At 61.1% G+C, this 57,671-nt stretch carries 36 protein-coding genes and 1 pseudogene (2 of these 37 cut by a window edge); 21 read left to right on the top strand and 16 right to left on the bottom strand.

Features of this window, described 5'->3' with window-relative positions:
- The 5 genes from B3229_RS03760 to B3229_RS03740 form a co-directional block, all read left to right on the top strand.
- A protein-coding gene (locus tag B3229_RS03760; RefSeq protein ID WP_048780878.1) for an ATP-binding protein crosses the window boundary here: on the top strand, window positions 1-1,404 show its 3' portion. It extends 255 nt beyond the left edge of the window; the window shows 1,404 of its 1,659 coding nt (coding positions 256-1,659); the start codon falls outside the window, past its left edge; its stop codon occupies window positions 1,402-1,404.
- Window positions 1,391-2,089: a response regulator gene (locus tag B3229_RS03755; protein WP_033752278.1), complete on the top strand. Its 699-nt coding sequence runs from the start codon at window positions 1,391-1,393 to the stop codon at window positions 2,087-2,089. Before B3229_RS03760 ends, B3229_RS03755 begins: the two co-directional genes overlap by 14 nt.
- A gap of 179 nt (window positions 2,090-2,268) precedes the next feature.
- Window positions 2,269-3,357, top strand: a complete 1,089-nt coding sequence (locus tag B3229_RS03750; RefSeq protein WP_048780879.1) for an ABC transporter substrate-binding protein — start codon at window positions 2,269-2,271, stop codon at window positions 3,355-3,357.
- A gap of 71 nt (window positions 3,358-3,428) precedes the next feature.
- Window positions 3,429-5,198 (top strand): ABC transporter permease, encoded by a 1,770-nt coding sequence (locus B3229_RS03745; RefSeq protein ID WP_033752272.1) that lies wholly within the window; start codon window positions 3,429-3,431, stop codon window positions 5,196-5,198.
- On the top strand, window positions 5,191-6,261 hold the full coding sequence (locus B3229_RS03740; RefSeq protein WP_286868763.1) for an ABC transporter ATP-binding protein: 1,071 nt from the start codon (window positions 5,191-5,193) through the stop codon (window positions 6,259-6,261). The genes B3229_RS03745 and B3229_RS03740 overlap by 8 nt, the downstream gene beginning before the upstream one ends.
- 42 nt (window positions 6,262-6,303) lie before the next feature.
- Here B3229_RS03740 and B3229_RS03735 read toward each other — a convergent pair whose 3' ends face one another.
- The 7 genes from B3229_RS03735 to B3229_RS03705 form a co-directional block, all read right to left on the bottom strand.
- Window positions 6,304-6,732 carry a hypothetical protein gene (locus tag B3229_RS03735; protein WP_286868761.1) on the bottom strand — a complete coding sequence of 143 codons (429 nt, stop codon included), beginning with the start codon at window positions 6,730-6,732 and terminating at the stop codon, window positions 6,304-6,306.
- A complete protein-coding gene (locus tag B3229_RS03730) occupies window positions 6,710-7,126 on the bottom strand; it encodes a polymorphic toxin type 44 domain-containing protein (RefSeq protein ID WP_286868758.1) in 417 nt (138 codons plus the stop codon). The genes B3229_RS03735 and B3229_RS03730 overlap by 23 nt, the downstream gene beginning before the upstream one ends.
- 3 nt (window positions 7,127-7,129) lie before the next feature.
- Window positions 7,130-7,615: an Hcp family type VI secretion system effector gene (locus B3229_RS03725; protein ID WP_286868756.1), complete on the bottom strand. Its 486-nt coding sequence runs from the start codon at window positions 7,613-7,615 to the stop codon at window positions 7,130-7,132.
- A gap of 525 nt (window positions 7,616-8,140) precedes the next feature.
- Window positions 8,141-9,280, bottom strand: a complete 1,140-nt coding sequence (gene hemW, locus B3229_RS03720) for a radical SAM family heme chaperone HemW (RefSeq protein WP_286868754.1) — start codon at window positions 9,278-9,280, stop codon at window positions 8,141-8,143.
- A complete protein-coding gene (locus B3229_RS03715; RefSeq protein ID WP_286868753.1) occupies window positions 9,273-9,866 on the bottom strand; it encodes an XTP/dITP diphosphatase in 594 nt (197 codons plus the stop codon). The genes hemW and B3229_RS03715 overlap by 8 nt, the downstream gene beginning before the upstream one ends.
- A 17-nt stretch (window positions 9,867-9,883) precedes the next feature.
- On the bottom strand, window positions 9,884-10,438 hold the full coding sequence (locus B3229_RS03710) for a YggT family protein (protein ID WP_033752264.1): 555 nt from the start codon (window positions 10,436-10,438) through the stop codon (window positions 9,884-9,886).
- A 12-nt stretch (window positions 10,439-10,450) separates the two neighbouring features.
- Window positions 10,451-11,158 (bottom strand): YggS family pyridoxal phosphate-dependent enzyme, encoded by a 708-nt coding sequence (locus tag B3229_RS03705; RefSeq protein ID WP_286868751.1) that lies wholly within the window; start codon window positions 11,156-11,158, stop codon window positions 10,451-10,453.
- A gap of 16 nt (window positions 11,159-11,174) precedes the next feature.
- On the opposite strand from B3229_RS03705, the gene B3229_RS03700 reads away from it, so the two are divergent.
- The gene (locus B3229_RS03700; protein ID WP_286868749.1) at window positions 11,175-12,227 is read left to right on the top strand and encodes a type IV pilus twitching motility protein PilT; all 1,053 of its coding nucleotides are present in this window, start codon (window positions 11,175-11,177) and stop codon (window positions 12,225-12,227) included.
- Here the strand turns inward: B3229_RS03700 and ruvX are convergent.
- The 8 genes from ruvX to metK form a co-directional block, all read right to left on the bottom strand.
- A complete protein-coding gene (ruvX, locus tag B3229_RS03695; RefSeq protein ID WP_033752261.1) occupies window positions 12,196-12,612 on the bottom strand; it encodes a Holliday junction resolvase RuvX in 417 nt (138 codons plus the stop codon). The two genes, B3229_RS03700 and ruvX, sit on opposite strands and share 32 nt — an antisense overlap.
- Complete coding sequence (locus tag B3229_RS03690; RefSeq protein ID WP_033752258.1) at window positions 12,612-13,175, bottom strand: YqgE/AlgH family protein; 564 nt, start codon at window positions 13,173-13,175, stop codon at window positions 12,612-12,614. The genes ruvX and B3229_RS03690 overlap by 1 nt, the downstream gene beginning before the upstream one ends.
- 81 nt (window positions 13,176-13,256) lie before the next feature.
- Entirely contained in the window at window positions 13,257-14,201 is a 945-nt protein-coding gene (gene gshB, locus B3229_RS03685; protein ID WP_033752255.1) for a glutathione synthase, read from the bottom strand.
- Window positions 14,202-14,317: 116 nt separating this feature from the next.
- Window positions 14,318-15,049: a 16S rRNA (uracil(1498)-N(3))-methyltransferase gene (gene rsmE / locus B3229_RS03680; protein ID WP_033752252.1), complete on the bottom strand. Its 732-nt coding sequence runs from the start codon at window positions 15,047-15,049 to the stop codon at window positions 14,318-14,320.
- A gap of 73 nt (window positions 15,050-15,122) precedes the next feature.
- Window positions 15,123-15,830: a deoxyribonuclease I gene (gene endA / locus B3229_RS03675; RefSeq protein ID WP_048780887.1), complete on the bottom strand. Its 708-nt coding sequence runs from the start codon at window positions 15,828-15,830 to the stop codon at window positions 15,123-15,125.
- Between the two features lie 78 nt (window positions 15,831-15,908).
- Window positions 15,909-16,421 carry a SprT family zinc-dependent metalloprotease gene (locus tag B3229_RS03670; RefSeq protein ID WP_033752556.1) on the bottom strand — a complete coding sequence of 171 codons (513 nt, stop codon included), beginning with the start codon at window positions 16,419-16,421 and terminating at the stop codon, window positions 15,909-15,911.
- Window positions 16,422-16,672: 251 nt separating this feature from the next.
- A complete protein-coding gene (locus B3229_RS03665; RefSeq protein ID WP_033752553.1) occupies window positions 16,673-18,070 on the bottom strand; it encodes a sugar porter family MFS transporter in 1,398 nt (465 codons plus the stop codon).
- A 433-nt stretch (window positions 18,071-18,503) separates the two neighbouring features.
- The gene (gene metK / locus B3229_RS03660) at window positions 18,504-19,655 is read right to left on the bottom strand and encodes a methionine adenosyltransferase (protein WP_033752247.1); all 1,152 of its coding nucleotides are present in this window, start codon (window positions 19,653-19,655) and stop codon (window positions 18,504-18,506) included.
- Window positions 19,656-20,369: 714 nt separating this feature from the next.
- Between metK and speA the strand changes: the two genes are divergently transcribed.
- The 8 genes and pseudogenes from speA to B3229_RS03620 form a co-directional block, all read left to right on the top strand.
- The gene (gene speA, locus B3229_RS03655) at window positions 20,370-22,346 is read left to right on the top strand and encodes a biosynthetic arginine decarboxylase (RefSeq protein ID WP_072010440.1); all 1,977 of its coding nucleotides are present in this window, start codon (window positions 20,370-20,372) and stop codon (window positions 22,344-22,346) included.
- 783 nt (window positions 22,347-23,129) lie between these two features.
- Entirely contained in the window at window positions 23,130-23,828 is a 699-nt protein-coding gene (locus B3229_RS03650) for a diguanylate phosphodiesterase (protein WP_376747184.1), read from the top strand.
- Window positions 23,829-24,066: 238 nt separating this feature from the next.
- Window positions 24,067-41,931, top strand: a complete 17,865-nt coding sequence (locus tag B3229_RS03645; protein WP_286868740.1) for an Ig-like domain-containing protein — start codon at window positions 24,067-24,069, stop codon at window positions 41,929-41,931.
- 187 nt (window positions 41,932-42,118) lie between these two features.
- A complete protein-coding gene (locus B3229_RS03640; RefSeq protein ID WP_239670427.1) occupies window positions 42,119-43,459 on the top strand; it encodes a TolC family outer membrane protein in 1,341 nt (446 codons plus the stop codon).
- Window positions 43,456-45,636, top strand: coding sequence for a type I secretion system permease/ATPase (locus tag B3229_RS03635; protein ID WP_286868737.1), 2,181 nt, complete (start codon window positions 43,456-43,458; stop codon window positions 45,634-45,636). Before B3229_RS03640 ends, B3229_RS03635 begins: the two co-directional genes overlap by 4 nt.
- Window positions 45,633-46,853 carry an HlyD family type I secretion periplasmic adaptor subunit gene (locus B3229_RS03630; RefSeq protein ID WP_048785538.1) on the top strand — a complete coding sequence of 407 codons (1,221 nt, stop codon included), beginning with the start codon at window positions 45,633-45,635 and terminating at the stop codon, window positions 46,851-46,853. Before B3229_RS03635 ends, B3229_RS03630 begins: the two co-directional genes overlap by 4 nt.
- 183 nt (window positions 46,854-47,036) lie before the next feature.
- Complete coding sequence (gene speB, locus B3229_RS03625) at window positions 47,037-47,960, top strand: agmatinase (RefSeq protein WP_048785539.1); 924 nt, start codon at window positions 47,037-47,039, stop codon at window positions 47,958-47,960.
- Window positions 47,961-48,008: 48 nt separating this feature from the next.
- Window positions 48,009-48,422: pseudogene (locus B3229_RS03620) on the top strand (YidB family protein); the annotation flags it as partial.
- Between the two features lie 37 nt (window positions 48,423-48,459).
- Here the strand turns inward: B3229_RS03620 and B3229_RS03615 are convergent.
- Window positions 48,460-49,218 (bottom strand): M48 family metallopeptidase, encoded by a 759-nt coding sequence (locus B3229_RS03615; protein ID WP_286868732.1) that lies wholly within the window; start codon window positions 49,216-49,218, stop codon window positions 48,460-48,462.
- 273 nt (window positions 49,219-49,491) lie between these two features.
- On the opposite strand from B3229_RS03615, the gene tkt reads away from it, so the two are divergent.
- From tkt to B3229_RS03580, 7 genes are all read left to right on the top strand, one after another.
- On the top strand, window positions 49,492-51,489 hold the full coding sequence (gene tkt / locus B3229_RS03610; RefSeq protein WP_048785543.1) for a transketolase: 1,998 nt from the start codon (window positions 49,492-49,494) through the stop codon (window positions 51,487-51,489).
- A 297-nt stretch (window positions 51,490-51,786) separates the two neighbouring features.
- On the top strand, window positions 51,787-52,806 hold the full coding sequence (gene epd, locus B3229_RS03605) for an erythrose-4-phosphate dehydrogenase (RefSeq protein WP_286868730.1): 1,020 nt from the start codon (window positions 51,787-51,789) through the stop codon (window positions 52,804-52,806).
- 51 nt (window positions 52,807-52,857) lie between these two features.
- Complete coding sequence (gene pgk / locus B3229_RS03600; protein WP_033752224.1) at window positions 52,858-54,021, top strand: phosphoglycerate kinase; 1,164 nt, start codon at window positions 52,858-52,860, stop codon at window positions 54,019-54,021.
- Between the two features lie 104 nt (window positions 54,022-54,125).
- Window positions 54,126-55,205 (top strand): class II fructose-bisphosphate aldolase, encoded by a 1,080-nt coding sequence (fbaA, locus tag B3229_RS03595; RefSeq protein ID WP_048785547.1) that lies wholly within the window; start codon window positions 54,126-54,128, stop codon window positions 55,203-55,205.
- 209 nt (window positions 55,206-55,414) lie between these two features.
- A complete protein-coding gene (gene mscS, locus B3229_RS03590; protein WP_286868727.1) occupies window positions 55,415-56,293 on the top strand; it encodes a small-conductance mechanosensitive channel MscS in 879 nt (292 codons plus the stop codon).
- A 126-nt stretch (window positions 56,294-56,419) separates the two neighbouring features.
- A complete protein-coding gene (gene argO / locus B3229_RS03585) occupies window positions 56,420-57,043 on the top strand; it encodes an arginine exporter ArgO (protein WP_286868726.1) in 624 nt (207 codons plus the stop codon).
- Window positions 57,044-57,185: 142 nt separating this feature from the next.
- A protein-coding gene (locus B3229_RS03580) for an oxidative stress defense protein (RefSeq protein WP_033752213.1) crosses the window boundary here: on the top strand, window positions 57,186-57,671 show its 5' portion. The gene runs 255 nt beyond the window's last position; only the first 486 of its 741 coding nucleotides appear in the window; the start codon lies at window positions 57,186-57,188; the stop codon falls past the right edge of the window.

Below are 57,671 nucleotides of genomic sequence, written 5' to 3'. Positions count from 1 at the left end.
TATATCGTGATCGGCGACGCGCGCGAGCAGCATCTCTACCACTCTGAATCGCCCGAACGCCTTAACTTGCCGCTGATTGGCGGCGATAATGCCGAGGTGCTGCAGGGGAAAACCATTATTTCGGTGCGTAAGGGCGGCATCGGCGTATCGCTGCGCAGCAAAGCTCCTATCTTTGATGATCGCCATCAGGTGATCGGCATCGTCTCGGTCGGTTATCTCACCTCCTATATCGCCAATATCAACGTTAGTCTGCTGTGGCAGGCGAGCCTGTACGGCCTGGCGCTGCTGATTTTGCTGTTTATTTTTTCATGGGCTTTTAGCCGCAACCTCAAGAAGCAGATGTTCTGGCTGGAGCCGAAAGATATCGCGCTGCTGGTGCTGCAGCAAAAAGCGCTGCTCGAGGCGATGTATGAAGGGGTGTTCGCCGTTAACGCCGAAAAGCAGCTGATTTTAATCAATCGCGCCGCCAGGGAGCTGCTGGAGATCGATCGCAGCGAGAGTGAACTGCTGGGCAAGCCGCTGCATGAGGTGATGCAGATCCATCCCGCTTTTCTCAGCCAGAGCGGCGGACAAGAGAGCGGACGCCAGCACGATCAGATCACCGTCCTGAATCAGCGTCAGGTGATCGTCAACCGGGTCGCTATCGATCTTGAACCTGGCGTACCGGGCGGCTGGGTCTGCAGCTTTCGCGATAAAAACGACATCAATACCCTGAGCAGCCAGCTGAGCCAGGTAAAGCGCTATGCGGATAATCTGCGCATTATGCGCCATGAACAGCTCAACTGGACCGCCACGCTGGTGGGGCTGCTGCAGATGCAGCGCTACGACGATGCGATGCGCTATATTCAGGCGCAGTCCGCCGGCGCGCAGCAGGTGCTCGATTTCGTCTCGGCGCGCTTTACTTCGCCGGCGCTGTGCGGGCTGCTGCTGGGGAAATATGTCAGCGCGCGGGAAAAAGGGGTCGAGCTACAGTTCGATCCCGCCTGCCAGCTTATGCGCATTCCCGCGACCATTAGCGAAACCGCGCTGATGTCGGTGGTGGGCAACGTTCTGGATAATGCCGTAGACGCTACGCTCAACGTGAAAAAGCCCGCTCCGCCGGTGGAGCTCTATATTTCCGATCGCAATCAGGAGCTGTTGATCGAAGTGGCCGATCAGGGCTGCGGCGTGGACGAACAGCTGAAACCGCATCTGTTCGAGCAGGGCGTGACCAGCAAGCCTTCCAGCGGCGACGATCCGCTCGGCTCGGAGCACGGCATCGGCCTCTATCTGGCGGCGGGATACGTTCATCAGGCGGGCGGCAGCATCGAAATCAATGACAATGCGCCGCAGGGAACAATTTTTACCATTTTTATCCCGTTCCCGTCCGCCGCTTCGACAGGAATTTCTCATGAACAACGCTAAGCCGCTTAAGGTAGTGATTGTGGAAGATGAGCCGCATCTCGCCGATTTGCACCGCGAGTTTATCGAGCAGCATTTCCATCTGCGCGTGGCGGGCATTGCGGCCACGCTGGAACAGGCGCGCCAGCTGATCGAGCAGCATCAGCCGCGGCTGGTGCTGCTCGACAACTACCTGCCGGACGGGCAGGGCGTTACGCTAATCGACGACCCGCTGCTGAAGCGTTTTGACTGTTCCGTGATCTTTATTACCGCCGCGAGCGACATGCAGACCTGTAGCCATGCGATGCGCAGCGGCGCGCTGGACTATCTGCTCAAGCCGGTCTTTTTTCACCGCCTGCGCGCCTCGCTGGAACGCTTTATGCTGCTGGTGCAGACGATGCGCCAGATGACCAATGTAGACCAGCATGCGCTGGACAAGCTGTTCAACCTGCCGGCCAGCGACGCGCCGCCCGCGCCGTCGACTAAAGGCATCGAGTCTCTGACCCTGACGCGAGTTAAACGCTTTTTCAGCGATGCGCCTGACCGCAGCTGGTCGGTGGAGCAGGTGGTAGAGAGCGTCGGGATCAGTAAAACCACCGGCCGCCGTTATCTGGAGTATTGCGTGGAGATCGGCTTTATCGGCGTCGAAATGCAGTATGGCAATATTGGCCATCCGCGCCGACTCTATCGCAAAATTAGCGGCCTGTAATAGTGTGATCGCGCGCAATAAGGGCACGCGTCGCCTGCGTGGTTTTAATGGTGTTAATTGCCGAAAAAACGCCAATAATCACACTTCGCGAAGATAACGCCAGGGCACCTCTTGTCTGGCGGACCCGATCGGCTATGTTGACCCTTAGTTCCTAAAGTGTAACTAAAAGGTTAAATATAATGTCGAACAAATATCCTCTTACTCTGGTTGCCGCTACTGTATTTATCTCCTGTTCCGCCTTTTCCGCGCCGCCGCAGGGCTATCCGGCGGACTACCAGGGCGTTATTGACGCCGCGACCAAAGAAGGCAAAGTGGTGATCTATTCCACCACCGACACCAAAGCCGCAGGGCCGCTGATCAAGGGGTTTGAGGCCACCTATCCCGGCATCAAAGTCGAATATAACGATATGAACAGCACCGAGCTGTACAACCGCTTTATCAGCGAACAGGCCTCCGGCGGCACCAGCGGCGACGTGGTCTGGAGCTCCTCTATGGATACCGGCCTGAAGCTGGCGACCGACTACGCCCAGGAGTATCAGTCGCCTGAACTCGCTCAGCTGCCGAAGTGGGCAGTGTGGAAAAACCGCGCGTACGGCACCACCTACGAGCCGGTGGTGATCATCTATAACAAGCGGCTGATCCCGGCTGGCGAGGTGCCCGATTCCCACGCCGCGCTGGCGAAGCTGATCGCCAGTCAGACTGACAAATTCAAGAGCAAAGTCACCACCTACGATATCGAAAAATCGGGGCTGGGCTTTATGCTGTCGGTGCAGGATTCCAAAGCCGATCCGCAATATTTCAAAACCTTGTCTGAAGTGGCGAAGGGCGGCTTAGCGGTGCAGTCCTCTACCGGCACCATGATGGAGAGGGTCTCCTCCGGCGAAAACCTGATCGGCTTCAATATTCTCGGCTCCTATGCTGAAGCCCGCGCCAAAACCGATCCTTCGCTGGGCATCTCTTATCCGAAGGATTACACGCTGGTGCTGTCGCGCGTCTCCTTTATCAGCCAGCAGGCGCAGAACAGTCATGCGGCGAAGCTGTGGCTCGATTATGTCCTCTCTGAAAAAGGGCAAACCATTCTGGCGAATCAGGCCGACATTCCCTCGCTGCGTAACGATATCGAAGGCAAAAACGATATCGACGGCCTGACCAAAATGTTAGGCAACGCGCTGAAGCCTATCCCGGTAGACGAAAGCCTGCTGGAGTACCTGCAGCCGAAAAAACGTCTGGATTACATCAAACAGTGGCGCGCAGCCGCCGGTAAATAACGGCAGTCTGGAAGCGCGGCCCGCTGCGTCGCGCTTCTCTTTCCTAAGATTTCGCCATTCAGGGTCTCAATATGAATGCATTGCGCAGAAAGTGGCAAAGCCTGCCGCGCGGCGTCGTGGTGCTGTTAACCGCGCTGGTTATCTATGTTCCGCTGTCGTTTATCGTTATCCAGAGCTTTTTATCCGCACCCTTTTTTGCGCCGTCAAAAGAGTGGAGCCTGGAGTCATTTGAATTTATTTTCACCGACCCCGACTTCTACAAGGCGCTGAAAAGCGGCTTTATTCTCGCCTTTGGGCTGGTGATTATCGCCATTCCGCTGGGCGGCATCCTGGCGTTTCTGATGGTGCGTACCGACTTGCCGGGCAGACGCATTATCGAGCCGCTGATCCTCGTGCCGATCTTCGTCTCGCCGATGGTGCTGGGTTTCGGCTATGTGGTGGCCGCCGGGCCGGTCGGCTTCTTCTCGCTGTGGGCGCAGTCCCTGCTCGGCTTTGTGCCGTGGAATATCTACGATATGTCGAGCATCGTGGTGATTGCCGGGCTGACGCACGTTCCCCATGCCTACCTCTATATCTCATCGGCGCTGCGCAGCGTGGGATCGGATGTCGAGGAGGCGGCGCGCATCGCCGGCGCCTCGCCGCTGCAGGTGATGACGGCGGTGAGCCTGCCGATGGTGCGACCCTCGATCCTCTATGCCGTGGTGCTGCTGTTCTTTCTCGGACTGGAAGTCTTCGGCCTGATGCTGGTTCTGGGCGATCCCGAAGGCAATATGGTGCTGGCGACCTATCTCTACCAGCTGACCAACAAGCTCGGCACGCCTTCATATCACCTGATGGCCGCAGTGGCCGTGGTGCTGATCTGCATCACCATTCCGCTGGTGATGCTGCAGCGCCGCCTGATGCGCACCGCCAACCGCTTCGTGACCGTTAAGGGCAAAGCTTCCCAGGCGCGCGCCTTGCCGCTGGGGAAATGGCGCTGGGTGGCGGGTGCGGTGGTGGCGTTCTGGCTGACCGTGACCATCGGCGTGCCGCTGCTGGGCGTGGTGCTGCGCGCCTTTATCTCTAACTGGGGCGTCGGCGTCTCGCTGTGGGACGAGCTGTCGATCAAAACCTTCCAGACTATCTGGGCGCAGCCAAATCTGCTGCGCGCCATCGTCAACTCCATGGCGATCGGCGTGATCGGCGGCGCGCTAGCGGTGGGATGCTACCTGTTCATCGGCATCGCCATGCACCGCAAGCCTGACAACACCACGCGCTTTCTCGACTACAGCGTGCTGGTGCCGCGCGCCGTGCCGGGGCTGCTGGCGGGCCTGGCGTTTCTCTGGGTGTTTTTGTTCCTGCCGCTGTGGCTAGACAACTCGCTTAAATCGGGCTGGCTTTCCGATTTCGCCTGGTCGCAGTGGCTGCGCGATAACCTTATCGTCTGGCTGCGCTCGCTGCGTAGCACCATCTTCAGCGTCTGGCTGGCCTATACCGTGGTATGGATGGCCTATGGCCTGCGGCTGATCTCTTCGACGCTGCTGCAGGTGGGGCCCGAGCTGGAAGAGGCGGCACGCAGCACCGGCGCCACGCGCGGGCAGATTACGCGCCACGTGACGATCCCGCTCTCACGCTACGGCCTGATCGGCTCCTGGCTGCTGATGTTCCTGATTTTTGAACGCGAATACTCCACCGGCGTTTATCTGCTGTCGCCCGGCACGGAAACCATCGGCTCGATGCTGGTTTCCCTGTGGGCCGCGGGCGCGATCGATATCGTCGCCGCGCTCTCCTTTATTAACATCCTGCTGGTGGTGGTAGGCCTGGGTATCGCCCTGCGATTTGGAGTTAAATTACATGATTGAATTATCAGTAGAAGATCTGCATTTAACCTATGGCGACAACCCGGTTCTGAAAGGGGTCTCCATGAATTTACAGCGCGGCGAAGTGGTGTCGCTGCTGGGCCCCTCCGGCAGCGGCAAAACGACGCTGCTGCGCGCCGTCGCCGGACTGGAAAAGCCGACGCAGGGCAAGATTATCATCGGCAAAAACCAGGTGTATGCGGGTACGCCGCGCAGCGAGATCCCGGCGGAAGAGCGCAACCTCGGGCTGGTATTCCAGTCATACGCGCTGTGGCCGCACAAGACGGTGTTTGAGAACGTGGCCTATCCGTTAAAGCTGCGTAAGGTCGCTTCTGCGGAGATTAATCAGCGGGTGCAGGACGTACTCAACCAGCTGGGGCTGGGCCATCTGGGCAAGCGCCATCCGCACCAGCTTTCCGGCGGACAGCAGCAGCGCGTCGCCATCGGCCGTGCGCTGGTGTATAACCCACCGGTGATCCTGCTGGATGAGCCGCTATCGAACCTCGACGCCAAACTGCGCGAAGAGGCGCGCGTCTTCCTGCGTGAGTTGATTATCAAGCTCGGGCTGTCGGCGCTGATGGTGACGCACGACCAAAACGAGGCGATGGCGATTTCCGACCGCATCCTGCTGCTGAATAACGGCAAGATCGAGCAGCAGGGCACGCCGCAGGAGATGTACGGCTCGCCGAAAACTCTTTTCACCGCCGAGTTCATGGGCAGCAACAACCGGCTGCACGGAAAAATCACCGAGCTGCGCGACGGTAAAGCGCGTATCGAAGGCAAAGGCTGGAGCCTGTGGGGCAGAGCGGGAGAAGGGGTGCAGCTGGGCCAGGAGGCCACGGCGGTGATCCGCGTAGAGCGCGTGAGGCTGGTGGAAGGGCCGGGCGAGAACCAGCTGGAACTGCCGCTGGTCACCAGCATGTATCTCGGCGACCGCTGGGAGTACCTGTTCCGCACCGCAGGCGACGATTTCGCTATTCGCGCCTACGGCCATGAGGTGCGTGACCCGCAGCACTGCTATCTGGCGCTGCCGGAAAACCATTTGTGGATCTTCCCGAAAGCATAACGGTGAGGGCGGCCTGCGCCGCCCTCGTTATTAAAAATTATGCTAGTACGGCTCTGAGGTCAGGTAAACAGGAACAGAAAACAGCGCACCCTTTATCTGGTAGACCGGAGCGTTGTGGAAAGCAAAAACATCTCCTTTGACGGATAGGTAGATTGCGTTGTTTTCGACCTTTTGAAACGCATTCGGGTCGGCGGTAATTAAAAACGGCTGTCTGTCAGCGGCCAGGCTATTTATGAAGTCCTTATCACTTTTACTGGCGTCAAACAGATAATAGCGATACGAAAAATCTGTAGTTGCGCCTGCATCCGCTTCGGTAATGTAGAGAGCAGCGTGAGTATTAATGTTTACTTTTCTAAGGATTTTTTGTTCAAGAGGGGACAGTTGAGTGAGTTTATAAATGCCATAGCTCAGCGTTATTGCCAGAATAGCTATGACCACATATCTCTTTTTAAAACCCAGCGCGCTTCGCATATTCAATCCCAGCTCTTATCCAGTATTGATCGTCCGGATCATCCCCGTATGGACTAGCGCCATACCAGTCGCCATATTCAGGCCTGCTGGTCCCTGCGCGACTTTGAGCCCAGCCTGCTCCGCGTAACAATACGGAATCTGCGATCCCAGCGGCATGGCCAGTAGCACCATAGTTGAAATTACCAAAATTAGCATACTGCCGACCACATTGATTTTTATAATCCCAGGGACCATGGCCTCTTACCTGTAAATAAAACCATGCGTAAGTTAATGCAGAGGGGCCTTTATGTAATCTTGCCATCATCATGTTATTTATAACTGAAACGCCAGGCGGTGAAAAAGAAGCGCTATCATATGGTGGGTTAGGAGAGGCTGCTAATGTGGGGTATCTCATTTTTCAAGACCTTTCATTCCAGCTATCCGAGAAGATTATATTTCCGTCGCAATGTTTCCATGTAATCCTGTCATACGCCATCTCTATGCATTCCAGATGGTTGTGTTTTTCTTTTTGGCTATCTTTTGTATCGTGCATTATTGGCGGTATGCCGACAATCTTGACGTTCTCAAGCAGAATATTGAAATATTCTTCCTCTTGTCCTGCATAATTGATTTGATACCACTTAAATTCAGCTTCCTTTAGCGTTTGTCCTGTCGCTACGGCTTTGTAAAGATAGGGAGACGAGGAATCAAACTCCTTTTGAAAAATGACCGGGCCGTGTTTTCTTGTTCCTGTTATTTTGCCTGTCAACGGGTCGGTCATAAGTCTCAGGTTATGAGAAAAACCAGTGACTTCAATGCTTCCTTCTCGATTAGCGACATCAACGGAACCTTTAATTTTCGCTCCGCCATCGTCTTTAAGCCATAGATATGATGGTATTGCCATTTTTCGCTGCTCCTTGCTTAACTGCGTAAAGGGAAATTTATATGCTGTCTTTAAAAAATAATGCAAATTGAAAACTATGAATAAATACAATCTACGTCATTAATTAAAAGAATATTATCTTTTTTTTGGTAGTTAAATTTAATTTAGCTGGCGAAAAAAATATTACCAATTCTAAAGTAATATGCATGTATCGAGTAAGATATGAAGATGTGTTTAATTTGTAAATTGTGACATGATTTGAAAGGGTTTGAGACTGCTTCATGCTAATAACATTATAATTCTTACTACTTAGGTGAGGTTTTTCTGGGTTAATAAAGGCTGCCGCGATTAAAATTGTGGAAGTGACAGGCCAGTTGCTGAATCCGCTGGTTCAGAAAGGGGGCATGTTTATAATATGGCGCTGATTAAATATTTAAATATATGATGCTGTTATTTATATGAGTGCATCGCATACTCATTCTTCATGAGCTCGAACTTTTGCGACAATCATTCATAAAAAAGCCGACCCAGGGTCGGCTTTTCCACTTACTCCTCCGCTAAAAACAGCTCCAGCAGCGAGTTCAAAAACAGCTTACCTTTTTCGGTTATCTGCCAGTGCGTGGCGCTCTCCGCGACGTAGCCCGCTGCGATCGCCGCATCCATCTGTGGGCGAATGGTCTGCTCGCTCAGGCCGGTATAGCGCGCAAACTCCTCGCGCGGCGCCGCTTCCAGCAGGCGGAAACGGTTCATGAAGTACTCGAACGGCTTCTCCGCGTCGTCGACCTCATACTGCTTCTCCTGATAGCGGCCCTGCATAAAGCCGCGCGGGTGGCGCGTCTTCACGGTGCGCACGATGCGCCCGTCAGGCTGGGTCAGCTTGCCGTGCGCGCCGCAGCCGATGCCGAGGTAGTCACCGAAGCGCCAGTAGTTGAGGTTGTGCTCGCAGCGGTAGCCCGGCTTCGCGTAGGCGGAGGTCTCATACTGCTGATAGCCGGCGGCGGTCAGCAGACGATCCCCTTGCTCGAAAATTTCCCACAGCGCGTCGTCGTCCGGCAGCGTCGGCGGACGCGAGCCGAACAGCGTATTCGGCTCGATAGTCAGCTGATACCAGGAGAGATGCGGCGGGTTGAGCGCGATCGCCTGCTTCAGGTCGCTCAGCGCCTCCTCCAGCGACTGATTGGGCAGGCCGTGCATCAGGTCGAGGTTAAAGCTGCGCAGATGCAGCCCTTCAGCCAGCTGCGCGGCGCGCTTCGCCTCGTCCGGGCCGTGAATGCGCCCCAGCCGCTCCAGCTTCTGCGGGTCGAAGCTCTGCACGCCGATAGAGATACGGTTAATGCCCGCCCGCTGATAGGCGCTGAAGCGGTCCGCCTCTACGGTGCCGGGATTGGCCTCCATGGTGATCTCCGCATCCGCCGCCAGCGGCAGCCGCGCGCGCACGCCGTCCATCAGCATCTGCATCGCCTCGCCGCTCAGCAGGCTCGGCGTGCCGCCGCCGATAAAAATGGTGCGCACGGCGCGCCCGTGGGTCAGCGGCAGGTCGTTTTCCAGATCGCGCAGCAGGTGCTGCACATACTCGACGTGCGGCACCTCGCCTTTTAACGCATGGGAGTTGAAGTCGCAGTAGGGGCACTTCTGCACGCACCACGGAATATGGATGTAGAGGCTTAACGGCGGTAAATCAGGCATTGCGCATCGCTTCCAGCAGCAGCGTCAATGCTTTGCCTCGATGAGAAACCGCGCCTTTTTCCGTTTTGCTTAGCTCGGCGGCGGTTTTGCCCAGTTCGGGCACGTAGAAAATCGGATCGTAGCCGAAACCGCCTTCGCCGGCGGCGGAGCGGGTGATTTCGCCCGCCCAGCTGCCGTGGAACACCAGCGGCGTCGGATCTTCCGCATGGCGCAGATAGACCAGCACACAGTGGAACTGCGCCTGACGTTCGCCGTCCGGCACCGTTTCCAGCGCGTTCAGCAGTTTCTCAAGGTTCTCCCGATCGCTGGCCGCCTCGCCGGCGTAGCGCGCCGAATAGATGCCGGGCGCGCCGCCCAGCGCATCCACCGCCAGGCCCGAATCGTCGGCGATGGCGGGCAGGCCGGTGATCTGCGCGGCGTGACGCGCTTTCAGAATGGCGTTTTCAATAAAGGTCAGGCCGGTCTCTTCCGCCGACTCTACGCCCAGATCGGTTTGCGACACGATATCCAGGCCAAAGGCGGAGAGGAGATCCGCCAGTTCACGTACCTTGCCGGGATTGCCGGTGGCGAGCACAACTTTTTGCATAGCAGTTCCAGTCATATTTACAGCAGAAACCAGAGGCCCGGAAACAGGTCCATTCCGAGGAAGTTCAGGGCGTAGAGCACCAGAATCACAATCATCGCCGAGAAATCGATGCCGCCCATCGCAGGCAGAATGCGGCGAATCGGCGACATCAGCGGTTCAGTCAGCTGCACCAGCACATAGTCCAGCGGGCCGCGTCCCTGGCTGATCCAGCTCATCAGCGAGCGAATGATGATCACCCAGAACACCAGATAACCGGCGGATTTAACCAGCGACAGCAGGCCGACCAGCAGATTGGCCGGATCGACCGAGAAGGCGCCGACCTGGATCAGCAGCAAAATCGGGTATTTCAGCGTCGTCAGCACAAATGCCAGCAGCAGCGAGGCGGTATCGATCGGACCGATAGCCGGAATAATGCGGCGCAGCGGCTTGATAATCGGCTGGGTGATCTTCACCACGAACTGCGACAGCGGATTATAAAAGTCGCAGCGCGACCACTGCATCCAGATGCGCAGCAGCAGCACCATCACATACAGGTCGATCAGCGTTTTGACTAAAAACGTCAGTGTTAACATGAGGTTCCTCAATTATTGTTGTGGGTTGCGCGCATAATCCCGCGCGCCGAAAATCGCGGTGCCGATGCGCACCATGGTGCTGCCTGCGGCAATAGCCGCTTCCATGTCGTCGCTCATTCCCAGAGAAAGCGTATCGACGTCGGGATAGCGCTGCTTCAGCTGACGGAAGGCGTCGGCCATCCGCTGACACACCGCCAGCTGGCGCGCGTAGTCGCTCTCCGGCGCCGGGATCGCCATCAGGCCGCGCAGCTGCAGTCGCGGCAGCGCGGCAACCTGCTGCGCCAGTTCGGGTAAATCCTCCAGCATGATGCCAGATTTGCTGTTTTCGTCACTGATATTTACCTGAATCAACACATTCAACGGCGGCAGCGAGTCGGGACGCTGATCGTTCAGGCGCTGGGCGATCTTCAGGCGATCCACCGTATGGCACCAGGCGAAATGCTCCGCTACCAGGCGGCTTTTATTCGACTGCAGCGGGCCGATGAAGTGCCACTCCACCTGTGGATGTGCGGCCAGCGCCTCAATCTTTTCAACCCCTTCCTGCACGTAATTTTCGCCGAAGGCGAGCTGGCCGGCTTCGATCGCTTCTTCGACCGCGCTCGCAGGTTTGGTTTTACTGACGGCAAGCAGCGTAACTTCTTCTGGATCGCGCCCGCATTGCGTTGCGGCAGCGCGGATCCGCTGACGCAGTTGCTGTAGGTTGTGCTGGATTGAGGTCATCGTCAGGAGGCTATCTATGGAGTTGGAAGAAATGGTGGCGCTTAGTGTAAAGCATAATGCCGCCGATCTGCACCTGTGCAGCGGAGAATCGCCGCGCTGGCGGCGCCACGGCAGGCTGGAGCCGCTCCCCGATCTCGCGCCGCTCACGGCCGACTGGCTGGAGCAGGCTATCGGGCGCTATCTTGACCCGCGACAGCGCGAAGAGCTGGCGGCGCAGGGGCAAACCGACTTCGCTTTCTCGCTGGCTGACGGTCAGCGGCTGCGCGCCAGCCTGTTTCGCCAGCGGCAGGGGCTGTCGCTGGCGCTGCGGACGCTGGCAACCCGCTGTCCGAGGCTGGAAAGCCTGCGCCTGCCGCCGGCGGCGTCGCGCTGGCTGCAGCTGGAGGACGGGCTGATATTAGTAACCGGCGCGACCGGCAGCGGCAAATCGACCACGCTTGCCGCCATGGTCGACGCCATTAACCGCCAGCAGGCGAAGCACATTATTACGCTGGAAGATCCCATTGAGTTCATTCACCAGAGCCGGCAGTCGCTGATCCAGCAGCGCGAAATCGGCGCGCACTGCGCCTCGTTCAGCCTCGGGCTGCGCGCCGCGCTGCGTGAAGATCCCGACGTTATTCTGCTGGGCGAGCTGCGCGACGGCGACACTATCCGCCAGGCGCTCACCGCTGCCGAAACCGGCCATCTGGTGCTCGCTACGCTGCATACGCGCGGCGCAGCGCAGGCGATCGATCGCCTGGTGGATGTCTTTCCGGCAGAGGAGAAAAACCTGGTGCGCGCCCAGCTGGCAGGCAGTCTGAAAGCGGTACTGGCGCAGAAGCTGACGGCGGCGCGCGACGGCGGACGCATTGGGCTGTTTGAGGTATTAATCGCCACGCCCGCCATCGCCAATCTGATCCGCGACGGCAAGATGCATCAGATCGGCGCGCTGCTGCAAACCGGCGCGCAGGCCGGGATGCAAACCTTTGAGCAGAGCCTGCTGGCGCGGCAGCGGGAAGGGCTGGTCGCCCCTGAATCAGGCGAGCGCGAGGCGGGCCTTAGTGGGTTTCGAACCAGTCCTGCAGAATAATCGCCGCCGACTGCGAGTCCACCGAGCCTTTATTCAGCGCGCGGTAACCGCCGCGCTCGAACAAACCGGCACGCGCTTCTACCGTGCTGAGGCGCTCGTCCTGTAGCTCGACGCGCACGCCGAAGCGGCCGTGCAGACGGTTGGCGAACTTGCGCGCGCGCGCGGTCAACGGCTGCTCGGTGCCGTCCATATTCAGCGGCAGGCCGACCACCACGAAATCAGGCTGCCACTCTTTCAGCAGGCGCTCAATCTGCAACCAGTCCGGCGTGCCGTCCTGCGCTTTCAGCGCGGCGAGCGGGCGGGCGCTGCCGGTCAGCTGCTGGCCGACCGCGACGCCGATGCTTTTGGTGCCGAAGTCGAAACCCAGCAGCGTTTGCGTCGTCATCAGGCGTGTCCCGCATCGCTGGCGATGCTGTGAATATCGATGCCGATGCTGCGCGCCGCTTCGCGCCAGCGATCGGCGATCGGCGTCTGAAACAGAATATTGCTGTTGGCGGGCGTGGTGAGCCAGGCGTTCTCCATCAGCTCGTTTTCCAGCTGATCTTTCTCCCAGGCGCAGTAGCCCAGCGCCACCAGCACATGCTCCGGCTGCGAAGCGGTGCCCAGCGACTCCAGCACGTCGCGCGAGGTGGTGATTACCGTAGTGTCGGAAATGCGGATGCTGGAAGAGAAGATGCGCTGCGCGGAGTGAAGAATAAAGCCGCGATCCTCAGCCAGCGGGCCGCCGCTGAATACCGGTTTGTCCAGACGAATCGCGGGATCGCGCTCGCCTGACGTGATTTTCAGCTTCTTTAAAATGCCTTCGACCGTCAGATTTTCCATCGGCTTGTTGATAATCAAACCCATCGCGCCTTCTTCATTGTGCTCGCAGATATAGACCACGGAGCGTTTGAAAAAGGGATCCTGTAGGGAAGGCATGGCAATCAAAAAATGATGCTGTAAATTCATTCTCACTCGATGTACCAAAAATAGCCGGCGCGGGTATGCGCCGGTTTGGGTTGATCACGGAGCCTGGCTCCAGGGTCATGCTCAGCCCAGACGCTTCTCGATTGCGTCCATCAACATACCGGTGATGGAGATCGGGAATGCGGCTTCGATTTCACGCACGCAGGTCGGGCTGGTGACGTTCACTTCAGTGAGTTTATCACCAATGATATCCAGGCCGACAAAAATCAACCCTTTTGCTTTCAGCGTCGGGCCGACGCGGCGGGCAATTTCCCAGTCGCTTTCGCTCAGCGGGCGCGCTTCGCCGCGGCCGCCTGCCGCCAGGTTGCCGCGCGTTTCGCCGCCCTGCGGTATGCGCGCCAGGCAGTAAGGCACCGGCTCGCCGTCCACCACCAGCACGCGTTTGTCGCCTTCTTTAATGGCGGGCAGATAGTTCTGCGCCATGCAGAAGAACTGGCCGTGGTTGGTCAGCGTCTCGGTGATCACGCCGAAGTTCGGGTCATCCTGCTTGACGCGAAAAATCGACGCGCCGCCCATGCCGTCCAGCGGCTTCATGATAATGTCGCCGTGCTCCTGCCAGAAGGCGCGCAGTTTCTCTTTGCTGCGCGTCACCAGCGTATCCGGCGTGAACTCCGAGAACCAGGCAGTGTAGAGCTTCTCGTTACAGTCGCGCAGGCTCTGCGGCTTGTTGACGATCAGCGTGCCTTGCTCTTCGGCGCGCTCCAGAATATAGGTGGCGTAGATAAACTCGGTATCGAACGGCGGATCCTTGCGCATCAGGACCACGTTGAGGTCGGCCAGTTTGATCTCCTGCTCGCTGCCGAACTCATACCATTTATCATAGTTCTGATCGACGCTCAGCAGGCGAGTGCGGGCGTAAGAGACGCCGCCGCGCAGCGAGAGATCGGCCATCTCCATATAGTGAATTTCGTAACCACGGCGCTGTGCTTCCAGCAACATGGCGAAGCTGGTGTCTTTTTTAATGTTAATGGACGCGATGGGGTCCATAACGATGCCAAGTTTAATCATTATTCTCTCCTCAGAGAGGCGGTCTTTTCCGCCTCGTTCTGTGCGGTCAGCGCAGGCTGACCAGTCAGGACGCCAGTAAGTGCTGCGCGCGTCTTAATATAAACCCTGATTATTCCCTAGCCGAGATCGCCAAACCTCACCTGGAGTGCCGTAATCGCGGTCAGCGCGGTGGTTTCCGTGCGTAACACGCGCGGGCCGAGCAAAATATCGGTAAAACCGCGCTCGCCGGTCATGGCGATCTCCTCGGCGCTTAGCCCGCCTTCCGGGCCGATCAGCAGGCGAACCCGCTCGACCGGCTGCGGCAGCGTGTTGATGCTCTGCTGCGCGCGCGGATGCAGGTTAAGTTTCAGGCCGTCGTCGGCCTCGGCGCACCAGGCCTCCAGCGTCATCGCCGGGCGGATTTCCGGCACGCGATTGCGGCCGCACTGTTCGCAGGCGGCGATAGCGATCTTTTGCCACTGCTGGCGTTTTTTCGCCAGCCGTTCGGCATCCAGCTTTACGCCGCAACGTTCGGAAAAAAGTGGAGTAATCACGCTCACGCCCAGCTCAATCGATTTCTGGATAGTGAACTCCATTTTTTCGCCGCGCGACATCACCTGGCCGAGATGCAGAAACAGGGGAGACTCACGATCGTCGGGCTGGCCTTCAAGGACTCTTACTTTTACACGCTTTTTATCGACAAGAGTGATCTCTGCCGCAAAAGTCAGATTAGTGCCATCAAAGAGTTCCAGACGCTGGCCGCTGGTCATGCGCAGAACGCGTCCAACGTGGTTAGAGGCGTCTTCGTCCAGCGCGATCTCGCTGCCGCTGGTTAAAGGTTCGGAATGATAAATGCGAGGTATGCGCATACAGGCCCTGAAAGCTGAGCGCCGCGCACCCGGCGCGGCAATATCGAGAAGACGTTAGTGTAGGGCAGTGATTTTAACGCTGGCAAGCCTGCTGCACATAAGGATTGTGATTACCCTGCACGCGCGCGATGCGCTGGTCGCGTTCGCACTCCCAGCTGGAGACCGGATAGAGCTTGTCCCAGACGGTGAAAAGCTGAGTCTGCTGGCGCGACAGGCGCAAGTGATACTGGTCGCGCATATAGAAGTAGGTGCGCGCGATGGCGCCGCGAGCGCGGGCGGGCGGCTCGGCCTGCTTGTTCTTGAAGTCCACCTTCATGGCGCACTGGCCATACTGCTGTTCGCCGCCGTTCCACTGGCTGTAGGCGAAGTTGCCGCGGTCGCCGTTGACCTCGCCGACGGCGGGCTGCAGGTTATGCAGATCGCTTTCGATGCGGCGATAGTCGGCGTCTTTGCTGCAGTTTTTACGGCCGCCGTTCTGCCAGCACTGACGCTGGTGGCCGAACTCCCAGGCGGGCATAACATGTTCCCACTCGATACGGCCGGCGCGGTTGGCGTTTTTACGCACCTGGTAGCCGCAGCTGTTGAGATCGGGTATGCCTTTTTTACCCTGCCAGCTGATTTTACAGCCGCAGTAGAAGGAGCCGGGCGCGTCGGCGTTAATCGCCGCAGCGAAGGTTTTCGCCTGCTGAAAGTTATTCTGATGGTAATTGTTCAGTGCGATCGCCTGGGCAGCGAAAGGGGAGAGCAGCAGCGCGACGGCGCAGATAATTTTGCGAGACATGTTGCGGAATTATTCTCAGTCGGTAAAAAAGTGCGGCAGGGTAGCAGAATGACGTCGCGAGCGGAATGGGAATTGCGCTCAGGCTGGCGAATAGTCGCCCGGTTTTAACAGGCTTTTGCAGCGTACGCAGCGGTATTCGCTTTCGCCGCGCAGCACGCGGTTGTGGCGGCGTACCGTGAGGTGATGCTGCTGGCATCCGCAGCGGTAGGGGAAGGTGGCGGCGCGCACCGAGGCGATTTCGAACTGATGGGTGCGACGCGCGGGCACGCCAAGCACCTCCTGCATCATCCACTTCCACTCTTTGCCGTGCGGCGGCACGCGGCCAAAGACTTTCCATACCAGCAGATGCGCCAGCTCGTGCGGCACTACCTCATCGACGAACGCCTGCTGGTTTTCCAGCAGCAGCACCGGATTGAGGCGAATTTCCCACTTTTCCAGCCAGGCGGTGCCAGCCGCCGTGCCGCGCTGCTGATAGACCAGCGCCGGTTCGGCAAACGGGCGCTCCAGCCTGTCGCTGGCAAGCTGTAAGAAATGGCGCAGCGAGCGCATAACGGCCTGTTGGAGGGCGATGGGAAGTCGGGGCGTTTTCATGCCGGAAGCATAGGCGGCGCGGGCGAAGAACTCAATCAAATAAAAAAGGCGGGCCATAAGGCCCACCTTCAGACGGCTAACAAACTCAAAACACGGGTGACAAGGACCGAAGAGCAAAGCGTCCCGCGCAAGGGACTGCGCGGGCCGAGCCGCCATGGATGGCGCTTTTGCGTCTTTGCGATCGGGCCTTGTCACCCGTGTCCGCACATTGCTAACCGCTTCAGGCGGGCCTTTTGGCCCGCCTGAGTAACTTAGTTGTTTGAACCGATGTCGCGCAGTTTCTTGCCGGACATCAGATTGCGCTCGATGTGCTCCAGCGAGACGTTTTTGGTCTCTGGAATCAGCATTAGCGTCAGCACAATAAAGAAGACGTTCAGCAGCGCGTAGACCCAGAAGGTGTTCGCGTTGCCCAGCGTATTCAGCATGGTGAGGAAGGTCGCGCCGACAATCATGTTGGCGATCCAGTTGGTCGCGGTCGAAACGGTAATACCGAAGTCGCGGCCTTTCAGCGGCTGGATTTCCGAACACAGCACCCAAATCAGCGGACCGGCGCTCATGGCGAAGCCGACGATAAACATCAGCAGCATAGCGATAGCGAAGTACTGCGCGCCCTGCGAATGGATGCCCATATGCAGCATGGTGCCCAGCACGCCCATACCCGCCGCCATCACCAGGAAGCCCAGGATCAGCGTCGGTTTGCGGCCCCAGCGGTCCACCAGACCGATAGCGATAAAGGTCGCCAGCACGTTGACCAGGCCAACGATAACGGTGCCCCACATCTGCTCGGTGGTATTGGTGAAGCCGGCGATTTCAAAAATCTTCGGCGCGTAGTACATGATGACGTTCATACCGGTGAACTGCTGCATCACCTGCAGCAGCACGCCGAGGAACACCGCGCGGCGGAAGTTGCTGTTGCTCTGGAACAGCTGCCAGCCGGACTGTTTGATCTTCAGGCTCTCGCGGATCTCTTCCAGCTCGCGTTTCGCCTGCTCGCTGGTGTCGCGCAGACGATCCAGCACGCGCTGGGCGTCGCGGAAGTCGCCTCTGGCCGCCAGCCAGCGCGGACTGTTGGGCAGGAAGAAGACGCCCACCAGCAGCAGCACCGCCGGAATAGTGATGATGCCCAGCATCCAGCGCCAGTCGCCGGACGCGCTGAAGGCGGTGTCGGAGAGGTAGGCGCCGAGAATACCGATGGTAATCATCAGCTGATAGAGCGAAATCATCGAGCCGCGAATTTTTTCCGGCGCGATTTCAGACAGGTAGAGCGGCGCGGTGTAAGAGGCAACGCCGACGGCGAGACCCAGCACGACGCGTGCGACGATCAGCATTTCCGGGTTCGGCGCCATGGCGGACCAGAGCGAACCGATAACGAACAGAATGGCGCCGGCCATCAGGCTCTTTTTACGACCAAGGCGCGACGACATCCAGCCGGAGCCGACCGCGCCGACCGCTGCGCCAAACATCATGGAGCTAACGATCCACTCCTGCTGGTGTGCGGTAACGTTAAAGTCTTTGGCGATAAACGGCAGCGCACCTGCGATAACACCGATATCCAGTCCAAATAACAGCCCTGCGAGAGCTGCAAGAAAGCAGACAAACAAGGTCATCGCCTTGTTTGAGGTTCTGCTTTTGTGAGTGTTGCCAGGCATGTTGCCTCCGAGTTTATCCATCATTGTTGTTATCTAATGTTAAAAAACCTTTCTCGGGTAAAAAGTGAGGGCGATCACGCTAATGTAATCGCTTACACACGCCGAAACCCTGAAATTCAGCATATTCAGCCCAAAAAGGTTAACTAACCAGTAAGGTATAGCACTTGTTAAGTTTCCGACATGGCGTCAATTATCGGCTATCAGAGGACGCTGAAAATAACGCATTTTCAGCCGAATAACCACGCAGGTTAAATCCTAAATAACAGATTAATAAAGCGTTTCAATTTGTAATCGGTAACACGCCGAGGCTTGACGAGTGTGAAAAGTGTAGTAGAGAAAAGAAAATGTGCTGAACGGGGCGGAAGGCAGAGAAAAAAGAGGCCAAAAAACAAGGCTCTCCCCTGGGAAAGGGGAGAGCCTTTAGAGAGAAACCTTACAGGCCAGCAGCGTCGCGCAGCTGGGCAGCCTTGTCGGTTTTTTCCCATGGGAAATGTTCGCGACCGAAGTGACCGTAAGCGGCGGTCTCTTTATAGATCGGCTGCAGCAGGTCCAGCATCTGAATCAGGCCGTAAGGACGCAGGTCAAAGAACTCGCGCACCAGCAGCGTCAGCTGTTCGGTTGAGATCTTCTCAGTGCCGAAAGTTTCCACCATGATGGAGGTCGGCTCCGCTACGCCGATAGCGTAGGAGACCTGAATCTCGCAGCGGTCAGCCAGGCCAGCGGCAACGATGTTTTTCGCTACGTAGCGCGCCGCGTAAGCCGCAGAACGGTCAACCTTCGACGGATCCTTGCCGGAGAAAGCGCCGCCGCCGTGACGCGCCATGCCGCCGTAGGTATCGACGATGATTTTACGGCCGGTCAGGCCGCAGTCGCCCATCGGGCCGCCGATAACGAAGCGGCCGGTCGGGTTAATGTGGTACTTGGTGCTGGCGTTGATCCACTCGGTCGGCAGCACCGGCTTGATGATCTCTTCCATCACCGCTTCGCGCAGGGTTGCCTGGTCGATATCTTCGGAATGCTGGGTAGAGAGCACTACCGCATCGATACCGACGATTTTGCCGCCGTCGTACTGAAAAGTGATCTGGCTTTTCGCGTCCGGACGCAGCCACGGCAGCGCGCCGTTTTTACGCACTTCAGACTGGCGCTGCACCAGACGGTGCGCATAGGTCACCGGCGCCGGCATCAGCACGTCGGTTTCGTTGGTGGCGTAGCCGAACATCAGGCCCTGGTCGCCCGCGCCTTGCTCCAGCGGATCGGTGCGGTCAACGCCCTGGTTAATGTCGGGCGACTGCTTGCCAATGGCGCTCAGAACGGCACAGGAATTGGCGTCAAAGCCCATATCGGAATGGACATAACCGATTTCACGTACGGTATTGCGGGTAATCTCTTCGATATCGACCCATGCGCTGGTGGTGATTTCACCGCCGACCAGCACCATACCGGTTTTAACGTAGGTTTCGCAGGCCACGCGCGCTTTGGGATCCTGCTCGAGGATGGCATCCAGCACGGCGTCAGAGATCTGGTCGGCGATTTTATCAGGATGTCCTTCTGATACGGACTCGGACGTAAAAAGGTGTTTAGCCATTCTGTTCTTTACCTTACAAATGGTTTGAATTCGACTGCATAGCGTAAGTGAGATGAACTTACTTGACGCCCCTTCAGGCAAAGCCGCGAGCAGTTTTAGAAGTGTCAGTATGTCAGACGTAAAACGCCTGGATGTTAACCAGTTTAGATGGAAAACCATCTGGACGGCTATTTTAGGTTAAGGGGTGAACGAAATGCCAGCCCTTTTTCTGTTTCCGCATTTTTCGGAAAAGCGGTCGCTGGCAAAAAAACGTGACGCGGAACGGCGGCAAACCAGCGAAACGCTTTGCAATTTCGCCCGTCAGGCGGTATAAAACGCCGCTGCTGCCTGCAGCCATAAGGATGACGCCGCTGCGCGTAAGCCACTGTCAGAGCCTCTCTGACGTTCGCCCAGATTATTTCCACATGCGAAAACATGTGTGGAGGTGACAGAAGTAATGAACCACGCTCTTCTCTCTTGCGGTTCTCTGCGCTCAATGGGCGCGCTGGCGTACTCCTTTCCTGCCTTTTCTCCTCTTTTCCGACGAATCGCCTGTTGCGGTCATTCTCCCGACACGCGCGCCGGTTAACCTGTTTTTCCTTATTTACGCTACTGACGATTGCACGTCGGTGAACGTCGTGATGCATTCGGGGTCCATTTACACGTAACGGGCCAGGGTGTTTTACACTTAGTTTTGTGCTTTTTTCACATTCCAACAGAAATTCGAGGTTCGTGATGTCTGGCGACATGAAGACTATTAAGGGTTCGTCAGCCGGCGAACAGGGTGTGCTCCGCTCAATGCAGGAGGTTGCAATGAACGACCAGGATGCCAGCAAAATGCTGCGTACCTATAACGTTGCCTGGTGGGGCAATAACTACTACGACGTTAACGAACTCGGTCACGTCAGCGTCTGTCCGAACCCGGACGAGCCGACGCTGCGCGTCGATCTGGCGAATCTGGTGAAAGAGCGCGAGGCCCAGGGCCAGCGTCTGCCTGCGCTGTTCTGCTTTCCGCAAATCCTGCAGCATCGTCTGCGCTCAATTAACGCGGCGTTTAAGCGCGCGCGCGAATCCTACGGCTATCGCGGCGACTACTTCCTGGTCTACCCGATTAAGGTCAACCAGCATAAGCGCGTGATCGAATCGCTGGTTAACTCCGGCGAACCGCTGGGGCTGGAAGCGGGCTCCAAAGCGGAGCTGATGGCGGTACTGGCCCACGCCGGCAAAACCCGCACGGTGATCGTTTGCAACGGCTACAAAGATCGCGAATATATTCGTCTGGCGCTGATTGGCGAAAAGCTCGGCCACAAAGTCTATCTGGTCATCGAGAAGATGACGGAAGTGCGTCTGGTGCTGGAAGAGGCCGAGCGTCTGAACGTGGTGCCGCGCCTCGGCATTCGCGCGCGTCTGGCGTCGCAGGGCTCCGGCAAATGGCAGTCGAGCGGCGGCGAAAAATCGAAGTTCGGCCTCTCGGCGTCGCAGGTGCTGCAGCTGGTGGAGATCATGCGCAACGCGGGCCGTCTCGACAGTCTGCAGCTGCTGCACTTCCACCTCGGTTCGCAAATGGCCAATATTCGCGACATCGCTACCGGCGTGCGCGAGTCGGCGCGTTTCTATGTTGAACTGGCGAAGCTGGGCGTCAACATCAAATGCTTCGACGTCGGCGGCGGTCTGGGCGTCGACTATGAAGGTACCCGCTCGCAGTCCGACTGCTCGGTCAACTATGGTCTGAACGAGTACGCCAACAACGTTATCTGGGCGATCGGCGATGCCTGCGAAGAGCACGGGCTGGATCACCCGACGGTAATCACCGAGTCGGGCCGCGCCGTGACCGCGCACCATACCGTACTGGTCTCCAACATTATCGGCGTGGAGCGTAACGAGTTCATTACGCCGCAGGCGCCGGAAGAGGACGCGCCGCGCCCGATCCTCAGTATGTGGGAAACCTGGCAGGAGATGCACGAACCTGACGTGCGCCGTTCGCTGCGCGAGTGGCTGCACGACAGCCAGATGGATCTGCACGATATCCATACCGGCTACGCCTCTGGCACCTACGATCTGACGCAGCGTGCCTGGGCGGAGCAACTTTACCTGAGCATCTGCCACTATATTCAGCAGCATCTCGACCCGAGCAACCGCGCGCATCGTCCGATTATCGACGAGCTGCAGGAGCGTATGGCGGACAAGATGTACGTCAACTTCTCGCTGTTCCAGTCGATGCCGGATGCCTGGGGCATCGATCAGCTGTTCCCGGTACTGCCGCTGGAAGGGTTGCATAAAAAGCCGGAGCGTCGCGCGGTGCTGCTGGATATCACCTGCGATTCCGACGGCACCATCGATCACTACGTCGACGGCGACGGCATCGCCGCCACCATGCCGATGCCGGAATACGATCCAGAGAATCCGCCGATGCTCGGCTTCTTTATGGTCGGCGCCTATCAGGAGATCCTCGGCAATATGCATAACCTGTTCGGCGATACCGAGGCGGTCAACGTCTACGCACGCGCAGGTGGTGAGGTCGAGGTCGAGCTGTCGGACGAGGGCGATACCGTTGCGGATATGCTGGAGTATGTGCAGCTGAACCCCGACGAGCTGATGACGCTGTTCCGTAATCAGGTCAAAGAGACCGATCTCGACGACGAGCTGCGCGCGCAGTTCCTGGAAGAGTTTGAAAGCGGCCTGTACGGCTACACCTATCTTGAAGATGAGTAAGTAACGCTTCATGCCGGGCCTTATCAGGGGCCCGGTATTCTCTTCTCCCGCCTGAAATTCCCCTTTTTACCTGTTTTGTGAGCGTTATCACCGTTTCACGCCTGATTAAGCTTCGTAAAACCTGCGCCCCAGAAAGGGGAGTTGTTTGCCGCTGAATTTTTTAGAAAAAACGAGGCGTTAGCGTTGACCTCAATTCAGGCGATCTCAATTGTTAAATTTATAGCGTGTATAGCCTCTGATTTTTAGGCTTATATATTATAAAATTTAAACATTATGACTAAAGCTGAATTTAAAGATGCCCTTTTTATTTGGCAGCTTTTGGAAATCATTGCGACTTTTATTTCCAGTAAAATTTATCAGCTAACGTGATGTTTACAATGCCGCTTTAAATTTATTTAATAACAAAATCAACGGAGTAGAATAATGGCTATTCGTCAAGTCCGCCAGAGGAATTAATTTATAACATGTTTTATGATTTTTTATTTCTGAAAATCCTTTTCAATCACCGTAATTGATTGGTTTTGGCTATTGAATTTTCGGCCGGGTTTGGCTTAAATCTATTTTTCAAAATGTAAGTTGTACGTTAGCATCAGGTTAAGGTGTTAAGAATCTTCTATGTTTTCTTAACGTTCATATGAGTTTTCCTGACATTTCCGTTGCTGTTTTCAGGTGGCTGACTTATCGGGTAGATCGGGTAGCAGCAGAATGGGTCGCCAACTAAGTCTTCGTCAGCACTACGCTTTTCTGCTTGACCCTGTTCACGCTCTGTCCGGAAAGGTGACGGTGTGGGAGCTGTTAACGCGCTTCACGCCGGGCCGTGAAATGAATGGCCTGACGGATGCTGACAGTGGACACCGCCTGTTCGACTGCCTGCTTGAGGCGGAAAAATGGCAGCTGTTTCAGCTACAGCTGGAACAGCTTGAGGCGCTCTATAAAAGCGGCTTCACGCACATTATCAGCCTTAACGTCGACGGCGATATTATTCGCGGCGTTTTAAATAACGCCAACACGCAGAAAATGCTCGACCGTCTGCCCTTATTGCGTCTCGAAGTTTCCGCCTTGTTCACCGAACGCTATTGCGCTGCCGATCGCCTGCTGCTGCAAAAGCTGGCGGGTATTACTCCTGCGTTATTATGGCTGGACGATTTCGCGGCGGGCGGATCGACCTTATCAATGCTGACCAGCGGCCTCTTCGAATATGTCAAAACCAGCAAAGACTTCTTCTGGAAACATGGCGATGGCTATGCCTTCGATACGCTGCTTAATCATGTAAACGATTTCTGCAAGGGCGTTATCGTTCAGGGCGTAGAGACAGAGCGGCATCTCCAGCTGCTCGCGCACAAACCGATTGTCGGCCTGCAGGGTCGTCGCTGGAAAGCGCGCTATTTAGCGGATTTTATTGAGCAAACAGCAACAGTTTCACCATCAGGCACGTTAAAAAAACAACAGACCACCATCGCCAGTCGCCCTAATTTTTTATGATATGTCGCCGGTTCTCGTTATTACGGGAACAGGCTAGCCCATTGTGGTTATTAGAAAAATAAAAGTGATTCCCTCACCAGGATAAAGACTCAACACGGCTCAGTGCGATTTCGTCAAGCGGATGGGATCGACAAAGAGGGGAGTGAATAGCACACAGCGTTATTCACGGAAAAAACCGGCATCTCTGGGTGCCGGGCATTTTTATGAATATTAATAATCTCAGTGGGATATACATAACATGAATAATATCTCAGTAACGCCTAAAGGCGGTACTATCGCCTCGCAGCTGAGTGGCAGCGACGTCAATTTGTCCACTCCAAGTGTGATTAAACTCAACCTCAATCGATCTGACATTAAATCTTTCGCACGCAACGGCAATGATCTTGTTGTAACCACGAAATCTGGCGAAACGGTTGTTATTCATAATTTTTATGGCCCGGCAGGCGAAAGCGACCTGGTATTGCAGGATGACCAGGGCGCGCTCTGGTGGGTAGAAAATCCCGGTGAGCAGGGTTTTCAGTACGTCTCGATCGACAGTACCGAAGGGCTGCTGGCGGATAACCTGACCAGCGACAACACTATCGCCGCCTTTGGTATCGGCGGCGCGGCGCTGGCGGGGATCGGCGCGCTGTTTGCTACTAACGGCGGCGGCGGTGGCGGCGGTGGTGGTGGCGATGCAGGCGGCGGCACCGGCGGCGGAGATAACCCAGGCGATGGCACAGGTGGCGGCAATACCGGCGGCGGCACAGGCGGCGGTAACAATGGCGGCGGCACAGGCGGCGGGGATACCACCGCGCCCGGCGCGGCGACCAATGTAGTGATTAACGACAGCGTCGGCAGCATTCAGGGCGCCATTGCCGCAGGCGGCATCACCGATGATAATTCCCCTGTTTTAAGCGGAACCGCTGAGGCGGGCGCTACCGTCAGCGTTTACGACAACGGCACGCTGCTGGGCACCGTAACCGTAAATGCCGACGGCAGCTGGAGCTTTACTACGCCGACGCTGGCGGATGGCCAGCATAGCCTGACGGTGACGGTCACCGACGCCGCAGGCAACACCAGTAGCGCCACCGATCCGCTGAACTTTACCGTCGATACTCTCGCGCCGGCGCTAACCGACGTGAGCGCCACCAGCGATAACGGCACGATCCTGACGCCCATCGCCGCAAACGGCGCGACCAGCGACGCAACGCCGACGCTGCAGGGCACGGCCGAAGCGGGCAGCACCGTCACCATTTCCGATAACGGCACCGTGCTGGGCACGGTTATCGTCGGCAGCGATGGGCGCTGGTCTTTCTCTACCTCCACGCTGGGCGAAGGCAGCCATACGCTGAGCATTACCGCCGCCGATGCGGCAGGCAACGTTAGCCCGGCGACCACCTTGACCTTCACCGTTGATACCCTGGCACCGAATGCCGCCAGCAACCTGCAGCTGACCGATAACGTCGGCGACAGCCAGGGGCCGCTCGCTTCCGGCAGCTCGACCGACGACAATACGCCAGTGTTGAGCGGCCAGGCAGAAGCGGGCACCACCGTCAGCGTATATGACGGCGATACCTTACTCGGCACGGTCACGGTTGGCGCCGATGGCCTGTGGAGCTTTACCACGCCCGCGTTGAGCAATGGCAGCCATAGTCTGACGGCGACCGTAACCGATGCCGCAGGCAACGTCAGCGCGCCGACGGCGGCGATTGTGGTCAACGTCGCGGCGGATCTGCCGCCAGCGACCAGCTCGCTGGAGATTACCGACGACAGCGGCAGTACGCTGGTGCCGCTGACCAATGGCGCCTCGACCGCAGACAGCACGCCGACCCTGAGCGGCCTGACCACCGCGGGCGCGCTGGTGACGCTCTACAACGGCGACACGGTTATCGGCAGCGTTACCGCCGACGCCAGCGGCCAGTGGAATTTTACCCCCGCCGCGCTGGCGGACGGCACCTACGCCTTCCGCGCCGATACCACCAACGCCGACGGCAACATTACTCCGTCGCCGGTGCTGACCATTACTATCGATACGCTGGCACCAACCACGCCAGCCGATCTGCAGCTGACTAACGACGACGGCGCAGCGGTGGCCGCTGGCGGCGCGACAAACGACAATACCCTGACGCTGAGCGGCAGCGCGGAACCGGGCAGTACAGTCACCGTGCGAGACGGCGACACGCTGTTGGGCACCGTTACCGCAGGCGGAGACGGCAGCTGGAGCTTTACTACGCCGGTACTGACGGACGGCAGCCATAGCCTGACGGCAACGGTAACGGATGCAGCGGGCAACGTTAGCGCGGCTTCCGCGCCGCTCAACTTTACCGTCGATACGCAGGCGCCGGAAGCGGTCAGCGGTCTGGTGGTCACTGACGACGTCGGCGACAGCACGGGTCCGCTGACGTCAGGCGCCACCACCGACGACGCGACCCCTGTTCTGAGCGGACAGGCAGAGCCCGATTCGCTGCTGACCATTTACGATAACGGCGTCGCCATCGGCAGCCTGACGGTCGGCACCGACGGCAACTGGAGCTTTACCACGCCGACGCTGAGCAATGGCGCGCACAGCCTGACGCTGACGCTGACCGATGCGGCAGGCAACGTCAGCGCGCCGACCGCGCCGTTCGACTTTACCGTCGCCGCAGGCGAACCGCCGGCGGCCAGCACGCTGGTGATCACCGACGACAGCGGCAGCGCGGCGGTGGATCTGGCCGACGGCGCCAGCACGCGCGACACCACGCCGGTACTGAGCGGCGCGACCTTCGCTAACGCGCTGGTTACGCTCTATAACGGCGATACCGTAATTGGCAGCGTCACTGCCGACATCAACGGCCAGTGGAGCTTTACGCCTGCCGCGCTGGCAGACGGCACCTACGATTTTCGCGCGGCCGTTACCGACGCCGCAGGCAACATCATCTATTCCGCCACCCTGGCGATTACCATCGACACCGTCGCGCCGACAGCGGCGGCGGACGTCACGCTGGCGGACGCCAACGGCGATCCGATCGACGGCCTCACCAACAATAACGCGCCGGTGCTGAGCGGCACGGCGGAGCCGGGCAGCATCGTGACCGTTTCTGACGGCGGCACGCCGCTGGGCAGCGTCACAGTCGGCCAGGACGGTAGCTGGAGCTTCACCTCGCCGGTTCTCGCTGACGGCAGCCACAGCCTGACGGCGGTGGTGACCGATGCGGCGGGCAACGCCAGCGCGCCGAGCGCGCCAGCGAACTTTACCCTGGATACGCAGGCGCCGGTTGCCGCAGCCGATCTGGCGCTCAGCAGCGACAGCAGCGGCGTCTCCGTGCCGGTCGCTGCAGGCGCTGCCACGGGCGACGCCTCCCCGGTATTGAGCGGCAGCGCCGAACCGGGCAGCATCGTCACCATTTCTGACGGCGACACCGTACTGGGTACGGCGACCGTCGGTGGAGACGGGCGCTGGAGCTTTACCGCCGCAGGCCTTGCCGACGGCGGCCATAGCCTGACCACCACCGTGACCGATGCGGCGGGCAACACCGGCCCGGCTTCGGCACCGCTCTCCTTTACCGTTGATACCCTTGCTCCAGAGGCAGCTACCGGCCTGGTGGTAACCGACGACGTGGGCGCCTCGCAGGGCGATCTCGCCTCTGGCGACACCACCGACGACAGCACGCCGACCCTGAGCGGCACGGCGGAGGCCAACAGCCTGATTAGCGTCTACGACGGCGATACGCTGCTTGGCACCGCCACGGCTGACGTTAACGGCAGCTGGAGCTTTACCACGCCGGCGCTGAGCAACGGCCTGCACAGCCTGACCGTGACCGTGACCGATGCGGCTGGCAACGTCAGCGCGCCGACGGCACCGTTCGATCTCACCGTTGATGCCGGCGTGCCGCCAGCCACCGCCTCGCTGGAGGTAACCGACGACAGCGGCAGCACCCTTGTGGCGCTGGCCGACGGCGCCAGCACGCGCGACACCACGCCGGTGCTGAGCGGCCTGACCACCGCGGGCGCGCTGGTCACGCTCTATAACGGCGATGCGGTCATCGGAAGCGTGACTGCCGATGCGGCGGGCCAGTGGAGCTTCACGCCAGCGGCGCTGGACGATGGCAGCTACGCCTTCCGCGCCGACACCGCCAACGCGGACGGCAGCGTGACGCCCTCGCCGGTGCTGACCGTCACCATCGATACCGTCGCGCCTGCGGCGGTCGCGGACGCGGCCCTGACCGACGCTAACGGCGTGCCGGTAACGAACGACGGCGCCACCAATAGCCCTACGCCGGTGCTGAGCGGTACGGCGGAGCCGGGCAGTGTCGTCACCGTTTCCGATGGCGACACTGTGCTGGGCACGACCACCGTCGCCCAGGACGGCAGCTGGAGCTTTACCACGCCGACGCTTGCTGAAGGCGGCCACAGCCTGAGCGCCACCGTAACCGATGCGGCGGGCAACGTTAGCGCAGCCTCTACGCCGTTGACCTTTACTCTCGATACCTCCGCGCCGCAGACAGCGTCAGGCGTCACCGTGACCGATGACGTCGGCGATCGTCAGGGCGCGCTGGCGTTCGGCGACACCACCGACGACAGTACGCCGACCCTGAGCGGCACGGCGGAAGCCAACAGCATCGTCAGCGTCTACGACGGCGATCAGCTGCTGGGCACGGCCAACGCCGACGGCAGCGGCAGCTGGAGCTTTACCACGCCGGAACTGGCCGACGGCCTGCACAGCCTGAGCGTGACCGTGACCGATGCGGCGGGCAACGTCAGCGCGCCGACGCAGCCGTTCGATCTCACCGTCGCCGCCACCCAGGCGCCTGTGACCGTCACCCTGGCGGTCACTGACGACAGCAGCGGCGCGCCAGTGGATCTCGCTGACGGCGCCAGCACGCGCGACGCGACGCCGACGCTGAGCGGTCAGACCGCCGCCGGGCTGCTGGTAACGCTCTATAACGGCGATACCGCTATCGGCAGCGTCACCGCCGACGGCAGCGGCCTGTGGAGCTTTACGCCGCAGGCGCTGCCGGACGGCACCTACGATTTCCGCGCCAGCGTCACCGACGCCGCGGGCAATATCACCGATTCCGCCATCCTGACGATCGCCATCGACACCGCAGCGCCGGCAACCGCTACCGACATTGCGCTGGTGGATGAGAACGGCGCTCCCATCGGCGGCCTCACTAACAACAATGCGCCGGTGCTGAGCGGCACGGCGGAGGCGGGCAGCGTCGTCACCATCTCTGACGGCGATACGGTGCTGGGCAGCGTTACGGCCGCTCAGGACGGCAGCTGGAGCTTCACCTCGCCGGTTCTCGCCGACGGCAGCCACAGCCTGACGGCGGTGGTGACCGACGCGGCAGGCAACGCCAGCGCGCCGACTGCGCCAGCAACCTTTACTCTGGATACGCAGGCGCCGGTGGCCGCAGCCGATCTGGCGCTCAGCAGCGACAGCAGCGGCGTCTCCGTGCCGGTCGCCGCAGGCGATACCACCAGTGACGCTACGCCGGTGCTGAGCGGCAGCGCCGAACCAGACAGCATCGTCACTATTTCTGACGGCGACGCGGTGCTTGGTAGCGCCACGGTCGCGCAGGATGGCCGCTGGAGCTTTACCTCGCCGACGCTCGCCGACGGCAGCCACAGCCTGACCACTACGGTAACCGATGCGGCGGGCAACACCGGCCCCGCTTCGGCGCCGCTCACCTTTACCGTTGACGCCACTGCGCCGGAGGCGGCCACCGGCCTGGTGGTAACCGACGACGTGGGCGCCTCGCAGGGCGATCTCGCCTCTGGCGACACCACCGACGACAGCACGCCGACCCTGAGCGGCACGGCGGAGGCCAACGGCACTGTCAGCGTCTATGACGGCGACACGCTGCTCGGCACCGCGACGGCAGATGCCAGCGGCAGCTGGAGCTTCATCACGCCGGCACTGAGCGACGGCCTGCACAGCCTGACCGTTACCGTGACCGATGCGGTCGGCAACGTCAGCGCGCCGACAACACCGTTCGATCTCACCGTTGACGCCGGCGTGCCGCCAGCCACCGCCTCGCTGGTAGTGACCGACGACAGCGGCAGCACCCTTGTAGAACTGGCTGACGGCGACACCACGCGCGACACTACGCCGGTGCTGAGCGGCCTGACCACTGCGGGCGCGCTGGTGACGCTCTATAACGGCGACGCGGTCATCGGCAGCGTCACCGCCGATGCGGCCGGTCAGTGGAGCTTCACGCCAGCGGCGCTGGAAGAGGGTAGCTACGCCTTCCGCGCCGACACCGCCAACGCGGACGGCAGCTTGACGCCTTCGCCCGTGCTGAATATCACCATCGACAGCGTCGTGCCGGATGCGGTCAGCGGGCTGCAGCTGAGCAGCGACGCCAGCGGCGCGCTGGTGCCGGTCACTACGGGCGCGACCAATGATACGACGCCTGTGCTGAGCGGCACGGCTGAGCCGGGCAGCATTGTCACCGTTTCCGACGGCGGCAACGTACTCGGTAGCGCCGCCGTCGGTCCAGACGGCAGCTGGAGCTTTACCACGCCTGCGCTGAGCGAGGGCGCCCACAGCCTGAGCGCCACCGTGACCGATGCGGCGGGCAATGTCAGCAACGCCTCCGCGCCGATCACCTTTGACGTCGACAGCACGCCGCCGGCGGCGATCGTCGATCTGGTGCTGAGCGATAGCCGCGGCGGCACGCTACAGCCGATAGGGGCAGGCGGTTCCACCAGCAGCACCACGCCGACCCTGAGCGGCAGCGCTGAACCGGGCAGCACCGTTACCGTAAGCGACGGCAACAACGTGCTGGGCAGCGCGACGGTCAACGCCGACGGCAGCTGGAGCTTTATCAGCCCGGCGCTGGGCGATGGCGGACACAGCCTGACCGCCACGGTAACCGATTTAGCGGGCAACAGCGGCCCGGCCTCCGCGCCGCTGGCCTTTAACGTTGATACCGTCGCGCCTGCGGCGGTGAGCAATCTGGTGGTTACCGATAACTACGGGGATGCCACAGGCCAGCTCGCCTCGGGCGACACTACGGACGATCGCACCCCGACCCTGAGCGGTCAGGGCGAGCCAAACGCGCTGGTGACGATTTATGACGGCCAGGTCGTGCTGGGTTACACCACCGTCGACACCGACGGCAGCTGGAGCTTTACCACGCCGACCCTGAGCAGCGGCGCGCACAGCCTGACGACCACTCTCACCGATCCAGCAGGCAACGTCGGCGCGGCGTCTGACGCCTTCGCGCTCACCGTTGACGGCACGCTGCCGCCAGCGAGCACGCCGCTGGAGGCGGTCAATGAAACCGGCTCTACCGTCGCGCCGCTGATCGACGGCGCCACGACCAATAACGACAGCCCGGTGCTGAGCGGCCTCGCCGATCCGAATAGCGTGGTTACGCTCTACGACGGCCAGACGCTGATAGGCAGCACCACGGCAGACGGCAGCGGCCAGTGGTCTTTCCGGCTCTTCTCGCTGTCGAACGGCCTGCACGCTTTCTATGCCACCATCGTCAGGCCTGACGGCGCGACCACCAACGCCGGTCCGCTGAATATCACCGTCGATACCATTGCGCCGAGCGCGGCCGATAACCTGCAGCTTACCGGCGACAGCGGCAGCACCAGCACGCCGATCGGTGACGGCAGCGCCACCCGCGACGTCTCGCCGGTACTGAGCGGCACGGGCGAGCCGGGCAGCACCGTCTCTGTTTCCGACAACGGCAACCTGCTGGGCACCGCCACGGTGGACGCCAGCGGCAACTGGCAATTTACCTCGCCGGCGCTGGCGGAAGGGCCGCATAGCCTCACCACCACTCAGACCGACCTCGCCGGTAACGTCGGCCCGGCCTCCGCGCCGCTGACCTTTACCGTCGATACCACGCCGCCAGCCGCCGCCAGCGGCCTGGTGGTAAGCGATGACGTCGGCGGCAGCCAGGGGCCTCTCACCTCCGGCGACACCACCGACGACAGCACGCCGACCCTCAGCGGCCAGGCGGAAGCGGGCGCGCTCGTCATCGTTTATGACGGCGACGTGCTGCTCGGCACCGTCACGGCGGATGCCGCAGGCAACTGGAGCCTGACCACCGCCGCGCTAAGTAACGGCAATCACAGCATGACCGTGACCGTCACCGACGCGGCGGGCAACGTCAGCCTGGCGACGCCAGCCTTTAATCTGAATATTCAGGCGGATCTGCCGCCGGCCACCGCCTCTCTGCAGGCGACCGACGACAGCGGCAGCCAGCTGGTTTCGCTGGCCGATGGCGCCGTTACCTCCGATGCGACGCCGATCCTGAGCGGCCTGGCGACGGCGGGCGCTCTGGTCACGATCTTCAGCGGCGATACGGTGCTGGGCAGCGTCACCGCTGATGCCGTGGGGCAGTGGAGCTTTACGCCTGCGGCGCAGGCGGACGGCACCTATAGCTTCCTCGCCAGCTACACCGACGCCACTGGCAACCTGGTTCAGTCCGCGCCGCTGACCCTGACCATCGACACCACTGCGCCAGCCGCCGCGACCGACGTGACGCTGACGAATGCCAGCGGCGATCCGATCGCGACTGATACGCCGACCAGCAACAATACGCCTGTGCTGAGCGGCAGCGCCGAACCGGGCAGCACCGTCACCGTTTCCGACGGCGATCAGGTGCTGGGCACGGCGACGGCCGGCACCGACGGCAGCTGGAGTTTTACTACGCCGACGCTTTCTGACGGCAGCCACAGCCTGACCACCGTGGTCACCGACGCGGCCGGCAACGCCGGACCGGCCTCCACGCCTGTCGCCATCACCGTTGACACCCAGCCGCCGGCTCTGCCTGCGGATGTGGTATTGAGCAACGATGGTGCGCCGCTCGTCTCGGGCGACGCCACCAACAACGTGACGCCGGTATTAAGCGGCACCGCTGAGCCGGGCAGCACCGTGATCCTCTCCGACGGCGGCACCGTGCTCGGCAGCGTCACGGCGGACAACGACGGCAACTGGAGCTATACCACGCCGACGCTGGCCGACGGCGATCACAGCCTGACCGCCGTGGTCACCGATCCGGCGGGCAACAGCAGCGCCGCCACCGCGCCGATCCTGGTGACGGTGGATACCGCGCCGCCAGCGGCGCCGACCGGGCTGCAGCTTAGCAACGACCAGAGCGGCACCCCTGTGCCGGTTTCTGGCGGCGTGACCAACGATCCGACGCCGGTGCTGAGCGGCACTGCGGAGACGGGCGGCATTGTTACCGTTTACGACGGCGCCGCCGCGCTCGGCTCCACAACGGTGAACAGCGACGGCAGCTGGAGCTTTACGTCGCCGGCGCTGAGCGAAGGCGATCATAGCCTGACCGCTACCGTCACTGACGCGGCGGGCAACGTCGGTCCGGCTTCTGATGCGCTGACGACGACCATCGACACCACGCCGCCGGTGGTAGCGGCCGATCTGCTGCTCAGCAACGAGAGCGGTGCGGCTATTCCTGCGGACGGACTCACCAACAGCGCGACGCCGGTGCTGAGCGGTAGCGCCGATGCCGGCAGCCTGGTGACCGTTTCCGACGGCGACACCGTGCTGGGCTCGGTCACCGCCGACGCGGACGGCAACTGGAGCTTTACCTCTCCGGCGCTGGATGACGGCCTGCATAGCCTGACGGCGACCGTCACCGATAGCGCGGGCAACGTCAGCGCGCCGACCGATGCGCTGAGCTTTACGGTCGATACCCTGCCGCCGGCGGCGGCGCTCAGCCTGACGCTGAATAACGATCAGACCGGCGCGGCGATCCCTGCGAACGGCACCACCAGCGATACCACGCCGGTGCTGAGCGGCACCGCCGAACCGGGCGGCATCGTTACCCTTTATGACAACGACATCGCACTTGGCTCCGTGGCGGTGAACAGCGACGGCAGCTGGAGCTTTACCTCTCCGGCGCTGGCGGCGGGCGATCACAGCCTGACCGCCACCGTCACCGATGCTGCCGGCAATATCGGTCCGGCGTCGGCGGCCTACTTCTTCACCGTGGATCTGACGCCGCCAGCGGCGGCGGCGGATCTGGCGCTCACTAACGACGCCAGCGGCACGACGATTGCAGCGGGCGGCCAGACCAACGACACCACGCCGGTACTGAGCGGCACCGCGGAGGCGGGCAGCACGGTTACCGTTTCCGACGGCCCCACGGTGCTGGGCACGGCCACGGTCGGCGGCGACGGCAGCTGGAGCTTCACCGCGCCGACCCTGAGCGAAGGCGCGCACAGTCTGAGCGTGGTGGTAACGAACGCCACCGGCAACAGCAGCGCGCCGTCTGAGGCGATCGGCTTTACCGTCGACACCGCCGCGCCTGCGGCAGCGACCGCACTGCTGCTGACCAACGATGCCAGCGGCGTCGTCATTGCGGCAGGCGGCGCGACCAACGACGCGACGCCGGTGCTGAGCGGGACAGCGGAGCCGGGCGGCACGGTCACTGTCTCTGACGGTACGGTCGTGCTAGGCACGGCCACCGTCGGCGCTGACGGCAGCTGGAGCTTTACGTCGCCAGCGCTGGGCGAAGGCGTGCACAGCTTCACCACCGTCGTGACCGATGCGGCGGGCAACGTCGGACCCACGTCGGAAGCCCTGGGCTTCAGCGTGGATACCACCGCCCCTGCGCTGGCCGACAACGTGCTGGTTAACAACAACAACGGCCTGACGCTGGTGCCGATTGTGGACGGCAGCGCCACCAACGACGCCAGGCCGGAGCTAACCGGCACGGCCGAGGCGGGCAGTGTCGTCACCGTTTATGACGACGATGTGGCGATCGGCTCCGTCTCCGTAGGACCGGAGGGCAGCTGGAGCTTTACCACGCCGACGCTGGCGAGCGGGCCGCACAGCCTGAGCGTGAGCGTTACCGACGCGGCGGGCAACAGCAGCGGCACGACTCCGCCTGTCGGCTTTACCGTCGATACCGCCGCTCCTGAGGCCGTTACCGGGCTGACGCTCACTAACGATCTTACCGGCGCGACCATCCCAGACGGCGGCCTGAGCAACGACAACACGCCGGTGCTGAGCGGCAGCGCCGAAGCAGGCAGCATCGTTACCGTGCTGGACGGCACGGCGGTACTCGGCAGCGCCACCGTGAATGACGACGGCAGCTGGAGCTTTACCGCGCCGACGCTCAACGACGGCGCGCATAGCCTGAGCGCCGTGGTAACAGATGCGGCCGGCAACGTCAGCCCGGCCAGCAGCGTCATCGCGCTGAACGTCGATACCCAGCCGCCTGCGGCCGTAACCAGCCTGGCGCTGAGCAACGACAGCGGCGCAACGCCAACGGCTATTCCGGACGGCGGCCTTACCGATGACAACACGCCGGTGCTGAGCGGCCTCTCTGAGGCGGGCGGCACGGTCGCCATCTATAATGGCGCCACGCTGCTGGACAGCGTAGCGGTCAACGCCGACGGCAGCTGGAGCTATACCCCGCCTGCGCTTGACGACGGCACCTATACCTTTACCGTGACGCCTGTCGATGCGGCAGGCAATGTCGGCGCCGCCGCCGCTATCAGCGTGGTTATCGACGCCACCGCGCCGGCAACGGCGGCGGATATCGCCCTCACCAGCGATAACGGGGCGGCAACGGCGATCGTCGACGGCGGCATCACCAGCGACAGCACGCCGCTGATGAGCGGCAGCGGCGAAGCGGGCAGCATCGTCACCGTTTATGATGGCGCCCTTGCTCTCGGCACAACCACGGTCGGCGCCAACGGCCTGTGGAGCTTCTCGCTGCCGACGCTGAGCGACGCCGCGCACAGCCTGACGGTGACTCTCACCGATGCGGCGGGCAACACCAGCGCGCCTTCAGCGGCGATTGGCTTTACCGTCGACACCCTGGCGCCGGACGCGTCTGCGCTGACGGTCAGCAGCGATAACGGCCCAGAAACGGTGGTGCTGACGCCGAACGCCGCGACCAGCGACAACACGCCGGTACTGACGGGAACGGCAGAGGCCAACAGCCTGGTCACCCTTTATGACGGCGACGTGGTGATCGGATCGGCGACGGCAAACGGCCAGGGCGCGTGGAGCTTTACCTCGCCTGCGCTGGCGGACGGCAGCCATACGCTGAGCACCACGGTCACCGACGAGATCGGCAACGTCAGCGCGCGTTCTGAAGCCTTTACCTTTGTGGTCGACGTGACGCCGCCGGAACCGGCAGGCGCGCTGACGGTGCGCAACGACGGCGGCACGATTATTGCCGACGGCGGCATCACCAACGACAGCACGCCAGCCATCAGCGGTACGGCAGAAGCGGGCACGCTGGTTACCGTCTACGACGGCACCACGGCGGTCGGCTCGGCGACGGCGGACGGCAGCGGCGCATGGAGCATTACGCCAGCGCCGGCGCTCTCCGACGCCGCGCATACGCTGAACGTCACCGTAACGGATGCGGCGGGCAATATCAGCTCCACCTCATCCATCACCCTGACCGTGGATACCACGCCGCCGCAGCCGGTGGCGACCTTTGATATCTACGATACCAACGGCGCGACGCCGGTGTTGATCGCCAGCGACGGCTATACCAACGACGACACGCCGGTACTGCGCGGCACCGCCGAGGCGGGCGCTACGGTCAATATCTATGAAGGGGACACGCTGCTCGGCACCGCTACGGTGAACCAGAGCGGCGTCTGGCGCTTCGAGACCGGCACGCTGACCGACGGGCAGTATACTTTTACCGTATCGGTCACCGACGCGGCGGGCAACGTCAGCACCGAGGCGCAGCCCTACACCATTAACGTCGATCTCACGCCGCCTGCGGTTATCGCCGATCTGGCGGTGAGCGATGATGCGGGCGCCACCAACGGCCCGCTGGCCAACGGCGCGGTCACCGATGACAACACTCCGACGCTGAGCGGCACGGCGGAGGCGGGCAGCGTCGTCAGCGTCTATGACGGCGACACGCTGCTGGGATCGGTAACGGCGGGCGCCGGCGGCGCATGGAGCTTTACCACCGGCGCGCTGAGCAACGGCCCGCACAGCTTTACCGTTACGCAGACCGATGTAGCAGGCAACGTCGGCGCGGCGAGCACGCCATTCGCTATCACCATTGAGAATGGCCTGCCGCCGACTTCCAGTACGCTGCAGCTTACCGACGACAGCGGCAGCACGCTGGTTAATCTGGCCAACGGCGCCTCTACCAGCGACACCACGCCGGTATTGAGCGGTCAGGCGACCGCCGGCGACGTGATTACCATCGCTGACGGCGGGGCCACGCTGGGCAGCGTCACCGTCGGCGCCGGCGGCGTGTGGACCTTTACGCCAGCTGCGCTGGCGGAGGGGGCGCACAGCTTCACCATTACCACGGTAGATGCCACAGGAAACCCTGGCGCGTCGGCTGGTCCGATCGCCATTACCGTCGATATCACGCCGCCAGCCGCGGCTACCGCGCTGCTGCTGAGCAACAACAACGGCACCACGCCGGTGGAGATCGCCAACGGCACCGCCACCAACGACAACACGCCGCAGCTGAGCGGCACCACCGAAGCTGGCGCGCTGGTCACCGTCTATGACGGCGACACCGTCATCGGCTCGACTACGGCGGGAGCAGGCGGCGCATGGAGCTTCGTCTCGCCGCTGCTGACTAACGGGCCGCATGCGCTGAGCGTGACGGTAACGGATGCGGCGGGCAACCTGAGCGATCGCTCCGCCGCTATCGCCTTCACCGTGGATACCATCGCGCCAGCGACGGCCGCGAATCTGACAATCACCAACGACGCTACCAATACGGCGATACCGAACGGCGGCTTCACCAATGACGACACGCCGGTGGTCAGCGGCACTGCCGAGGCGGGCAGCCTGGTGACCATCTATGACGGCGCCACGGCGCTCGGATCCGTTACGGCGGACGCTGGCGGCAGCTGGCGCTTCGTCTCCCGCGCGCTGGCACAGGGCACCCACACGCTGAGCGCTCGCGTCACCGATGCGGCGGGCAACGTCAGCGTGCCGTCCGGCACCGCGACGGTGGTGGTCGATACCGTGGCGCCAGCGCCGGTAACCCTGACCGCCAGCAACAACAACGGCGCGACGGCGACGCCGATCGCCAGTAACGGCACCACCAACGACAGCACGCCAGTGCTGACGGGGACGGCGGAGGCGGGCAGCCGCATCTTTATCTCCGACGGCAACACGGTGCTGGGCAGCGTCACGGCGGGCAGCAACGGTCAGTGGAGCTTCACCACGCCGACGCTGGCCGACGGCCCGCATACCCTGAGCGTGACCGCCATCGATGCGGCGGGCAACACCAGCGAAGCCGCGCTGCTGACGCTGACGGTCGCCACCGCCGCGCCAGCGCCGGTCGCCGATCTGACGGTTAACGATAACGTCGGGGCGACGCAGGGCAACCTGGTGAACGGCGCGGTCACCGACGACAACACGCCGACGCTTAGCGGCACCACCGGCGCGGGCAATATCGTGGCCGTTTACGACGGCGCTACGCTGCTCGGCACGGCGATCGCGGGCGCGAATGGCGCATGGAGCTTCACTACCGGCGCGCTGAGCAACGGCGCGCATACCCTCAACGTAACGGTGACCAACGCGGCGGGCAACACCAGCGCCGCGACGCCGTTTACCCTGACGGTGGATACCGTCGCGCCAGCCGCGTCGACGCTGGTGGTCACCAACGACGCCGCCAACGTGACGGTGCCGAATGGCGGATCGACCAACGACAATACGCCGGTGCTGAGCGGTACGGCGGAGGCGGGCAGCACCGTCACGGTGTATGACGGCGCGACGGCGCTGGGCACCGTGACCGTCGGCACGGGCGGCGCGTGGAGCTTTACCTCAAGCCTCCTCGCCGAAGGCGCGCATGCGCTGCGCGTGACGGTGACGGATCCGGCAGGCAACGTTAGCGGCTCCACCACGGCCAGCATTGTGGTGGACACCACGGCGCCAGCGGCTGTTACCCTGACGGCAAGCAACAACAACGGCACCACGCCGGTGCCGATCGCCAGCAACGGCAGCACCAACGACAGCACGCCGGCGCTCACCGGTAGCGCCGAGGCGGGCAGCCGCATCACCATCACCGACGGCACCACGGTGCTGGGCAGCACGACGGCGGGCAGCAACGGTCAGTGGAGCTTCGTCACGCCGACGCTGGCGGATGGCGCCCATACCCTGAGCGTCACCGCCACCGATGCGGTCGGCAACACCAGCTCGCCGACCACGCTGACGCTGACCGTGGATACCACGGCGCCAGCAGCGGTCACCGATCTGACGGTGAGCGACAACGTTGGGGCGATTCAGGGCATCCTGGCGAACGGCGCCGTCACTGACGACAATACGCCAACGCTGAGCGGCACGGCGGAAGCGGGCGCTATCGTGGTGATCTTCGACGGCACCACGGCGCTCGGTTCCACCACGGCGGGCGCCAACGGCGCGTGGAGCTTCACCACCGGCGCGCTGAGCAACGGCGTGCATCCGCTGAGCGTGACGGTGCGCGACGCGCTGGGCAACACCAGCGCCGCCTCCGCCACGGTTTCCGTTACCGTGGATACGGTGGCGCCAGCCGCCTCGACGCTGCAGGTCGTCAACGACATCACCGGCACGGTGGTGGCGAACGGCGGGTCGACTAACGACAACACGCCGACCCTGAACGGTACGGCGGAAGCGGGCAGCCGCGTCAGCATTTTCGACGGCGGTACGCTGCTGGGCACAGCAACGGCGGGCGCCAGCGGCGCGTGGAGCTTTACCACCAGCGCGCTGACGCAGGGCACCCATCCGCTGAGCGTGACCGTGACCGACCTGGCGGGCAACGTCAGCGGTTCGACGGCGGCCACAGTGATTGTCGATACCACGGCGCCAGCGGCGGTTACGGCGCTGGCGGTGAGCAACAACAACGGCAGCACGCCGGTGACCATTCCTAACGGCGGCGTTACCAACGACAACACTCCTCTGCTGAGCGGCAGCGGCGAAGTCGGCGCGCGGATTAGCGTCTATGAGGGCACCACGCTGTTGGGCACCGCCACGGTGGGCAGCAACGGGCAGTGGAGCCTGATTAGCCCGACGCTGGCGAGCGGCCCGCACACGCTGACCGTCACCGCGACCGATGCGGCGGGCAACGTCAGCCCGAGCGTTAACGCCACCCTGACCATCGACACCACGGCGCCGGCAGCCAGTACCCTGGTGATCACCAACGACTCGGTGACGCCGACCGTCACGGTACCGAGCGGCGGGGCGACGCGCGACACCACGCCGGTACTGAGCGGTACGGCGGAAGCGGGCGCGCTGGTCAGGATCTATGACGGCACAGCGCTGCTGGGCAGCGTGACCGCCAGCAACGGCGGCGCCTGGAGCTTCACCACCCCCACGCTGACGCAGGGCGCCCATGCGCTGAACGTCACGGTTACCGACACGGCGGGCAACGTCAGCGGCACCACGACGGCGAGCGTGACGATCGACAACGTGGCGCCGACGGCGGTCACCGGCCTGGCGATCAACACGGCAGGCACCACGCTGACCGGTAGCGGCGAGGCAGGCGCGACGGTGACGGTACGCGACGCGGGCGGCAACGCCATCGGCAGCGGCACCGTGGCGGCCAACGGCAGCTTCTCGCTGGCGCTGACCACCGCCCAGACCACTGGCGCGACGCTGTCGGTCACTCAGGCCGACCAGGCAGGCAACGTATCGCCCGCCGCAACGGTGCTGGGCGCTATCCGCGTGGTGGCGGCTAACGATGTCACCGAAGTGGATTACGCCACGCAGACCGGCACGATTACCAACGCGAATACCAGCCATACCGGTGTTTCGCTGCTGAACGTTAACCTGGGCGGCGCGGTCACGCTCGACGTGCTGCAAAGCGCAAACGCCTATCAGTTTACCGTGGGCGCGGGCGATACCCGTACGGTGACGCTGCACGCCTCGGCGACCAGCCTGGTGGCGCTGACGTCGACCTATACGCTCTACCTCTATCAGCAGCAGGCGAACGGCACCTGGGTGGTGAAATCGAGCAACGCCAACTACATCTCAACCTTCCTGACGGTCGGGACGCAGACGGGCGGCAACGTCACCTATAGCAACCTCGGCACCGGCAACTACGCGGTGCTGCTGGGCACCAGCAGCGGCGTCGGCGTCCTGCCGTCCACCAACGTGACCACCACCTCCGACATCACCACCCTGGCGGTGACGGTGGCGGCGACCGTGACGGGCAACCTGCTGGCGAATGACACCAGCTCGGTGGCCGGCACGATACCGACAGGCACGCTGGTGACCACGGTAGGCAGCAGCGCGATTGCAGCGACCGGCAACACGGTGATCAACACCACCTACGGCACCCTGACCGTCGACGCCAGAGGTAACTACACCTATGCGCTGAAAGCGGGGCTGGATGTCGACACGGTGCCGGCCACGGATGTGTTCACCTACTCGGTGCGCGACGCCAGCGGCGCGGTGACCTCGGCCGCCCTGACCGTGAACCTGCACAACGGCCCGGCCGCGACGCTCTTCTCGGTAAACAGCCTGTTTGCCGAAGCGCACGTCGATGACGGCACCACGGCGAGCGGCAGCATCTACGGCGACAGCAGCGCGGCCCATACCGGCGCGCTGAGCATCACCAACGAGGCGGGTCTGACCACCGCCGTCAGCAGCACGGGCATCACGCTGGTGGCGGGCGACTACGGCACTCTGAGCATCTCCGCCGACGGTCACTACACCTACGCGCTCAACTCGGCCGTAAACGTGCAGGGGATCGTACATAAAGAGGTGTTCAGCTATAGCCTGGCGGCAGCCGACGGCACCATTACCACCAACAGCTTCACCATCGAACTGCATCCGACTATTACCGGAACCGCAGGCGCGGATGCGCTGACCAGCAGCGCCTACGACGACACCATCACTGCCGGAGCGGGCGCCGATACCCTGGTGTATCACCTGCTCAACAGCGCGGATGCCGTCGGCGGCAACGAGCATGACACCTGGACCGATTTCTCTGTCGCCAGCGGCGACAAGATCGATATCAGCAGCTTGCTTGTCGGCTGGAACGACGCGACCAGCAACGTCAATGACTTCGTGAAGGTAGACCATACCGCCGATGGCAATACCGTTCTGTCGATCGACCGCGACGGCACCGGCACCGCCTACAGCAGTACGCAACTGGTCACGCTGGAAGGGGTGAACGTTTCACTGGAGGAGCTACTGCAACAGCCGCACCAGAATCACACGGTCTGATCGCCGTGATGTCTGGCAGGGAAGCATTATCGGGCGCAGGGATGCGCCCCTTTCTCTAACTGACGAGTGGAAAACGATGGATCGGATGCAATCAAGCGCAACATATCGCCGTTCTTTTAAGCTCAGCGTTCTCTGTGCTGGCATCGCTTTTTTTACAACTTCCTCTCTGGCGGCCGGCAGCGACCTGATGCAGTCGGCCAGCCAGATCACCGCCACCGGCCTGGCGAAACAGCAGGATCTTCCTTCATTAACCGGCGAAAGCGCCGAACCGGCGCTGGCGCGCGTGCCCGACTCACTGACCATTAATCAGGCGGTGCAGCGCGCGATCCAGTGGCATCCCGACATCGCCGAAGCGGTGGGAAAGCTGCTTGAGCAGGCGGATCAGGTGGACGTGGCGAAAGCCAAATACTATCCGCAGATCAGCGGCGGCATGAATAACGGTTACAGCAACAGCTACAGCGAGAAGGGCTACAGTCCCTCGTTCGTGCTGTCGGTCTCTCAGATGCTCTATGACTTCGGCAAGGTCAGCAGCTCGGTGCGCTCCGCCGAGGCGGGCGTCGCCCAGCAGCAGGCCAACGTGCTGGTGAGCATCGACACCGTCGCGCACGACACGGCCGCGGCGCTGGTGCAGGTGCAGGGCTATCAGCAGCTGGTGAAGATCGCCCAGGAGCAGCTATCGGCGCTGATGAAAATCGGCGATCTCGCGCGTCAGCGCAACAATGAAGGCGCCGCCTCGCTCTCCGACGCCACGCAAACCGACGCGCGTATCGAAGGGGCGCGCACCGTGCTGACGCAGTATCAGGCCAATCTCGACCGCTGGCGCGCCACGCTGGCGACCTATCTCGGCTGGCCGCTGGTGAAAAAGGTCAGCGACGACTTTCCCGCCAGCCTGGCGCGTTCCTGTGACGCCGCGAAAAGCGACGACCGTACTATTCCGGCGGTGCTGGCCGCCTGGGCGCAGGCCAACGAGGCGCAGGCAAAGCTGGACAACGCCAACGCGCAGATGCTGCCCACTATTTCGCTGGAGCCGCAGGTAACGCACTACCTCAATAATCACTACGCCAGCAGCGAGACGCTGGATCGCACGCAATATTCCGCCTGGGTCAAAGTTGAGATGCCGCTCTATCAGGGCGGCGGTATGACCGCCAGCCGCAACGCCGCCGCCAACGCGCTGACCGCGGCCAACGCGGCGGTCAATTCGGCGCGGCTGAAGGCGCGCCAGCAGCTAAACGAATCGCAGAGCCAGTCGCAAAGCCTGGCGCTCAGCCTGGCGATTCAGGCGCGGCAGCAGCGGCTGGGGGAGAAAACCCAGGAGCTTTATCAGGATCAATATCTGCAGCTCGGCACTCGCCCGCTGCTCGACGTGCTCAACGCCGAGCAGGAGGTGTTCCAGACGCGCTTTACGCTGCAGCAAACCATCAGCCAGTTGCGCGCGCTGCAGCTCGACTGCCTTTACAGCACCGGCCATATGCGGTCGGCGTTCGCCCTGAATAATCAGCGGATCCAGTCCGTGGAGATCCAGCCATGACGCAAATGCAGCTTCCAGATTCGCCCGCCGGCAAGCCCGAGGGAGACGAAGGCGGAGTGCCGCTCCAGGGCTGGGCAACAGCCATTATCCTGATCGCCGCGCACTATCGTCTGCCCTGTTCGCCGGGCATGATCCTCGCCGCCAGCGAGTGGCAGGGCAAACAGACGCGCGACAAGGCGCTGCGCCATCTGGCGCGCCAGGCGGGCATGTCGCTGCAGCTTTACCAGGATAATAAGTGGGAGATTAACCACTGGCGGCTGCCGCTGGCGGTGGAGCTGACAGATGGCCAGGTCGGGGTCATCGTCAGCTTCGACGGCGAAGATGAAGTGCGGGTGCACTTCAGCGGCGACGAGCAGCCGACGCCGCTGGCGCTCGGCACGCTGTTGCCCGACATCCGCTTCGCCGCCGCTTTTCGCCCGCTCACCGCCGCCAAAGACAGCCGCGTCGACCGCTATCTGGAGACCATTAAGCCCGACTGGCTGCGGCGCCTGGTGCTGCGCGATCTGCGTCCCTACGGCTACGTAATGCTGGGATCCTTCCTGATCAACCTGCTGGCGCTGGTGGGCATCATCTTCTCGATGCAGGTCTATGACCGGGTGATCCCGGCGCAGTCTTACCCCACGCTCTACGTGCTCTACGGCGGGGTGATTATCTCGGTGATCTTTACCTATATTCTGCGCGTCGGGCGCGATCACGTGACCGATCTGCTCGGCAAGCGCGCCGATATGCGCGTCTCCGACCGGGTGTTCGGCCATGCGCTGCGGCTGCGCAACAGCGCGATTCCGCGATCCACCGGCACCTTTATCTCTCAGCTGCGCGAGCTGGAGGCGATCCGCGAAATGGTGACCTCGACCACCGTCAGCTCGATCGTCGATATGCCGTTTTTCCTGCTGTTTATGCTGGTAATGGCGATTATCGCGCCGCAGCTGGCGTGGATCGCGCCGGTGGCGGTGATCCTGATGATCCTGCCCGGCGTGCTGAAGCAGAAAACGCTGGCGAGGCTGGCGCATCAGTCGCTGAAAGAGTCGACCCTGCGCAATGCGGTGCTGGTAGAGAGCGTACAGGGGCTGGAGGATATCAAGCTGATGCAGGCGGAGGACCGCTTTCTGCAGCAGTGGAACAGCTATATCCGCATCACCGCGCAGTCCGGCGTGGAGATGCGCAAAGTGATGCACTCGCTGATCAGCTGGGGCGTGACGGTGCAGGGGCTGGTTTATGCCAGCGTGATCGTGATCGGCGCGCCGATGGTGATCAACGGCGACATCACCACCGGCGCTATCGTCGCGGCGTCGCTGCTCTCGTCGCGCATGATCGCGCCGATGGGCACCCTGTGCGGCGTACTGGCGCGCTGGCAGCAGGTCAAGGCGGCGAAAACCAGCCTCGATGCGCTGATGGCGCTGCCGGTCGAGAACAGCAAAGACGAAACCCGCATTCACTGCCCGGTGCTGTTCGGCCACTACCAGTTCAGCGAGGCGATGTTTCGCTACTACAGCGACTCCGCCACCATCGCGCTGCGCATCAAAAGCCTGACCATCAAGCCGGGCGAACGCGTCGCCGTGCTGGGCCGCAACGGATCGGGCAAATCGACGCTGCTGCAGGCGATGATCGGCGGCATGGATCTGGTGGGCGGCGAACTGCGCCTCGACAACCTGAGCCTGCCGCATATCGATCTCGCCGACGTGCGCCGCAACGTCGGCCTGATGACGCAGAACGCGCGGCTGTTCCACGGCACGCTGCGCGAAAACCTGACGATGGGCGCGGCGCACGCCAGCGACGAGGCGATCTTCGCCGCGCTGACGGTGAGCGGCGGCGCGGACTTTATTCGCCGGCTGCCGCTCGGGCTCGATCATCCGGTGATGGAGGGCGGCGTCGGACTGTCCGGCGGCCAGCGGCAGTCGGTGCTGCTGGCGCGTATGCTGCTGCGCGATCCCAATATCGTGCTGCTGGACGAGCCGACCGCCTCGCTGGACGACCACACCGAAAAAGAGTTTATCGAACGGCTCGGCCAGTGGCTCAACGGCCGCACGCTGGTGGTGGCGACTCACCGCGCCGCCATTCTCGCGCTGGTGGATCGCGTGCTGGTATTAAAAGAGGGGCAGCTGGTGATGGACAGCCCGAAAGAGAGCGCCCTGCCGCCTGCGCGGCCGGCGCTCAATCGTCCGGAGGATCAGGCATGAGTGAGCTATCGACCAAACTGCGGCTGGTGGCGCCCGAAGCGGAGACCTCAGACGATCTTAACGGCGATCTGCGTTCGGAAGCCTACTACAGCGGCTCGGTGCGCCTGATCGTCATCAGCTTTTTTCTGCTGATGGCGGGTCTGATCTGGGCATGGTTCGGCGTGCTGGACGAGGTATCGACCGGCACCGGCAAAGTGATCCCCAGCTCGCGCGATCAGGTGCTGAGCTCGCTGGAAGGCGGGATCCTCGCCGAGCTTAACGTGCATGAAGGGGATCGGGTCGAGGCGGGGCAGATCGTGGCGAAGCTCGATCCGACGCGATCCGTATCCAGCGTCGGCGAAAGCGCGGCGCGCTACCGGGCCGCGCTGGCGGCCAGCGCGCGGCTCTACGCCGAGGTGAACGATCAGCCTCTGCGCTTTCCCGACGAGCTAAAGGCCTTTCCCGATCTGATCGCTTCGGAAACCCGGCTCTACACCACCCGACGCGCGCAGTTAAAAGACGCGACGGCGCAGATCCAGCAGTCCCTCGGGCTGGCCAACCGCGAGCTGGGCATTACCCAGCGGCTGGCGAAAAGCGGCGCCGCCAGCAGCGTCGAGGTGCTGCGGCTGCAGCGCGACAAGTCCGATCTGGAGCTGAAGCTCACCGATATGCGTTCGCAGTATTACGTGCAGGCGCGCGAGGATCTGGCGAAGGCGTCGGCGGAAGCGGACAGCCTGGCGCAAACGGTGAAGGGACGCGAAGATACCGTCAGCCGCCTGACCCTGCGCTCGCCGATGCGCGGCATCGTAAAAAACATCAAGGTCACCACCGTCGGCGGGGTGATCCCGCCCAACGGCGAGCTGATGAATATCGTGCCGATGGATGACCGCCTGCTGATCGAGGCGCGCCTCTCGCCGCGCGATATCGCCTTTATCCATCCGGGCCAGAAGGCGCTGGTGAAGATCTCCGCCTACGACTACGCGATCTACGGCGGGCTGCACGGCGTGGTGGAGAGCATCTCGCCCGACACCATTCAGGATGAGGTGAAGCCGGAGATCTACTACTATCGCGTCTTTATCCGCACCGATACCGACTACGTGCAGAACAAAGCGGGACGCCGCTTCGCCATTAGTCCCGGCATGGTCTCTACGGTCGATATCAAGACCGGCGAGAAAACGGTGATGGACTATCTGGTCAAGCCGTTTAACCGCGCCAAAGAGGCGCTGCGAGAACGTTAATGCGATCTCAACAAACGCGTTTCCGGCGCGTCGCGCATTGCAGCGCGCGCCGAACTCCGCAATAATTGCGTAAACTGCGGCAACGCAAACATCCCTTCCTCGTCGGGCTTAACGACGCGGAGGGGATTTTTTTTATCTGGCCTTCACCTGTAACTTAATGCCATGCGGCAGCGAGGATAATTTATGTATAACACCCTGGGCAATCAGTACGACAATTCGCTGGTTTCAAACGCCTTCGGCTTCATGCGTTTTCCGGTCAACTTCCAGCCTTACGACAGCGACGCCGAGTGGGTCATCACCGGCGTGCCTTTCGACGCCGCGACCTCTGGCCGTCCGGGCAGCCGTCTGGGACCGGGCGCGATCCGTCAGATCTCCACCAACCTCGCCTGGGAAGGGTGCCGCTGGCCGTGGCAGTTCGATCTGCGTCAGCGTCTCAACGTGGTGGACTGCGGCGATCTGGTTTACGCCTTCGGCGATTCGCAGGATCTCTCTGACAAATTACAGGCGCACGCGGAAAAACTGCTGGCGAACGGCAAGCGCATGCTGACCTTCGGCGGCGATCACTACGTGACGCTGCCGCTGCTGCGCGCCCATGCGAAGCATTTCGGCAAGCTGGCGCTGGTGCATTTCGACGCCCATACCGATACTTACTCCAACGGCCCGACGTTCGATCACGGCACCATGTTCTTTACCGCGCCGCAAGAGGGGCTGATCGATCCGCAACACTCGGTGCAGATCGGCATCCGCACCGAGTTCGATAAGAGCCTCGGCTTTAACGTGCTGGATGCGGCGCAGGTCAACGATCGCAGCGTCGACGATATCCTGGCGGAAGTGAAGCGCACCGTTGGCGATATGCCGGTGTACCTGACCTTCGACATCGACTGTCTGGATCCGGCGCACGCGCCCGGCACCGGCACGCCGGTCATCGGCGGCCTGACTACCGACAAGGCGACCAAACTGGTACGCGGCCTGCAGGGCCTGAACATTGTCGGCATGGATCTGGTGGAAGTGGCGCCAGGCTACGACCACGCCGATCTCACCTCGCTGGCCGCCGCTACGCTGGCGCTCGATATGCTGCACGTGCAGGCGGCGAACAAAGGCGAATAACCCTTAGATCCGGGCGCACTCGCGCGCCCGGTTTTAACCGTAACGGAGAGCATGATGGGCTTACTTGATGAATTAGTCGGCGCTTTAGGCAACGGCAACGGACGCAATACCTTAGGCGAACTGGAAGCGGTCTGGAACTGGGTGCAGGAGCAGGGCGGGGTACAGGTGCTGCTGCAGAAGTTCCAGCAGGGCGGCCTGGGCGAAATTTTAAGTTCATGGATCGGCACCGGCAGCAACCAGTCGGTCAGCGGCGGGCAGCTGCAGTCGGCGTTCGGCGAAGAGGCGATGCAGTCGCTGGCGCAGAAGCTGGGCACCGACGTGAATGGCGCCTCCGGCAAGCTGGCGGAGCTGTTGCCGCACCTGGTTGACCGCATGTCGCCGCAGGGCCAGATGGACGATCAAACTCTGCACGACAAGCAGCTCGATCTGGGATCGATGGTCGATCAGCTTTTTAAGCGCTAGTTTCCACGCGCGCCGCCGCACGGCGGCGCGCGCTCGCTTATTTTCCGGCGTCCGCCGCGATGCGCTCGCGAATATGCTGCGCGCGCGCCGCGGAGTCGGGATGCGAATCAAACAGGCTGCTCTGCTGACCCTGCTGCATTTTCGCCAGCTTCTCAAAGCTGGTCGCCAGCCCCATCGGATCGATACCGCGTTTCTTCAGTAGATCGTAAGAGTAGTCATCCGCCTGCGACTCCTGGGTTTGCGAGAACTGCGCGTTGACCAGCTTTTCGCCCAGATCTCCCAGCTGCGACTGCGACAGCGAGCCGATCACGCCGCCTACGGATGCGGCCGCGGTGCGCGCCGCCGTGGTGCCGAAGGCGACCTGCATCGCCTTGCGCGTGTGACCCAGCGCGACGTGTCCCATCTCATGCCCCAGCACGCCTTCGACCTCGTTGTCGTCCATCATATCCATCAGGCCGCTGTAGACGCGGATGCAGCCGTTGGCCATCGCCCAGGCGTTGACGTCTTTGGTGACGTAGACGCGGTAGTTGGCCGGCGTGCCGTTGATGTTGTCGCCCAGCGCGGCGGCGATTTTTTTCAGGCGCTGCTGGTAGGTGCTGTCGGCGGGCGCGAGCTGGTTCTCTTTATCCATCTGCGCGCAGGATTGATCGCTGAGCTGCTTTACCTGCTCGTCGTTAAGGGTGTAGGCCTGAAAAGCCTGCGCGCCCGACTGCAGCAGCGCGTTATTGTCCATGCCCTGGCAGCCGCTGAGCAGCGCCGCGAGGCTGATTGCCATGATGCCTGTCTTGATCGTCATGCGTACATCCTGTGGGTAACAAGGTCAGAAAAGCAGGTATCTGAAAAAGGGTCAGATACGGTAAAGAGTGGGTTATAGCCTGTCGTCGGCCACTTCGCTAGCAGACATTGCCGTAAATGCCAGACGGAGCGGCGACATTTAGCACGGCGCGGCATGTACTTTTGCCCCGATTTTCATGTACATTGATGAGCGACTTTTTCCTTGTTTTGCCCGATAAATCATTAATAACAATGAGTTAAATAGGCGAATCATTAATCCGACCTGGAGTAGAAAATGCCCTCTCGTAAAGAGCTTGCCAACGCCATTCGCGCGTTAAGTATGGACGCAGTACAGAAAGCCAAATCGGGACATCCGGGGGCCCCGATGGGTATGGCAGATATTGCCGAGGTGCTGTGGCGCGGCTACCTGAACCATAACCCCACCAACCCGCTGTGGGCCGATCGCGACCGCTTCGTGCTCTCCAACGGCCACGGCTCGATGCTGATTTACAGCCTGCTGCACCTCACCGGCTACGATTTGCCAATGAGCGAGCTGCAGAACTTCCGCCAGCTGCATTCAAAAACTCCAGGTCACCCGGAATACGGCTACACCCCAGGCGTGGAAACCACCACCGGCCCGCTGGGCCAGGGCATCGCCAACGCAGTCGGCTTCGCTATCGCCGAGCGCACGCTGGCGGCGCAGTTCAACCGTCCGGGCCACGACATCGTCGATCACAACACCTATGTGTTTATGGGCGACGGCTGCATGATGGAAGGCATCTCGCACGAAGTCTGCTCGCTGGCTGGCACCCTGAAGCTGGGCAAACTGGTCGCCTTCTATGACGACAACGGCATCTCTATCGACGGCCATATCGACGGCTGGTTCACCGATGACACCGCGAAGCGCTTTGAAGCCTACGGCTGGCACGTAGTGCGCGGCGTAGACGGCCACGATGCGGACGCTATCGCGAAGGCGATCGACGAAGCGAAAGCGGTGAGCGATAAGCCTTCGCTGCTGATGTGCAAAACCGTTATCGGCTTCGGCTCGCCGAACAAAGCTGGCACCCATGACTCGCACGGCGCGCCGCTGGGCGACGACGAAGTGGCGCTGACTCGCAAGCAGCTGGGCTGGGCGCACGCGCCGTTCGTGATCCCGTCGGAGATCTACGCCGAGTGGGATGCGAAAGAAGCCGGCCAGGCGAAAGAGGCGCAGTGGAACGAGAAATTCGCCGCTTACGCGCAGGCGTTCCCGGAGCTGGCCGCCGAGTTCAAACGTCGCGTCAGCAACGAGCTGCCGGCTAACTGGCAGGAAGAGTCGCAGAAGTTCATCGAGCAGCTGCAGGCGAATCCGGCGAAAATCGCCAGCCGTAAAGCCTCGCAGAACGCAATCGAAGCGTTCGGCAAGCTGCTGCCGGAATATCTGGGCGGTTCTGCCGACCTGGCGCCGAGCAACCTGACTATGTGGTCCGGCTCTAAGCCGATCAACGTTGACCTGGCGGGCAACTATATTCACTACGGCGTGCGCGAGTTCGGTATGACCGCTATCGCCAACGGCATCGCGCTGCACGGCGGCTTCCTGCCTTACACCGCGACCTTCCTGATGTTCGTGGAGTATGCGCGCAACGCGGCGCGTATGGCGGCGCTGATGAAGATCCGTCAGATCATGGTCTATACCCACGACTCTATCGGTCTGGGCGAAGATGGCCCGACGCACCAGCCGGTCGAGCAGCTGGCCAGCCTGCGCACCACGCCGAACATGAGCACCTGGCGCCCGTGCGACCAGGTTGAGTCCGCGGTGGCGTGGAAATATGCTATCGAGCGCAAAGATGGCCCGAGCGCGCTGATCTTCTCTCGCCAGAACCTGGCGCAGCAGGAGCGTACGCCTGAGCAGCTGGCGAACATCGCGCGCGGCGGCTACATCCTGAAAGATTGCGACGGTCAGCCGGAGCTGATCCTGATCGCCACCGGTTCTGAAGTCGAGCTGGCGGTTGCGGCCTGGGACAAGCTGAGCAGCGAAGGGGTCAAAGCGCGCGTGGTTTCCATGCCTTCTACCGACGCCTTCGACAAGCAGGATGCTGCCTACCGCGAAGCGGTACTGCCGAAAGCGATCGGCGCGCGCGTCGCTATTGAAGCGGGCATCGCCGACTACTGGCAGCGCTACACCGGCCTACACGGCGCGGTGGTCGGCATGACTACCTTCGGCGAATCTGCACCGGCCGAGAAGCTGTTCGAGGTGTTTGGTTTCACCGTTGACAACGTAGTGTCACAGGCGAAAGCGGTGCTGGCATCATAAGCCCTTAGCCTGAAGAGAGAGGGACGCCAACAGGCGTCCCTTTTTTATGGCCGGCTGAATTATTCCTCAAGTAATAGCATACGTGTGGGCAAAAATGTGACGCAGATCCAATAATCAGTGGCGCATTTGATCGCAGTCATTCCCGTTATTCCTTCCATGCTTTATTGTAGCTGAACCGTTTCAGTTAGCCGTTTTTTAGCAGCGATTTCGGCGCGGAGCGCGCGAAAATCTCCTGTACAAACCCGCGTGAAACGCTCAGGCTATCGGCACGTTTATTAGCAGGAAGTGGCAGAAAAGATGACCATTCGGGTGGCGATAAATGGCTTTGGCCGCATTGGGCGCAACGTACTGCGCGCCCTCTATGAGACCGGGCGTCGCGCCGAAATTACCGTGGTGGCGATTAACGAACTGGCGGAGGCGGCCGGCATGGCGCACCTGCTGAAGTATGATACCAGCCACGGCCGCTTCGCCTTCGACGTGCGTCAGGAGCGCGATCTGCTGTGGGTCGGCGACGATACCATCCGCATTCTGCATCACGCCGCTATCGACGCGCTGCCGTGGCGCGAGCTTAACGTCGACGTGGTGCTGGAGTGTACCGGCGTCTACGGCAGCCGGGCGGACGGCGAGGCGCATCTGCAGGCGGGCGCGAAGAAGGTGCTTTTCTCCCATCCGGGCGGCAGCGATCTCGACGCCACCGTGGTGTACGGCGTGAACGAACAGGCTCTTAAACAAACTGACCGCATCGTCTCCAACGCCTCCTGCACCACCAACTGCATTATCCCGGTGATCAAACTGCTGGACGACGCCTTCGGCATCGAGTCGGGCACCGTGACCACCATCCACTCGGCGATGCACGATCAGCAGGTCATTGACGCCTATCACAGCGACCTGCGCCGCACGCGCGCTGCCAGCCAGTCGATTATTCCGGTCGACACCAAACTGGCCGCCGGGATTACCCGTATTTTTCCGAAATTCGCCGATCGCTTTGAAGCGATTGCGGTACGCGTGCCTACTATCAACGTGACGGCCATCGATCTCAGCGTCTCCGTACGCGAGGCGGTAAGGGCCTGCGAGGTCAACGCGCTGCTGCAAAACGCGTCAGAAGGGGCATTTCGTGGTATAGTTGACTATACGGAATTACCGTTAGTCTCAGTAGATTTTAACCACGATCCGCACAGTGCCATTGTGGACGGCACGCAAACGCGGGTCAGCGGTCAGCACCTGATCAAGACCCTGGTCTGGTGTGACAACGAATGGGGCTTTGCTAACCGAATGCTCGACACGACGTTAGCGATGGCCGCAAGCGGTTTCAGGTAAGGCGCGGTTTGCGCCTGGCAAAACTTATGAGAATCAACGAGAGGGTTCACCATGTCTGTAATTAAGATGTCCGATTTGGATCTGGCTGGTAAGCGCGTTCTGATCCGTGCCGATCTCAACGTACCAGTAAAAGAAGGGAAAGTGACGTCAGACGCACGTATCCGTGCTTCTCTGCCTACCATCGAATCGGCGTTGAAACAGGGCGCAAAAGTGATGGTCACCTCTCACCTGGGTCGCCCGACCGAAGGTGAATACAACGAAGAATTCTCCCTGCTGCCTGTTGTTAACTATCTGAAAGAAAAACTGAACGGTACCAACGTTACCCTGGCAAAAGATTACCTCGACGGCGTGGAAGTCGGCGCGGGCGAGCTGGTGGTGCTGGAAAACGTTCGCTTTAACAAAGGCGAGAAGAAAGACGACGAAGCGCTGTCGAAAAAATATGCCGCGCTGTGCGACGTCTTCGTGATGGACGCTTTCGGCACCGCGCACCGCGCGCAGGCCTCAACGCATGGCGTCGGCAAATTCGCGCCGATCGCCTGTGCAGGCCCGCTGCTGTCAGCCGAGCTGGAAGCGCTGGGCAAAGTGATGAGCAACCCGGAGCGTCCGCTGGTGGCGGTGGTCGGTGGCTCAAAAGTATCGACCAAATTCGACGTGCTGCAGTCGCTGGTGAAAATCGCTGACACCGTTATCGTCGGCGGCGGCATCGCCAACACCTTCGTCGCTATCGACAACAACGTCGGCAAATCGCTCTACGAGCCGGACTTCGTCGAAGCGGCGAAAGGCCTGCGCGACCAGTACGGCATTCCGGTTCCAACCGACTCGCGCGTCGGCACGGAATTCTCTGAAACTGCGCCAGCAACGGTGAAAAAGGTTTCCGAAGTAGCGGATAACGAAGAGATTATGGACTTCGGCGACGAAACCGCGCAGGCGATGGCGAAAGTGCTGAAAGAAGCCAAAACCATTCTGTGGAATGGTCCGGTCGGCGTGTTCGAGTTCCCGAATTTCCGTAAGGGCACCGAAATCGTGGCGAACGCCATTGCAGACAGCGAAGCCTTCTCTGTTGCAGGCGGCGGCGATACCCTGGCGGCTATCGACCTGTTCGGCATTGAAGACAAAATCTCTTACATCTCTACCGGCGGCGGCGCATTCCTGGAATTCGTCGAAGGCAAAAAACTGCCTGCGGTCGCCATGCTGGAAGAGCGTGCTAAGCAGTAATCCTTTGGGGGCGACGCCTGGCGCGTCGCCTGAAGACTTGCCCCGTTGGGCGTTTAAAGCGCTGTCCCCACAGGGGATAGTCGGTCACGAAACAGGACACAATCATGTCTAAAATTTTTGATTTCGTTAAACCCGGCGTTGTCACTGGTGATGACGTTCAGAAGATCTTCCAGGTAGCGAAAGAGAACAAATTCGCGCTGCCAGCGGTAAACTGCGTCGGCACCGACTCAATCAACGCCGTACTGGAAGCCGCCGCGAAAGTAAAAGCGCCGGTTATCGTCCAGTTCTCTAACGGCGGCGCCGCGTTTATCGCCGGTAAAGGTTTCAAAACCGACAAGCCGCAGGGCGCGGCGATTTTCGGCGCTATCGCAGGCGCGCATCACGTTCACCTGATGGCTGAACAGTATGGCGTGCCGGTTATCCTGCACACCGACCACTGCGCGAAAAAACTGCTGCCGTGGATCGACGGTCTGCTGGACGCAGGCGAAGCGCACTTCCAGAAAACCGGCAAACCGCTGTTCTCTTCTCACATGATCGACCTCTCTGAAGAGTCGCTGGAAGAGAACATCGAGATTTGCAGCAAGTACCTGGCGCGCATGGACAAAATGGGCATGACGCTGGAAATCGAGCTGGGCGTGACCGGCGGTGAAGAGGATGGCGTGGACAACAGCCACGTTGACGCTTCTGCCCTCTACAGCCAGCCGGAAGACGTAGACTACGCCTACACCGAACTGAGCAAAATCAGCAAGCGCTTCACTATCGCGGCCTCTTTCGGCAACGTGCACGGCGTGTACAAGCCGGGCAACGTTAAGCTGACCCCGACCATTCTGCGCGACTCGCAGAAATACGTCTGTGAGAAACATGGCCTGCCGCACAACGCGCTGGACTTCGTTTTCCATGGCGGTTCCGGCTCTTCTGCAGCGGAAATCGAAGAGTCGATCAGCTACGGCGTGATCAAAATGAACATCGATACCGACACCCAGTGGGCAACCTGGGACGGTATTCTGCAGTACTACAAAAAGAACGAAGAGTATCTGCAGGCGCAGCTCGGCAACCCGCAGGGTCCGGACAGCCCGAACAAGAAATACTACGATCCGCGCGTCTGGCTGCGTGCGGCGCAGGCCTCAATGGTCGTGCGCCTTGAGCAGGCTTTCAAAGAGCTGAACGCTATCGATCGTCTGTAATCCGCTTCGCAGGTTAACAACGCAGGCCAGATCTTCGGATCTGGCCTTTTTTTATGCCGCTGCTGGGCTTTTTCGCCTAAATTTGCAACAAATTCAACGCAGATTTGGCATATTCGCCGAATGTTGTTTACCCTTGATAGCTGGTTTGCCGGAATTTTCTGGCTGTGATTTGATCTTCCCGGCAGGGAATTCAACAACAGGGCTCTCAAATGGAAGACTTAAACGTCGTAGACGGCATTCATAACGCCGGCGGCTGGCTGGTGCGCAATCAGGCGCTCATTCTCAGCTATGCGGTCAATATCGTAGCGGCTGTGGTTATCCTTATCCTGGGGATGATTGTGGCGCGCATTATCTCAAGAGGCATCAACCGGGTGCTGGTAGCGCGCCATATCGATAAAACGGTGGCGGACTTTCTGTCGGCGCTGGTGCGCTACGGCGTTATCGCCTTCACCCTCATCGCCGCCCTGGGGCGCATCGGCGTGCAGACCGCGTCGGTTATCGCCGTGCTGGGCGCCGCCGGTCTGGCGGTCGGTCTGGCGTTACAGGGATCGCTCTCTAACCTGGCGGCGGGCGTGCTGCTGGTGACCTTCCGTCCTTTCCGCGCGGGCGAATTCGTCGATCTCGGCGGGGTGATGGGCACGGTGCTCAACGTGCAGATCTTTTCCACCACGCTGAAAAGCGCCGACGGTAAAATCGTTGTGGTGCCGAACGGCAAAATTATTGCCGGCAATATCGTCAACTTTTCACGCGAACCGGTGCGTCGCAATGAGTTCATCATCGGCGTCGCCTACGACGCAGACGTGGATGAGGTGATTGCGCTGCTGGAAGAGGTGGTTAAAAGCGATCCGCGCGTGCTGCAGGATATGGGCGTGCAGATCGGCCTCAACGAGCTGGCCGCCTCGTCGCTCAACTTTGTGGTGCGCTGCTGGAGCAACAGCGGCGATCTGCAGAACGTCTACTGGGATCTGCTGAAGAACTTCAAGCGCGCGCTGGATGCGAAGGGCATCGGCATTCCTTATCCGCAAATGGACGTGCATCTGCATCGCGTCAGCCAGCCTGACGCGGAAGCGACAGCGAAAGCAGAATAAACCTTTAAGGACGGCGCCTGCGCCGTCCTTATTAATCTGCCTAATAGCAGATTAAATCTTTCAATTTCCGCTAATAACCCCGCCTCTTTATACTCCTTTGCATCTCGCTGATGTAAGGAAAACGCCGTGTTATCAATGTATTTACAGGGGCTTGCTCTTGGCGCCTCGCTGATTCTGCCGCTGGGGCCGCAGAACGCATTCGTAATGAATCAGGGCGTTAAACGCCAGTACCATTTAATGACGGCGTCGCTCTGCACGCTGAGCGATATCGCGCTGATTTGCGGTGGCATCTTCGGCGGCAGCGCCTTGCTGCACCAGTCGCCGCTGCTGTTGATGCTCATCACCTGGGCCGGGGTGGCTTTTCTGCTGTGGTACGGCTGGAACGCGCTGCGCCGCGCCTTTAGCGGCGATGTCGACCTGGCCAGCGACAGCGAGCTTAAGCAGAGCCGCTGGCGCATTATCGCCACCATGCTGGCGGTCACCTGGCTTAATCCCCACGTCTATATCGATACCTTCGTGGTGCTGGGCAGTCTGGGCGGGCAACTGCCGACGCAGGAGGCGCGCCGCTGGTTCGCGCTGGGCACCGTCAGCGCGTCGGTGTTCTGGTTCTTTGGGCTGGCGCTGATGGCGGCCCGGCTCTCGCCCCGCTTGCGCACTGCCAGAGCGCAGCGCGCGATCAATCTGCTGGTCGGCGCGGTGATGTGGATTATCGCCAGCCAGCTGGCGCTGCAGGGAATAGCGAATTTCTGAGTTGAATTGTCCTAAAGCGGCAGAACAGGATAAGCAAAACGCGAACTTTTGCGGTATAACACGCTCTTAGCAGTGCATACTATTCCGTTCAGGCTCTGGCCTTTGATGCCGCAGCAAAACAGAGATTCCAAGGAGGACTTTCGTGAAACTGAAAGCACTGGCGCTGGTCGCCATGACAGGCGCTTTAGCGCTGCCGTTAAGCGCATTAGCCGACGAACTGCCGAACGGCCCGCATGTCGTGACCTCCGGTCAGGCGACCGTCGATGCGCGTCCGGATATCGCCACGCTCTCTATCGTGGTCAACGTCTCCTCTAAAGACGCCGCGGACGCAAAAAAGCAGGCCGACGATCGCGTCGCGCAATATTTTGATTTCCTGCAGAAAAACGGCATCGAGAAGAAAGATATTGATGCCGCTAACCTCAGCACGCAGCCGGAATATGACTATACCAAAGAGGGCAAGTCGGTGCTGAAAGGCTACCGCGCGGTGCGTCAGGTGCAGGTGACGCTGCGTCAGCTGGATAAGCTGAACGAACTGCTGGACGGCGCGCTGAAAAGCGGCCTGAACGAGATCCGCTCGGTCGAGCTGGGCGTCACCAATCCCGACAGCTATAAGGCGCAGGCGCGCAAG

The sequence above is a fragment of the Pantoea sp. UBA5035 genome, assembly GCF_002415245.1.
In the GTDB taxonomy this organism is placed as follows: domain Bacteria; phylum Pseudomonadota; class Gammaproteobacteria; order Enterobacterales; family Enterobacteriaceae; genus Pantoea; species Pantoea septica.
This window is presented reverse-complemented; position numbering and strand designations above follow the sequence as displayed.

Bases quoted from the DNA above. Each gene is read 5' to 3' on its own strand.
- B3229_RS03755 (WP_033752278.1), top strand. From the start codon at position 1,391: ATGAACAACGCTAAGCCGCTTAAGGTAGTGATTGTGGAAGATGAGCCG.
- B3229_RS03750 (WP_048780879.1), top strand. From the start codon at position 2,269: ATGTCGAACAAATATCCTCTTACTCTGGTTGCCGCTACTGTATTTATC.
- B3229_RS03745 (WP_033752272.1), top strand. From the start codon at position 3,429: ATGAATGCATTGCGCAGAAAGTGGCAAAGCCTGCCGCGCGGCGTCGTG.
- B3229_RS03740 (WP_286868763.1), top strand. From the start codon at position 5,191: ATGATTGAATTATCAGTAGAAGATCTGCATTTAACCTATGGCGACAAC.
- B3229_RS03735 (WP_286868761.1), bottom strand. From the start codon at position 6,732: ATGCGAAGCGCGCTGGGTTTTAAAAAGAGATATGTGGTCATAGCTATT.
- B3229_RS03730 (WP_286868758.1), bottom strand. From the start codon at position 7,126: ATGAGATACCCCACATTAGCAGCCTCTCCTAACCCACCATATGATAGC.
- B3229_RS03725 (WP_286868756.1), bottom strand. From the start codon at position 7,615: ATGGCAATACCATCATATCTATGGCTTAAAGACGATGGCGGAGCGAAA.
- hemW (WP_286868754.1), bottom strand. From the start codon at position 9,280: ATGCCTGATTTACCGCCGTTAAGCCTCTACATCCATATTCCGTGGTGC.
- B3229_RS03715 (WP_286868753.1), bottom strand. From the start codon at position 9,866: ATGCAAAAAGTTGTGCTCGCCACCGGCAATCCCGGCAAGGTACGTGAA.
- B3229_RS03710 (WP_033752264.1), bottom strand. From the start codon at position 10,438: ATGTTAACACTGACGTTTTTAGTCAAAACGCTGATCGACCTGTATGTG.
- B3229_RS03705 (WP_286868751.1), bottom strand. From the start codon at position 11,158: ATGACCTCAATCCAGCACAACCTACAGCAACTGCGTCAGCGGATCCGC.
- B3229_RS03700 (WP_286868749.1), top strand. From the start codon at position 11,175: ATGGAGTTGGAAGAAATGGTGGCGCTTAGTGTAAAGCATAATGCCGCC.
- ruvX (WP_033752261.1), bottom strand. From the start codon at position 12,612: ATGACGACGCAAACGCTGCTGGGTTTCGACTTCGGCACCAAAAGCATC.
- B3229_RS03690 (WP_033752258.1), bottom strand. From the start codon at position 13,175: ATGAATTTACAGCATCATTTTTTGATTGCCATGCCTTCCCTACAGGAT.
- gshB (WP_033752255.1), bottom strand. From the start codon at position 14,201: ATGATTAAACTTGGCATCGTTATGGACCCCATCGCGTCCATTAACATT.
- rsmE (WP_033752252.1), bottom strand. From the start codon at position 15,049: ATGCGCATACCTCGCATTTATCATTCCGAACCTTTAACCAGCGGCAGC.
- endA (WP_048780887.1), bottom strand. From the start codon at position 15,830: ATGTCTCGCAAAATTATCTGCGCCGTCGCGCTGCTGCTCTCCCCTTTC.
- B3229_RS03670 (WP_033752556.1), bottom strand. From the start codon at position 16,421: ATGAAAACGCCCCGACTTCCCATCGCCCTCCAACAGGCCGTTATGCGC.
- B3229_RS03665 (WP_033752553.1), bottom strand. From the start codon at position 18,070: ATGCCTGGCAACACTCACAAAAGCAGAACCTCAAACAAGGCGATGACC.
- metK (WP_033752247.1), bottom strand. From the start codon at position 19,655: ATGGCTAAACACCTTTTTACGTCCGAGTCCGTATCAGAAGGACATCCT.
- speA (WP_072010440.1), top strand. From the start codon at position 20,370: ATGTCTGGCGACATGAAGACTATTAAGGGTTCGTCAGCCGGCGAACAG.
- B3229_RS03645 (WP_286868740.1), top strand. From the start codon at position 24,067: ATGAATAATATCTCAGTAACGCCTAAAGGCGGTACTATCGCCTCGCAG.
- B3229_RS03640 (WP_239670427.1), top strand. From the start codon at position 42,119: ATGCAGTCGGCCAGCCAGATCACCGCCACCGGCCTGGCGAAACAGCAG.
- B3229_RS03635 (WP_286868737.1), top strand. From the start codon at position 43,456: ATGACGCAAATGCAGCTTCCAGATTCGCCCGCCGGCAAGCCCGAGGGA.
- B3229_RS03630 (WP_048785538.1), top strand. From the start codon at position 45,633: ATGAGTGAGCTATCGACCAAACTGCGGCTGGTGGCGCCCGAAGCGGAG.
- speB (WP_048785539.1), top strand. From the start codon at position 47,037: ATGTATAACACCCTGGGCAATCAGTACGACAATTCGCTGGTTTCAAAC.
- B3229_RS03615 (WP_286868732.1), bottom strand. From the start codon at position 49,218: ATGACGATCAAGACAGGCATCATGGCAATCAGCCTCGCGGCGCTGCTC.
- tkt (WP_048785543.1), top strand. From the start codon at position 49,492: ATGCCCTCTCGTAAAGAGCTTGCCAACGCCATTCGCGCGTTAAGTATG.
- epd (WP_286868730.1), top strand. From the start codon at position 51,787: ATGACCATTCGGGTGGCGATAAATGGCTTTGGCCGCATTGGGCGCAAC.
- pgk (WP_033752224.1), top strand. From the start codon at position 52,858: ATGTCTGTAATTAAGATGTCCGATTTGGATCTGGCTGGTAAGCGCGTT.
- fbaA (WP_048785547.1), top strand. From the start codon at position 54,126: ATGTCTAAAATTTTTGATTTCGTTAAACCCGGCGTTGTCACTGGTGAT.
- mscS (WP_286868727.1), top strand. From the start codon at position 55,415: ATGGAAGACTTAAACGTCGTAGACGGCATTCATAACGCCGGCGGCTGG.